This is a genomic window from Paenibacillus sp. JNUCC32, from assembly GCF_014863545.1.
Taxonomy (GTDB): Bacteria; Bacillota; Bacilli; order Paenibacillales; family Paenibacillaceae; genus Paenibacillus_AQ; species Paenibacillus_AQ lautus_A.
Genome location: NZ_CP062260.1, coordinates 6,325,001 through 6,382,097, shown reverse-complemented (window position 1 = coordinate 6,382,097; position 57,097 = coordinate 6,325,001). Strand labels below are relative to the sequence as shown.

The 57,097-nt window shown below is 50.1% G+C and carries 64 protein-coding genes, 2 rRNA genes and 1 other annotated feature (2 of these 67 cut by a window edge); of the genes, 3 read left to right on the top strand and 63 right to left on the bottom strand.

The features are described from left to right. From rplR to JNUCC32_RS27945, 44 genes are all read right to left on the bottom strand, one after another. Window positions 1-315 carry the 5' portion of a 50S ribosomal protein L18 gene (gene rplR / locus JNUCC32_RS28160; RefSeq protein ID WP_009589217.1) on the bottom strand. Its footprint begins 54 nt before the window's first position, so only the first 315 of its 369 coding nucleotides appear in the window; it begins with the start codon at window positions 313-315; its stop codon lies off the left edge, out of view. Window positions 316-427: 112 nt separating this feature from the next. Then, complete coding sequence (rplF, locus tag JNUCC32_RS28155) at window positions 428-970, bottom strand: 50S ribosomal protein L6 (protein ID WP_071221018.1); 543 nt, start codon at window positions 968-970, stop codon at window positions 428-430. A gap of 29 nt (window positions 971-999) precedes the next feature. Continuing rightward, entirely contained in the window at window positions 1,000-1,398 is a 399-nt protein-coding gene (gene rpsH, locus JNUCC32_RS28150) for a 30S ribosomal protein S8 (protein ID WP_006212908.1), read from the bottom strand. Window positions 1,399-1,431: 33 nt separating this feature from the next. Further along, the gene (locus tag JNUCC32_RS28145) at window positions 1,432-1,617 is read right to left on the bottom strand and encodes a type Z 30S ribosomal protein S14 (RefSeq protein WP_013312154.1); all 186 of its coding nucleotides are present in this window, start codon (window positions 1,615-1,617) and stop codon (window positions 1,432-1,434) included. A gap of 46 nt (window positions 1,618-1,663) precedes the next feature. Next, window positions 1,664-2,206 carry a 50S ribosomal protein L5 gene (rplE, locus tag JNUCC32_RS28140; RefSeq protein ID WP_007132558.1) on the bottom strand — a complete coding sequence of 181 codons (543 nt, stop codon included), beginning with the start codon at window positions 2,204-2,206 and terminating at the stop codon, window positions 1,664-1,666. Window positions 2,207-2,234: 28 nt separating this feature from the next. After that, entirely contained in the window at window positions 2,235-2,591 is a 357-nt protein-coding gene (gene rplX, locus JNUCC32_RS28135; protein ID WP_006212910.1) for a 50S ribosomal protein L24, read from the bottom strand. Window positions 2,592-2,668: 77 nt separating this feature from the next. Further along, a complete protein-coding gene (rplN, locus tag JNUCC32_RS28130) occupies window positions 2,669-3,037 on the bottom strand; it encodes a 50S ribosomal protein L14 (RefSeq protein WP_006212911.1) in 369 nt (122 codons plus the stop codon). A gap of 36 nt (window positions 3,038-3,073) precedes the next feature. Next, window positions 3,074-3,340, bottom strand: a complete 267-nt coding sequence (gene rpsQ, locus JNUCC32_RS28125; protein ID WP_009589223.1) for a 30S ribosomal protein S17 — start codon at window positions 3,338-3,340, stop codon at window positions 3,074-3,076. Between the two features lie 44 nt (window positions 3,341-3,384). Further along, window positions 3,385-3,582, bottom strand: coding sequence for a 50S ribosomal protein L29 (gene rpmC / locus JNUCC32_RS28120; protein ID WP_007132561.1), 198 nt, complete (start codon window positions 3,580-3,582; stop codon window positions 3,385-3,387). Further along, a complete protein-coding gene (gene rplP / locus JNUCC32_RS28115) occupies window positions 3,572-4,006 on the bottom strand; it encodes a 50S ribosomal protein L16 (RefSeq protein WP_009589221.1) in 435 nt (144 codons plus the stop codon). Before rplP ends, rpmC begins: the two co-directional genes overlap by 11 nt. Window positions 4,007-4,008: 2 nt before the next feature. After that, on the bottom strand, window positions 4,009-4,674 hold the full coding sequence (gene rpsC, locus JNUCC32_RS28110) for a 30S ribosomal protein S3 (RefSeq protein ID WP_006212915.1): 666 nt from the start codon (window positions 4,672-4,674) through the stop codon (window positions 4,009-4,011). Between the two features lie 13 nt (window positions 4,675-4,687). Continuing rightward, entirely contained in the window at window positions 4,688-5,020 is a 333-nt protein-coding gene (gene rplV / locus JNUCC32_RS28105; RefSeq protein WP_015737624.1) for a 50S ribosomal protein L22, read from the bottom strand. A gap of 36 nt (window positions 5,021-5,056) precedes the next feature. After that, window positions 5,057-5,332, bottom strand: coding sequence for a 30S ribosomal protein S19 (gene rpsS / locus JNUCC32_RS28100; RefSeq protein ID WP_006212917.1), 276 nt, complete (start codon window positions 5,330-5,332; stop codon window positions 5,057-5,059). 73 nt (window positions 5,333-5,405) lie between these two features. Next, entirely contained in the window at window positions 5,406-6,236 is an 831-nt protein-coding gene (rplB, locus tag JNUCC32_RS28095; RefSeq protein ID WP_009589218.1) for a 50S ribosomal protein L2, read from the bottom strand. Window positions 6,237-6,265: 29 nt separating this feature from the next. Beyond that, window positions 6,266-6,559 carry a 50S ribosomal protein L23 gene (rplW, locus tag JNUCC32_RS28090; RefSeq protein ID WP_006212919.1) on the bottom strand — a complete coding sequence of 98 codons (294 nt, stop codon included), beginning with the start codon at window positions 6,557-6,559 and terminating at the stop codon, window positions 6,266-6,268. Continuing rightward, the gene (gene rplD, locus JNUCC32_RS28085) at window positions 6,559-7,182 is read right to left on the bottom strand and encodes a 50S ribosomal protein L4 (protein WP_009589231.1); all 624 of its coding nucleotides are present in this window, start codon (window positions 7,180-7,182) and stop codon (window positions 6,559-6,561) included. Before rplD ends, rplW begins: the two co-directional genes overlap by 1 nt. A 26-nt stretch (window positions 7,183-7,208) precedes the next feature. After that, complete coding sequence (rplC, locus tag JNUCC32_RS28080) at window positions 7,209-7,832, bottom strand: 50S ribosomal protein L3 (protein WP_009589211.1); 624 nt, start codon at window positions 7,830-7,832, stop codon at window positions 7,209-7,211. A gap of 41 nt (window positions 7,833-7,873) precedes the next feature. Beyond that, entirely contained in the window at window positions 7,874-8,182 is a 309-nt protein-coding gene (rpsJ, locus tag JNUCC32_RS28075) for a 30S ribosomal protein S10 (protein WP_009589214.1), read from the bottom strand. A gap of 192 nt (window positions 8,183-8,374) precedes the next feature. After that, window positions 8,375-9,694, bottom strand: coding sequence for a globin-coupled sensor protein (locus tag JNUCC32_RS28070; protein WP_192570480.1), 1,320 nt, complete (start codon window positions 9,692-9,694; stop codon window positions 8,375-8,377). Window positions 9,695-10,008: 314 nt separating this feature from the next. After that, on the bottom strand, window positions 10,009-11,199 hold the full coding sequence (gene tuf / locus JNUCC32_RS28065; protein WP_009591967.1) for an elongation factor Tu: 1,191 nt from the start codon (window positions 11,197-11,199) through the stop codon (window positions 10,009-10,011). A 97-nt stretch (window positions 11,200-11,296) separates the two neighbouring features. Next, window positions 11,297-13,378 carry an elongation factor G gene (gene fusA, locus JNUCC32_RS28060; protein WP_009591969.1) on the bottom strand — a complete coding sequence of 694 codons (2,082 nt, stop codon included), beginning with the start codon at window positions 13,376-13,378 and terminating at the stop codon, window positions 11,297-11,299. 48 nt (window positions 13,379-13,426) lie between these two features. Then, on the bottom strand, window positions 13,427-13,897 hold the full coding sequence (gene rpsG / locus JNUCC32_RS28055) for a 30S ribosomal protein S7 (protein ID WP_006212929.1): 471 nt from the start codon (window positions 13,895-13,897) through the stop codon (window positions 13,427-13,429). Window positions 13,898-13,950: 53 nt separating this feature from the next. Continuing rightward, the gene (gene rpsL, locus JNUCC32_RS28050) at window positions 13,951-14,370 is read right to left on the bottom strand and encodes a 30S ribosomal protein S12 (RefSeq protein ID WP_006212930.1); all 420 of its coding nucleotides are present in this window, start codon (window positions 14,368-14,370) and stop codon (window positions 13,951-13,953) included. A 139-nt stretch (window positions 14,371-14,509) separates the two neighbouring features. After that, entirely contained in the window at window positions 14,510-14,761 is a 252-nt protein-coding gene (locus tag JNUCC32_RS28045; RefSeq protein WP_009591977.1) for a ribosomal L7Ae/L30e/S12e/Gadd45 family protein, read from the bottom strand. A 168-nt stretch (window positions 14,762-14,929) separates the two neighbouring features. Continuing rightward, the gene (gene rpoC, locus JNUCC32_RS28040) at window positions 14,930-18,544 is read right to left on the bottom strand and encodes a DNA-directed RNA polymerase subunit beta' (RefSeq protein ID WP_096777174.1); all 3,615 of its coding nucleotides are present in this window, start codon (window positions 18,542-18,544) and stop codon (window positions 14,930-14,932) included. Between the two features lie 93 nt (window positions 18,545-18,637). Further along, entirely contained in the window at window positions 18,638-22,183 is a 3,546-nt protein-coding gene (gene rpoB, locus JNUCC32_RS28035) for a DNA-directed RNA polymerase subunit beta (protein ID WP_036662748.1), read from the bottom strand. A 348-nt stretch (window positions 22,184-22,531) separates the two neighbouring features. Further along, entirely contained in the window at window positions 22,532-23,137 is a 606-nt protein-coding gene (locus tag JNUCC32_RS28030) for a class I SAM-dependent methyltransferase (RefSeq protein WP_192572746.1), read from the bottom strand. Between the two features lie 184 nt (window positions 23,138-23,321). Further along, on the bottom strand, window positions 23,322-23,684 hold the full coding sequence (gene rplL, locus JNUCC32_RS28025) for a 50S ribosomal protein L7/L12 (protein WP_009591984.1): 363 nt from the start codon (window positions 23,682-23,684) through the stop codon (window positions 23,322-23,324). Between the two features lie 68 nt (window positions 23,685-23,752). Next, a complete protein-coding gene (gene rplJ / locus JNUCC32_RS28020) occupies window positions 23,753-24,256 on the bottom strand; it encodes a 50S ribosomal protein L10 (RefSeq protein ID WP_009591975.1) in 504 nt (167 codons plus the stop codon). Window positions 24,257-24,314: 58 nt separating this feature from the next. After that, window positions 24,315-24,473: a sequence feature (ribosomal protein L10 leader region), on the bottom strand. Between the two features lie 69 nt (window positions 24,474-24,542). Beyond that, entirely contained in the window at window positions 24,543-25,235 is a 693-nt protein-coding gene (gene rplA, locus JNUCC32_RS28015) for a 50S ribosomal protein L1 (RefSeq protein WP_009591966.1), read from the bottom strand. Between the two features lie 80 nt (window positions 25,236-25,315). Continuing rightward, window positions 25,316-25,741, bottom strand: a complete 426-nt coding sequence (gene rplK / locus JNUCC32_RS28010; RefSeq protein WP_006212938.1) for a 50S ribosomal protein L11 — start codon at window positions 25,739-25,741, stop codon at window positions 25,316-25,318. Between the two features lie 72 nt (window positions 25,742-25,813). Then, window positions 25,814-26,347, bottom strand: coding sequence for a transcription termination/antitermination protein NusG (nusG, locus tag JNUCC32_RS28005; RefSeq protein WP_006212939.1), 534 nt, complete (start codon window positions 26,345-26,347; stop codon window positions 25,814-25,816). 21 nt (window positions 26,348-26,368) lie between these two features. Continuing rightward, window positions 26,369-26,560 carry a preprotein translocase subunit SecE gene (secE, locus tag JNUCC32_RS28000; protein ID WP_006212940.1) on the bottom strand — a complete coding sequence of 64 codons (192 nt, stop codon included), beginning with the start codon at window positions 26,558-26,560 and terminating at the stop codon, window positions 26,369-26,371. Window positions 26,561-26,584: 24 nt separating this feature from the next. Next, on the bottom strand, window positions 26,585-26,734 hold the full coding sequence (gene rpmG / locus JNUCC32_RS27995; protein WP_006212941.1) for a 50S ribosomal protein L33: 150 nt from the start codon (window positions 26,732-26,734) through the stop codon (window positions 26,585-26,587). A gap of 561 nt (window positions 26,735-27,295) precedes the next feature. After that, window positions 27,296-27,940: an RNA polymerase sporulation sigma factor SigH gene (gene sigH, locus JNUCC32_RS27990; protein WP_006212942.1), complete on the bottom strand. Its 645-nt coding sequence runs from the start codon at window positions 27,938-27,940 to the stop codon at window positions 27,296-27,298. A 205-nt stretch (window positions 27,941-28,145) separates the two neighbouring features. Then, window positions 28,146-28,664, bottom strand: a complete 519-nt coding sequence (locus JNUCC32_RS27985) for an NYN domain-containing protein (RefSeq protein ID WP_036662755.1) — start codon at window positions 28,662-28,664, stop codon at window positions 28,146-28,148. 5 nt (window positions 28,665-28,669) lie between these two features. Further along, window positions 28,670-29,422, bottom strand: coding sequence for a 23S rRNA (guanosine(2251)-2'-O)-methyltransferase RlmB (gene rlmB / locus JNUCC32_RS27980; RefSeq protein ID WP_192570479.1), 753 nt, complete (start codon window positions 29,420-29,422; stop codon window positions 28,670-28,672). 92 nt (window positions 29,423-29,514) lie between these two features. Further along, a complete protein-coding gene (locus JNUCC32_RS27975) occupies window positions 29,515-29,958 on the bottom strand; it encodes a Mini-ribonuclease 3 (protein ID WP_192570478.1) in 444 nt (147 codons plus the stop codon). Further along, on the bottom strand, window positions 29,955-31,361 hold the full coding sequence (gene cysS / locus JNUCC32_RS27970) for a cysteine--tRNA ligase (protein WP_192570477.1): 1,407 nt from the start codon (window positions 31,359-31,361) through the stop codon (window positions 29,955-29,957). Before cysS ends, JNUCC32_RS27975 begins: the two co-directional genes overlap by 4 nt. A gap of 155 nt (window positions 31,362-31,516) precedes the next feature. Next, window positions 31,517-32,206, bottom strand: a complete 690-nt coding sequence (cysE, locus tag JNUCC32_RS27965; protein ID WP_036662760.1) for a serine O-acetyltransferase — start codon at window positions 32,204-32,206, stop codon at window positions 31,517-31,519. A 688-nt stretch (window positions 32,207-32,894) separates the two neighbouring features. Further along, window positions 32,895-34,358, bottom strand: coding sequence for a glutamate--tRNA ligase (gltX, locus tag JNUCC32_RS27960; protein ID WP_192570476.1), 1,464 nt, complete (start codon window positions 34,356-34,358; stop codon window positions 32,895-32,897). 68 nt (window positions 34,359-34,426) lie between these two features. Next, the gene (ispF, locus tag JNUCC32_RS27955) at window positions 34,427-34,915 is read right to left on the bottom strand and encodes a 2-C-methyl-D-erythritol 2,4-cyclodiphosphate synthase (RefSeq protein ID WP_009591976.1); all 489 of its coding nucleotides are present in this window, start codon (window positions 34,913-34,915) and stop codon (window positions 34,427-34,429) included. After that, window positions 34,912-35,607 carry a 2-C-methyl-D-erythritol 4-phosphate cytidylyltransferase gene (gene ispD, locus JNUCC32_RS27950; RefSeq protein ID WP_090914123.1) on the bottom strand — a complete coding sequence of 232 codons (696 nt, stop codon included), beginning with the start codon at window positions 35,605-35,607 and terminating at the stop codon, window positions 34,912-34,914. Before ispD ends, ispF begins: the two co-directional genes overlap by 4 nt. Before the next feature lie 76 nt (window positions 35,608-35,683). Continuing rightward, window positions 35,684-36,772, bottom strand: a complete 1,089-nt coding sequence (locus JNUCC32_RS27945) for a PIN/TRAM domain-containing protein (protein ID WP_015737636.1) — start codon at window positions 36,770-36,772, stop codon at window positions 35,684-35,686. 280 nt (window positions 36,773-37,052) lie between these two features. Between JNUCC32_RS27945 and JNUCC32_RS27940 the strand changes: the two genes are divergently transcribed. Beyond that, window positions 37,053-37,448, top strand: coding sequence for a nucleoside triphosphate pyrophosphohydrolase family protein (locus JNUCC32_RS27940; protein ID WP_009594665.1), 396 nt, complete (start codon window positions 37,053-37,055; stop codon window positions 37,446-37,448). A gap of 127 nt (window positions 37,449-37,575) precedes the next feature. Here JNUCC32_RS27940 and pssA read toward each other — a convergent pair whose 3' ends face one another. The 17 genes from pssA to JNUCC32_RS27855 all read right to left on the bottom strand — a co-directional run bounded on the left by pssA (window position 37,576) and on the right by JNUCC32_RS27855 (window position 55,002). Next, window positions 37,576-38,310, bottom strand: coding sequence for a CDP-diacylglycerol--serine O-phosphatidyltransferase (gene pssA, locus JNUCC32_RS27935; protein ID WP_228468840.1), 735 nt, complete (start codon window positions 38,308-38,310; stop codon window positions 37,576-37,578). 49 nt (window positions 38,311-38,359) lie between these two features. Beyond that, complete coding sequence (gene disA, locus JNUCC32_RS27930; protein WP_009594677.1) at window positions 38,360-39,436, bottom strand: DNA integrity scanning diadenylate cyclase DisA; 1,077 nt, start codon at window positions 39,434-39,436, stop codon at window positions 38,360-38,362. Window positions 39,437-39,449: 13 nt separating this feature from the next. Beyond that, window positions 39,450-40,817: a DNA repair protein RadA gene (radA, locus tag JNUCC32_RS27925; RefSeq protein ID WP_009594669.1), complete on the bottom strand. Its 1,368-nt coding sequence runs from the start codon at window positions 40,815-40,817 to the stop codon at window positions 39,450-39,452. Between the two features lie 466 nt (window positions 40,818-41,283). Then, window positions 41,284-43,740 (bottom strand): ATP-dependent protease ATP-binding subunit ClpC, encoded by a 2,457-nt coding sequence (clpC, locus tag JNUCC32_RS27920; protein ID WP_096777181.1) that lies wholly within the window; start codon window positions 43,738-43,740, stop codon window positions 41,284-41,286. Between the two features lie 119 nt (window positions 43,741-43,859). Beyond that, the gene (locus JNUCC32_RS27915; RefSeq protein ID WP_192570475.1) at window positions 43,860-44,924 is read right to left on the bottom strand and encodes a protein-arginine kinase McsB; all 1,065 of its coding nucleotides are present in this window, start codon (window positions 44,922-44,924) and stop codon (window positions 43,860-43,862) included. 38 nt (window positions 44,925-44,962) lie between these two features. Beyond that, window positions 44,963-45,487: a protein-arginine kinase activator protein McsA gene (locus JNUCC32_RS27910; RefSeq protein WP_009594667.1), complete on the bottom strand. Its 525-nt coding sequence runs from the start codon at window positions 45,485-45,487 to the stop codon at window positions 44,963-44,965. Window positions 45,488-45,511: 24 nt separating this feature from the next. Further along, window positions 45,512-45,973 carry a CtsR family transcriptional regulator gene (locus JNUCC32_RS27905; RefSeq protein WP_009594675.1) on the bottom strand — a complete coding sequence of 154 codons (462 nt, stop codon included), beginning with the start codon at window positions 45,971-45,973 and terminating at the stop codon, window positions 45,512-45,514. Between the two features lie 347 nt (window positions 45,974-46,320). Further along, window positions 46,321-47,037, bottom strand: a complete 717-nt coding sequence (locus JNUCC32_RS27900; protein ID WP_015737639.1) for a GntR family transcriptional regulator — start codon at window positions 47,035-47,037, stop codon at window positions 46,321-46,323. Between the two features lie 8 nt (window positions 47,038-47,045). Further along, window positions 47,046-48,062, bottom strand: coding sequence for a sugar kinase (locus JNUCC32_RS27895; protein WP_192570474.1), 1,017 nt, complete (start codon window positions 48,060-48,062; stop codon window positions 47,046-47,048). Then, window positions 48,055-48,810 carry a 2-dehydro-3-deoxy-phosphogluconate aldolase gene (gene dagF / locus JNUCC32_RS27890; protein ID WP_096777183.1) on the bottom strand — a complete coding sequence of 252 codons (756 nt, stop codon included), beginning with the start codon at window positions 48,808-48,810 and terminating at the stop codon, window positions 48,055-48,057. Before dagF ends, JNUCC32_RS27895 begins: the two co-directional genes overlap by 8 nt. Before the next feature lies 1 nt (window position 48,811). Beyond that, window positions 48,812-49,915 carry a DgaE family pyridoxal phosphate-dependent ammonia lyase gene (locus tag JNUCC32_RS27885; RefSeq protein WP_192570473.1) on the bottom strand — a complete coding sequence of 368 codons (1,104 nt, stop codon included), beginning with the start codon at window positions 49,913-49,915 and terminating at the stop codon, window positions 48,812-48,814. Continuing rightward, complete coding sequence (locus JNUCC32_RS27880; protein ID WP_192572745.1) at window positions 49,893-50,996, bottom strand: amidohydrolase/deacetylase family metallohydrolase; 1,104 nt, start codon at window positions 50,994-50,996, stop codon at window positions 49,893-49,895. The genes JNUCC32_RS27885 and JNUCC32_RS27880 overlap by 23 nt, the downstream gene beginning before the upstream one ends. A gap of 336 nt (window positions 50,997-51,332) precedes the next feature. Beyond that, window positions 51,333-52,079, bottom strand: coding sequence for a hypothetical protein (locus JNUCC32_RS27875; RefSeq protein WP_192570472.1), 747 nt, complete (start codon window positions 52,077-52,079; stop codon window positions 51,333-51,335). Further along, window positions 52,076-52,780: an ABC transporter ATP-binding protein gene (locus tag JNUCC32_RS27870; protein WP_096777187.1), complete on the bottom strand. Its 705-nt coding sequence runs from the start codon at window positions 52,778-52,780 to the stop codon at window positions 52,076-52,078. Before JNUCC32_RS27870 ends, JNUCC32_RS27875 begins: the two co-directional genes overlap by 4 nt. Before the next feature lie 22 nt (window positions 52,781-52,802). After that, window positions 52,803-53,168 carry a GntR family transcriptional regulator gene (locus JNUCC32_RS27865; protein WP_009594678.1) on the bottom strand — a complete coding sequence of 122 codons (366 nt, stop codon included), beginning with the start codon at window positions 53,166-53,168 and terminating at the stop codon, window positions 52,803-52,805. Between the two features lie 45 nt (window positions 53,169-53,213). Next, window positions 53,214-53,972, bottom strand: coding sequence for an ABC transporter permease (locus tag JNUCC32_RS27860; protein WP_192570471.1), 759 nt, complete (start codon window positions 53,970-53,972; stop codon window positions 53,214-53,216). Beyond that, on the bottom strand, window positions 53,965-55,002 hold the full coding sequence (locus JNUCC32_RS27855; RefSeq protein ID WP_192570470.1) for an ABC transporter ATP-binding protein: 1,038 nt from the start codon (window positions 55,000-55,002) through the stop codon (window positions 53,965-53,967). The genes JNUCC32_RS27860 and JNUCC32_RS27855 overlap by 8 nt, the downstream gene beginning before the upstream one ends. A gap of 177 nt (window positions 55,003-55,179) precedes the next feature. Between JNUCC32_RS27855 and JNUCC32_RS27850 the strand changes: the two genes are divergently transcribed. Next, window positions 55,180-55,488 (top strand): metalloregulator ArsR/SmtB family transcription factor, encoded by a 309-nt coding sequence (locus JNUCC32_RS27850; protein WP_145041103.1) that lies wholly within the window; start codon window positions 55,180-55,182, stop codon window positions 55,486-55,488. Window positions 55,489-55,490: 2 nt separating this feature from the next. Then, window positions 55,491-56,201 carry an SRPBCC family protein gene (locus JNUCC32_RS27845; protein WP_192570469.1) on the top strand — a complete coding sequence of 237 codons (711 nt, stop codon included), beginning with the start codon at window positions 55,491-55,493 and terminating at the stop codon, window positions 56,199-56,201. 403 nt (window positions 56,202-56,604) lie between these two features. On the opposite strand, the gene rrf is transcribed toward JNUCC32_RS27845, so the two are convergent. Continuing rightward, window positions 56,605-56,721 (bottom strand): 5S ribosomal RNA (gene rrf / locus JNUCC32_RS27840). A 149-nt stretch (window positions 56,722-56,870) separates the two neighbouring features. Further along, a 23S ribosomal RNA gene (locus JNUCC32_RS27835) occupies window positions 56,871-57,097 on the bottom strand; it runs 2,820 nt beyond the window's last position.

Sequence of the window (57,097 nt, the reverse complement as noted above, 5' to 3'; positions counted from 1 at the left end):
ATGGTACAAATATCCACCACGATCGAATACGATCGATTTATAACCTTTGTCTGCTGCACGTTTTGCAACGAGTTCGCCGACTTTACGAGCGGATTCAACGCTTCCGCCGTTCTTGATGTCGTTAACCAGTTCTTTGTCCAGCGTAGAAGCTGATGCCAAAGTCACGCCAGCCACGTCGTCGATCAATTGAGCATAGATGTGTTTCGAAGAACGGAACACGTTCAGACGTGGACGTTCTGCAGTGCCTTGGATTTTCTTACGGACACGCAGGTGTCTTTTCAGACGAGCTTTGTTCTTGTCTTGTTTCGTGATCATGCTTCCATTTCCTCCCTTCAGTTTTGCCTTAAGAGCTTCACTTTTAGACGCATCGGGTAAGTATGGGAGAAGAGGCAAGTTATCAACCAGGTAGATCCCCAGTCAGCTAACCTTACTTCTTCTTACCAGCTTTACCTTCCTTACGGATAATGCGTTCACCTTCGTATTTAATCCCTTTACCTTTGTAAGGCTCAGGCTCACGTACGGAACGAATCTTAGCAGCGTATGCACCTACGCGCTCTTTATCGATACCGCGAACCGTGATTTTCGTGTTAGCCGGTACGTCGAATTCAATACCTGGCTCCGGTGTAATTTCAACTGGGTGGGAGTAACCCACGTTCAGAACGATTTTATCTCCGGATTTGCTTGCACGGTATCCGACACCAACCAACTCAAGGTTTTTCGAGAATCCTTCAGTTACACCGTTGACCATATTCGAGACAACGCTGCGGGTCGTGCCGTGAAGAGAGCGATGTGTTTTGTTGTCGGAAGGACGAACAACATTGATCTCGTTGTTTTCTACTGTAATTTGCATGTCTTTATGCAATTCACGAGTCAAGGTACCTTTAGGTCCTTTTACAGTGATTACAGTGTTATCCAGTGTGACTTCCACACCGTTAGGAATAGCAATTGGTTTACGACCAATACGGGACATTCATTACACCTCCTATCTTGTGACGTTGATTACCATACGTAGCAGAGAACTTCTCCGCCAGCTTTGGATTGACGAGCTTCTTTGTCGGTCATAACTCCCTTAGACGTGGAGATGATCGCAATACCCAAACCACCAAGTACGCGAGGTACTTCGTTGCTCTTCGTGTAAACGCGAAGACCTGGTTTGCTGATTCTTTTCAGACCTGTGATTACGCGCTCGTTGTTGGAACCATATTTCAGGAATACACGAATGATCCCTTGTTTATTGTCTTCCACAAACTCTGCATCACGGATGAAGCCTTCACGCTTCAAGATGTCAGCGATTTGTTTTTTAATCGTCGAAGCAGGCATTTCTACTGTTTCGTGGCGAACCGTGTTCGCGTTACGAATACGAGTTAGCATATCTGCAATTGGATCGGACATAGTCATGTAGGATAAACCTCCTTCCCGTTTATAAACTTCTTACCAGCTTGCTTTTTTCACGCCAGGAATCTGGCCTTTATAAGCTAATTCACGGAAACAAATTCTGCAAATTTTAAACTTCTGCAGTACCGAATGTGGGCGACCACAACGTTCACAACGGGTATATGCCCGTACTTTGAATTTCGGTGTACGTTGTTGTTTAACTTTCATCGAAGTTTTTGCCACTTAGCCTGACACCTCCTAAATAGTTTCGGAGAAAAGGACAACCGTCTTATTTCGCGAAAGGCATGCCCAGTTGAGCAAGCAGTTCACGGGATTCTTCGTCGGTTTTAGCAGTCGTTACGATAACGATGTCCATACCGCGAACCTTATCCACTTTGTCATACTCAATTTCAGGGAAAATGAGCTGCTCTTTCAGACCGAGCGTATAGTTACCGCGTCCGTCAAATGCTTTGGTGGACACGCCTTGGAAGTCACGTACACGTGGAAGTGTAACGTTGAACAGCTTGTCGAGGAAGTAGTACATACGCTCACCGCGCAGCGTTACCTTCACACCGATTGGCATGTTCTCACGCAGTTTGAATCCCGCGATGGATTTCTTTGCACGGGTGATAACCGGTTTTTGACCAGCAATCAGCTGCATGTCGTTCACAGCGGAATCAAGCACTTTCGAGTTGGCTACAGCGTCACCCACACCCATGTTGATGACAACCTTCTCGATTTTTGGTACTTGCATTACTGTCTTATAGCTAAACTTCTGCATCAGAGCAGGAGTTACTTCGTTCAAAAAACGCTCTTTCATTCTTGCTGCCATGATTCAAGGACCTCCTTTCTAAACCGTCTTATTTATCGATAACTTCTCCGGATCTTTTAGCTACGCGAACTTTTTTACCGTTGTCCAGTACTTTGTAACCGATACGAGTTACTTTTCCGCTCTTCGGATCAACGTGCATAACGTTCGATACATGGATCGGAGCTTCCTTCTCGATGATACCGCCTTGTGGGTTCATTTGGTTTGGCTTCTGGTGCTTCTTGATCATGTTCACACCTTCAACCAAAACACGATTTTCACGAGGGTACGCTGCGATGACACGGCCTTTTTTGCCTTTGTCTTTACCGCTGATGACGATAACTGTATCATCTTTTTTCACGTGCAGTTTGTTGCTATGGGATTCCAGAACTTTTTTCACTTTAGGCATTCGTTACACCTCCTATGACTAGCCAGTTCAACTATTTATCGGGTTCCCGAAAAGTTACGTCACTTTTTGGGGTGTTATTAGATTACTTCCGGAGCCAAGGAAACGATTTTCATGTAGTCTCTTTCGCGAAGTTCGCGAGCAACTGGTCCGAAAATACGAGTTCCGCGTGGGCTTCTGTCGTCTTTAACAACAACAGCTGCATTCTCGTCAAATGAGATGTAAGATCCGTCTTTACGACGTACAGAACGCTTCGTACGAACGACTACCGCTCTTACTACATCACCCTTTTTGACAACGCCGCCTGGTGTTGCTTGTTTGACGGAACATACGATCAAATCACCGATTTGAGCTGTACGACGACCAGTACCACCCAATACGCGGATACACATCAGTTCCTTCGCACCGGAGTTGTCAGCAACAGCTAAACGTGTAAATGGTTGAATCATTTAAATTTCCTCCTTCCATCAAAAACTGATCATATCTTAGATGATAACCGCTTTTTCAACCACTTCTACCAGTCTCCAGCGCTTGTCTTTGGAGAGAGGGCGAGTTTCCATGATTTTAACGGTATCTCCGATTTGAGCTTGATTGTTCTCATCATGCGCTTTAAATTTTTTCGTGTATTTAATGCGTTTGTGATACAAGTCATGCTTCTTATAAGTTTCAACAGCTACAACAATGGTTTTATCCATTTTATCGCTGACAACTTTACCGATTTGCACTTTACGAGCATTGCGTTCTTCGCTCATTTGTTAGCCTCCTTCCTGAATACAGAACATGACGTTCCATTTCATTAACTAATCCCAAGTTCTCTTTCACGGATAACGGTTTTAGCACGAGCTATTTCTTTGCGAACGTCACGGATCCGAGTCGGGTTATCAAGCTGGCCAGTGGCCAATTGAAAACGGAGGTTAAAGAGTTCCTCTTTAAATCCGGCGATTTTTTGCTCGATTTCTGCAGTGGTTAAGTTGCGCAGTTCATTAGCTTTCATTTGCTTCACCACCCACTTCTTCTCGTTTCACAAACTTCGTTTTTACAGGCAGCTTGTGAGCGGCGAGACGCATCGCTTCGCGGGCGATTTCCTCGGACACGCCTCCAAGTTCAAACATGATCTTGCCTGGTTTTACAACGGCAACCCATTTCTCAACGTTACCTTTACCGCTACCCATCCGCACTTCGAGAGGCTTTTGAGTAATCGGCTTATCTGGGAAAATCTTGATCCATACTTTACCGCCACGACGGATGTAACGAGTCATCGCGATACGAGCAGCTTCGATCTGACGGTTCGTGATCCAGCCTGGTTCTGTAGCTTGCAGACCGAATTCGCCGAAGTTCAGTTCAGTACCGCCTTTCGCTTGGCCTCTCATATGGCCGCGCTGTTGTTTGCGGTGTTTTACACGTTTTGGTACCAACATGATTAGTTGCCTCCTTCCTGAGCAGCTTGTTTCTTAGCCGTAGGAAGAACCTCTCCACGATAGATCCATACTTTCACGCCGATACGGCCGTAAGTCGTATGCGCTTCTGCTGTACCATAGTCGATGTCTGCACGAAGCGTATGAAGTGGAACAGTTCCTTCACTGTAGCCTTCCGTACGAGCAATCTCGGCTCCGCCAAGACGTCCGCTGACCGATGTTTTAATCCCTTTCGCTCCAGAGCGCATAGTTCTTTGAATCGCTTGTTTCAGTGCACGACGGAAAGATACACGACGTTCCAGCTGTTGTGCAATGCTTTCAGCAACAAGAATTGCGTCCAGTTCAGGGTTCTTGATTTCAGAAATGTTGATGTGAACTTTTTTACCGCCGGCGATTTTAGTCACTTGTCCGCGCAGTACTTCTACTTCGGAACCACCTTTACCGATAACCATACCTGGCTTCGCAGTGTGGATCGTCACGTTCACACGATTAGCCGCTCTCTCGATTTCGATACGGGATACAGCGGAGTCTTTCAATTTATTTTTCAGGTATTCACGGATTTTCACGTCTTCCAGCAAAAGATCACCGAAATCTTTGCCTGCATACCATTTGGATTCCCAATCACGGATAATACCGATACGGAGTCCTACTGGATTTACCTTTTGGCCCACACGTTTTCCCTCCTTATTTTTCAGCTACCACCAAAGTAATGTGGCTGGTGCGTTTATTGATCCGGCTTGCACGTCCCATCGCACGAGGGCGGAAACGTTTCATAGTCGGTCCCTGGTTGACATAAGCTTGCGTCACAACCAATTTAGTTACATCCAAAGAGTAGTTATGCTCAGCGTTTGCGATAGCCGAGTTCAAAAGCTTCTCAACAACCGGAGATGCAGCTTTCGGAGTGTGACGAAGAATTGCGATCGCTTCGCCGACTTGCTTACCGCGGATCAAGTCAACAACGAGTTGAGCTTTACGAGGAGCAATACGAATCGATCTAGCATGTGCTTTTGCTTCCATATGTTTAACCTCCTCTCAAACAAAGAGCTTCGTTAATTATCTTCTTGTTTTCTTATCGTCTTCATGACCTTTGTAAGTACGGGTTGGAGCGAACTCACCCAACTTGTGTCCTACCATGTCCTCAGTTACATATACAGGTACATGTTTACGGCCATCGTATACACCGAACGTGTGACCGATAAATTGCGGGAAAATAGTGGAGCGGCGGGACCAGGTTTTGATCACAGCCTTTTTGCTTGCGGCGTTCATATCCTCCACTTTTTTGAGCAGATATCCGTCAATAAAAGGTCCTTTTTTCAAACTACGGCTCATATTGAAATCCTCCCTTCATCAAATTGTCTCGTTACCTTCGGGCCTGACACGAAGTTATGCACTTAAGCGCGCATTACTTCGTGCGGCGGCGAACGATATATTTGTCAGAAGCTTTGCCTTTTTTACGAGTCTTAGCACCAAGGGTTGGTTTACCCCATGGAGACATAGGAGACTTACGTCCGATTGGAGCGCGGCCTTCACCACCACCGTGAGGGTGATCGTTAGGGTTCATGACGACACCGCGTACTTCAGGACGCTGTCCGAGCCAGCGGCTGCGGCCTGCTTTACCGATTTTGATCAACTCATGGTCTTGGTTACCCACAGAACCGATGGTTGCACGGCAAACTTTCAGGATGCGGCGAACTTCACCGGAAGAAAGACGAACCGTTACGTACTTGTCTTCTTTACCGAGAAGCTGAGCTTCTGTACCAGCAGCACGAACCAATTGTCCGCCTTTGCCTGGTTTCAATTCGATGTTGTGGATAACTGTACCTACTGGAATGTTTTCCAGAGGAAGCGCGTTACCGATCTTGATGTCAGCACCTACTCCAGATACTACTTGGTCTCCAACTTTCAGACCTTTAGGAGCGATGATATAACGCTTTTCACCATCTACATAGTGAATCAGAGCGATGTTGGAAGTACGGTTCGGGTCGTATTCGATTGTAGCAACGCGACCTGGAATGCCGTCTTTATTCCGTTTGAAGTCGATGATACGGTATTTACGTTTGTGTCCGCCGCCATGGTGACGAACCGTAATTTTACCTTGGTTGTTGCGGCCAGCTGTTTTGCTCAGTGGAGCCAGCAACGATTTCTCCGGCTGATTCGTGGTGATTTCTTCGAAAGTCGACACGGACATGTTGCGTCGAGCCGGGGATGTCGGTTTATACTTTTTAATAGGCACTGAATTTTCCCTCCTTACTTAAGAAATTCTTATTCAACCGATTCAAAGAACTCGAGCGGTTTGCTGTCTGGTGCCAAAGTCACGATTGCCTTTTTCCATTCGGTTGTGTAACCGGAATAACGGCCGTAACGCTTTGGCTTAGCAGGAACACGCATCGTATTCACGTTCGATACTTTAACTTTAAAAATAGATTCGACAGCTTGCTTGATCTCGGTCTTGTTAGCACGGATATCCACTTCAAAAGCATATTTCAGCTCTGCCATGTAGTCAGCCGTACGTTCCGTGATCACCGGGCGCTTGATTATATCGCGTGGGTCTTTCATTACGCGAGCACCTCCTCTACCTTCTGAACTGCTTCCTTCGTAATGATCAGTTGATCGTACGACAGTACGTCAAGAACATTAATGCCGTCAGCCGCTACGAATTTCACACCAGGAATATTACGTGCGGAAAGGGCTACATTATCATCATAGCTTGGAGCAACGATCAGAGCTTTACGGCCAACTTTCAGGTTGCTAAGGATGTTAGCAAACTCTTTCGTTTTCGGCGTGTTCAGCGTCAGTTGATCCAATACGATAATTGCGTTGTCAATCACTTTGGAAGACAAAGCGGATTTGATAGCCAAACGACGAACTTTCTTAGGAAGTTTAAACGTGTAGCTGCGCGGAGTCGGTCCAAATACCACGCCGCCGCCTTTCCATTGTGGAGAACGGATCGAACCTTGACGAGCACGGCCGGTACCTTTTTGTTTCCAAGGCTTACGTCCGCCACCGCGTACTTCAGAACGTCCTTTTACTTTGTGGGTACCGCGACGAAGGGAAGCGCGCTGCAGCAATACCGCGCTGTGCAGTACGTGAGCGTTCGGCTCGATGCCGAATACAGCTTCATTCAATTCTACTTCGCCAACCTGGCTACCGCTGACATTATAAAGTGCTACTTTAGGCATTGTTTGTTCCTCCTTTCTTTAGGCGATTATTTCTTCACCGTTTCTTTGATTTGAACGAAACCTTTTTTAGGTCCTGGAATGGAGCCTTTAACAAGGATTACGTTACGCTCTGCGTCGACTTTAACAACTTCGAGCTTTTGGATCGTAACTGTCTCATTGCCCATGTGACCTGGCAGACGCTTTCCTTTAGGAACACGGTTTGCCTGGATCGAACCCATGGAACCCGGTCTACGGTGATAACGGGAACCGTGAGACATTGGTCCGCGGCTTTGGCCCCAACGCTTGATTACGCCTTGGAATCCTTTACCTTTGGAAATACCCGTTACGTCAACAAATTCGCCTTCTGCGAAGACATCAGCCTTCAGCTCTTGTCCGACCTCGACACTCGCGAGGTCAACACCGCGAATTTCGCGAACGTAGCGCTTAGGCGCAGTGTTTGCTTTTTTCGCATGGCCTGCTTCTGGTTTGTTAGATCTGTTCTCTTTCTTATCGGAGAAACCAACTTGGATCGCTTCGTATCCGTCGTTTTCCAGATCTTTCTTTTGTAGAACAACACAAGGACCTGCTTCGATAACCGTTACAGGAATTACAACACCCTCAGGGGTAAATACTTGAGTCATTCCGAGCTTTCTACCTAAGATACCTTTCATGTTGACACCTCTTTTCTCTTCTCTAATTCGTTATGCAATGCTTACAGTTTGATTTCGATATCTACACCGGACGGCAGGTCCAAGCGCATCAAGGCATCCACAGTTTGTGGAGTCGGGTTCACGATGTCGATCAAGCGTTTATGTGTACGCATTTCGAACTGTTCCCGAGAATCCTTATACTTGTGCACCGCACGGAGAATGGTAATTACTTGTTTCTCAGTTGGAAGCGGGATCGGACCGGATACACCAGCACCCGAACGTTTTGCTGTCTCAACAATTTTCTCAGCGGATTGATCAAGAACTCTGTGGTCGTATGCTTTCAAGCGAATACGAATTTTTTGCTTTGCCATTTTATTCCCTCCTTCTATCGCCCAATTTGGTATCGGACATACTCCGTGAAAATTTTCCAACCACCCACCTCATGGCAAAGGGGCCGGGTGTGTCGGTAACCTCTCACATCATCGCAACGTCGCAGAACAACATTCACTATTATATATAAAAGATAGGCGCATTGCAAGCACTAATTCATATTTGATATGTATTTACATTCGCTCCGTGCTTTCCTTGAAATTTTCGGCTGAAACCGCAGCTTCGGACGTGGCTTCCCGGATGCTTCCAATCGTCATGGAGAGCAGTTTCATTTCTTTCTCCGCGCTCATCATTCGTTCTGCACTGGACTGTACGGACATCAGAATGCTGGAGAACAGCTTGCTGGATTCCTCGGACTGCCTCTTCCCTTGTATCGTTAGCCCTTGAACCTGGTTAATAGATTCTACCACTTCTGCCGTGATGGATCTCGACTTGGATACGATATCTGCAATTCGGTTCACGGTCGTCCTCGTGTCCTCCGACAGTCGGCTTACCTCTTGGGCTACAACGGCAAAACCCTTTCCATGCTCTCCGGCGCGTGCTGCTTCTATGGTGGCATTTAAGGAAAGCAGCTTGATCTGGGAGGCTATTTCCTGAACATTCACCGCTATAACGGAAATCTGCTTGGAGGATTCCTGAAGTTCTTGCACCGCATGCTGCATCCCGGCCGCGCTTTGGTCAATCGCATTCATTTGATCCTCCAACTCTGCTATTTTTGCTTCACCGGCCCTTGCATCCGATATCGAGCCCTGCGTTGTGGTCGAAGTGCGTTCAAATGTATCAGCCATCTCGCTACTGCTGGTCATCAGGCGTTCTACAGCCTCATTAATATCCAGCGTCAGCCCGGATAATTCGCTAACAAAAGCAGCAATGTTCTGTTTCAGCTCTTTTCTTACCCTATCATACTGGAACTGCTTCTCACTTAAGTTTTCTCTCTCGTAAGCTTCCAGCACTAGCTGCTGCTCCAGGCTAAGCAACTTGGTAATCGTCGACACTAGCCGTATTTGTTGTTCTTCTCCTACAACCTCTCTATAGATCATCTTGAAGAATTCGTTCTGTAAGTTCTGGAAAGCGGACAAGTACCATTTAGGCTCAAGCCCCACGCGCTTATGCACCTCGGCAATGCGCAGCCTTTTTGCCACATAAGCTTCATTGATTTCCCCATTCCATATTTCGAGAAGATGATCCTTTAATGTCTGCTTTAATCTTTCAATCGTACTGTGTTCCACGATAATCTCCCTTAACTTATCCACACCCACGACAGATTGATAAAATGCTTCTGTTATCTCCTCGAGCCTCTCCTCCATTTGCGGACGGAGCTGCCTCAAAAGCTGAAGATCCCCCTCGGTAAGGCCAATCATCCGCATTTGATCATTCAACTCGCCTAATGGTTCTTGATACACATAACGGGCATCTTCTGAATTGCGCAGTTCTACTTCAGGCTGAACTTCATCTTCCAAACTCCTCTTCATCCATGCAAACGGACATTTCATACAGGCTGTGATCTCCATTCTATATAATAGATAGTTTCTAATTCCTTAACTGACTTCAATCAAAGATTGTAATCATACTGGAACCAAATAAATAGAATGAATCCTTCAATATATGGCATATTCTGTACAGTAAGCTTGACTAATTTTCTACAAATCCTACACTTAAGCCTTTAGTTTAGCCGCAAAGATTACAGGGGTATCACTACAAATAGAAAAAGAGCCCGATCCAAGGGATCAGACTCTTTTATCAGGACATCACACTGTTGCTCGTTACAATACACTGTTGCTATATGCAAGGCTGTTCGAAGCCTTAATTATTTAATGATGGAAGCAACGGAACCAGCACCTACGGTACGGCCGCCTTCACGAATGGAGAACTTAGTTCCTTCTTCGATGGCGATTGGGCTGATCAGGTTAACCGTTACAGTGATGTTATCACCAGGCATAACCATTTCAGAACCTTCTGGCAAGTTGATCACACCAGTTACGTCCGTAGTACGGAAGTAGAACTGTGGACGGTAGCCAGTGAAGAAAGGCTTATGACGTCCGCCTTCTTCTTTGCTCAGTACGTATACTTGAGCTGTGAACTCAGTGTGTGGTTTAACGGAAGCAGGCTTAGCAAGTACTTGACCGCGCTCGATTTGAGTACGCTCAACACCACGAAGCAATGCACCGATGTTGTCACCAGCTTGTGCGGAATCCAGCAATTTACGGAACATTTCAACGCCCGTAACAACGGATTTCTTAGTTTCTTCAGCGATACCAACGATTTCGATCTCGTCACCAACTTTGATCGTACCACGCTCTACACGACCTGTAGCAACGGTACCACGACCAGTGATGGAGAATACGTCCTCGACAGGCATCAAGAAAGGCTTGTCAGTGTCGCGCTCAGGCAATGGGATGTACTCGTCGATTGTTTTGAACATTTCAACGATTTTTTGTGCCCATTCGCCTTCTGGGTTTTGCAGAGCTTCACGAGCGGAACCACGAGTGATCGGAGTGTCGTCGCCTGGGAAGTCGTACTCGCTCAGAAGGTCGCGAACTTCCATCTCAACCAATTCCAAGAGCTCTTCGTCTTCAACCATGTCGCATTTGTTCAAGAATACAACGATGTAAGGAACGCCTACTTGGCGGGACAGCAGGATGTGCTCGCGAGTTTGCGGCATTGGGCCGTCAGCTGCGGATACAACCAGGATTGCTCCGTCCATTTGAGCAGCACCAGTGATCATGTTTTTAACATAGTCAGCGTGACCTGGGCAGTCAACGTGTGCGTAGTGACGAGCATCAGTTTCATACTCTACGTGGGAAGTAGAGATTGTGATACCGCGTTCGCGCTCTTCTGGAGCTTTGTCGATTTGATCGAAGGACATTGCTGCGCCACCGTAAGTTTTGGACAATACAGATGTAATTGCAGCAGTCAAAGTTGTTTTACCATGGTCAACGTGACCGATAGTACCGATGTTAACATGGGGTTTCGTACGTTCGTATTTAGCCTTTGCCATTTGAACAATTCCTCCTTAAGGGGATTATATATGTTGGGCCGGAAGCGGAGTTAACGGGATGTTTGGTCCCGCCTCCTATCCAGCAGGTAAAACGTTATTATTCTCCGCCTTTGATCTTGGACACAATTTCATCGGAGATATTCTTAGGAACTTCTTCGTAGTGGGAGAGTTCCATGGAGAACACGCCGCGTCCTTGTGTACCGGAGCGAAGGGTAGTGGAGTAACCGAACATTTCGGAAAGAGGCACTTTCGCACGGATAATTTGAGTACCACCACGGGAGTCCATACCTTCGATACGTCCACGGCGGGAGTTCAGCATACCCATTACGTCGCCCATGTATTCCTCAGGCACGGTAACTTCAACTTTCATGATTGGCTCGAGCAGGACAGGCTTACACTTGTCTTTAGCTGCTTTCAGAGCCATGGAACCAGCGATTTTAAACGCCATTTCATTGGAGTCAACATCATGGTACGAACCGTCGACGATGGTTGCTTTAACGTCAACAAGCGGGAAGCCGGCAAGTACACCGTTCTTCATTTGCTCTTCGATACCTTGTTGTGCAGGACCAATGTATTCTCTTGGTACAGAACCACCGACAACCTTGCTGTCGAATTGGTTACCGCTACCAGGTTCCAGAGGTTCGAACTCAACCCATACGTGACCGTATTGACCACGACCACCGGACTGACGAACGAATTTACCTTCAACGCGAGCTGGCGCACGGAATGTTTCGCGGTAAGCTACCTGTGGTTTACCCACGTTGGTTTCTACCTTGAACTCACGACGCATACGGTCGATGATGATGTCCAAGTGAAGCTCACCCATACCTGCCAAGATCGTTTGGCCAGTTTCTTCATCGGTATGCGCACGAAGAGTTGGATCCTCTTCCGTCAACTTACCGAGAGCCACGCCCATTTTATCTTGGTCAGCTTTTGTTTTAGGCTCAACTGCGATTTCGATAACCGGATCAGGGAAGTTCATGGACTCCAGGATAACCGGGTTTTTCTCATCACATAGTGTATCACCTGTGCCCGTATCTTTCAAACCTACGGCAGCTGCGATATCTCCGGCGAATACTTCGGAAATTTCTTGACGGCTGTTCGCATGCATTTGAAGGATACGACCAATGCGCTCACGCTTGCCTTTTGTTGCATTCAGTACGTAAGAACCGGATTGCAGTACGCCGGAGTATACGCGGAAGAATGTCAGCTTACCAACGTAAGGGTCGGTTGCGATTTTGAATGCCAAAGCCGAGAACGGCTCGTCATCGGAAGAATGCCGAATAGCTTCGGTTCCGTCTTCAAGGGTACCCTTGATGTCTGGAACGTCAGTTGGAGCCGGCAAATAATCGATTACGGCATCAAGCATCAACTGAACGCCTTTGTTACGGTAAGAAGATCCGCAGATAACCGGGAAGATCTTAACTTCGACAACACCTTTACGCAGAGCAGCTTTCAACTCAGCGATAGTGATTTCTTCACCTTCAAGATATTTCATTGTCAAGTCTTCGTCAAGTTCTGCTACCTTCTCAACCAACTCGTTGCGAAGCTCTTCCACTTGATCCTTGAATTCTGCTGGAATTTCGGTTTCTTCGATATTTTGCCCGAGGTCATCCTTATACATATAAGCTTTTTCCTCGATAATATCGATGATGCCAATGAAATCGTTCTCTGCACCGATCGGAAGCTGAATTGCTACCGCGTTCGCTTGCAGACGCTCTCTCATATCTTTAACTACGTTCAAGTAGTCGGCACCGATAATATCCATTTTGTTTACGTATGCGATCCGCGGAACTCCGTAACGGTCTGCTTGTCTCCAAACAGTCTCCGACTGAGGTTCAACGCCCTCTTTCGCACTGAATACACCTACTGCCCCATCCAATACACGAAGGGAACGTTCAACTTCTACTGTGAAGTCAACGTGCCCCGGGGTGTCGATAATATTAACGCGATGACCCTTCCAAGAAGCGGTAGTCGCAGCGGACGTAATCGTGATACCGCGCTCCTGCTCCTGTTCCATCCAGTCCATTGTAGCTGCACCCTCGTGAACTTCCCCGATTTTGTGCGTACGGCCTGTATAGAACAAAATCCGCTCTGTAGTGGTCGTTTTACCAGCGTCAATATGCGCCATGATCCCGATATTACGTGTATTTTTCAAGGAGAACTCTCTTGTCGCCATGCGAATAGTCTCCCTTCAAAATTTGAAGTATAAATTAGTTGCTGAATCCTACCAACGGTAGTGAGCAAACGCTTTGTTCGCTTCAGCCATTTTGTGCGTGTCTTCGCGTTTCTTAACGGAAGCGCCTGTGTTGTTGGAAGCGTCGATGATCTCAGCCGCCAAACGCTCTTCCATCGTCTTCTCACCGCGGTTGCGGGAGTAGTTTACGAGCCAACGTAATCCAAGGGATGTACGTCTCTCTGGTTTAACTTCGATCGGAACCTGGTAGTTAGCACCGCCGACACGACGAGCTTTAACTTCCAATACTGGCATGATGTTCTTGATAGCTGCTTCAAACACTTCCATCGGATCATTACCAGTACGTTCCTTGATGATGTTGAACGAATTGTAAAGGATGCTTTGAGCAACACCTCTTTTACCATCCAACATGATGCGGTTGATCAGACGAGTTACCAGTTTGCTGTTGTACACCGGATCTGGCAGCACGTCTCTTTTAGTTACTGGACCTTTGCGTGGCATGGATATCCCCCTTTCTTCAGTCATGAGTCATGTTAAGAAAACATGAGCATCAATTAGCTTTTTGCTTTCGGACGCTTCGTGCCGTATTTGGAACGAGCTTGCATCCGGTTGTTTACACCAGCGGTATCAAGTGCGCCGCGAACGATATGGTAACGTACACCCGGAAGGTCTTTTACCCGTCCACCGCGAACCAATACAACACTGTGCTCTTGCAAGTTATGTCCGATACCCGGAATGTAAGCCGTCACCTCAATGCGGTTCGTCAAGCGAACACGAGCATATTTACGAAGTGCGGAGTTCGGTTTTTTCGGCGTCATCGTGCCTACACGAGTGCATACACCGCGTTTTTGCGGAGCGCTCAAGTCGGTCTCCTCACGTTTCAAAGCGTTAAAACCTTTTTGAAGAGCTGGAGATTTCGATTTGTAAACTTTAGCTTGACGGCCCTTGCGAACCAGTTGGTTAATTGTTGGCATGCTAGCCACCCCCTTCCCGTATTTATCATTCGATTACGAACCCGTTTAAGTCCACAGACCCAGGCGGTTCATAAAAGAACAAATGAAAAGTTTTTGCCGAGAGAAGTAACGCCTTCTCCAACAAAAACGATTTCTCAAATCATGATTTCAAGACAGCTACCATAGCTGCACCGACTTCAATACCGCATGCTTCCCCAAGTTCTGTCATCGTGGGTACATAGTTGATATGCACGCCATTCTTATCACACTCGGATACGACTTTTGAAATCAAACGCTGGTCGCAATCTTCAGCCACGTAAACCTCAGCGGCCAGACCAGATTCAACGGCCTTCATCGTTTGTTTGGTGCCAATCTTGATGTGTGCATCCTGTAATCCTTTATCATTAGACACAAGTCATTCCTCCAAAAGAACAGGGAACAAAGAAACTATTCACGCACCTTTGCTATATTAGCATCTGCCTTAAACGATGTCAAGCTATTAAATCAGGAAAAAAGAAACATTGGAACAGGGAGATTCATCGTCTTACGACGCGTCATCTCCCCGTCACCTGACTGTCTCTTAATCTATAGAAGCTGTTTCGAGTTCCTGACTTTCGTCATTCACATCGTCCTGTCCCGCGAACTTCACACTGCGATATCGGTTCATACCGGTTCCCGCAGGGATCAGCTTACCAATGATAACATTCTCTTTCAGACCAAGCAGCTGATCGACTTTACCTTTAATGGCAGCGTCGGTCAACACGCGAGTCGTCTCCTGGAAGGAGGCCGCCGACAAGAACGAATCAGTTTCGAGAGATGCCTTCGTAATACCGAGGAGAACCGGTTTGGCAACCGCTGGTTCTTTCCCGGAAAGAATAGCGTCTTTATTAGCTGTCTCGTATTCATGCATATCCACGAAGGAGCCTGGCAGCAGGTTGGTATCTCCCGCATCCACGATACGGAATTTACGCAGCATCTGTCTGATCATAACTTCAACGTGTTTATCGTTAATTTCTACGCCTTGGTTACGGTATACGCGCTGAACTTCCTGAAGGATGTAGTTCTGCACGCCACGGATACCCTTGATGCGAAGCATCTCCTTCGGATCAATGGAACCATCGGTCAGCTCATCCCCAGCTTCGATGTGCTTGCCTTCGCTTACGCGCAGACGGGAACCATAGGTAACCGCGTAAACTTTGGTTTCAGCTTCACCTTGAATTTCGATTTCACGACGGTCCTTCGTTTCACGGATCTCTTTAACCACACCGTCGATCTCACTAATGGTTGCTTGACCTTTAGGATTACGGGCTTCAAAGAGCTCCTGGATACGCGGAAGACCTTGCGTAATATCATCACCGGCAACGCCGCCTGTGTGGAATGTACGCATCGTGAGCTGTGTCCCCGGTTCGCCGATAGATTGCGCCGCGATAATACCAACCGCTTCACCAATCTCAACATGCTTACCAGTAGCCAGGTTACGACCGTAACATTTTTTGCAGACGCCATAACGTGCACGGCAGCTCAAGATGGAACGAATTTGAAGCTTCTCGACGCCAGCTGCCACGATTTCTTCAGCTTTGTCGGAGTCAATCAATTCGTTGCGGTTTACGATGATCTCTTTGGTTTCCGGATGACGAACGGTTTCAAATGCATAACGTCCCTCGATACGGTCATAGAGATCCTCGATCACTTCCTTGCCGTCCTGAATACGGCTAACCATAAAGCCTTTATCCGTGCTGCACTCGTCTTCGCGAACGATGACATCCTGGGCCACGTCGACAAGTCGACGAGTCAAGTAACCGGAGTCAGCGGTACGAAGCGCTGTATCGGCAAGACCTTTACGCGCACCGTGCGTGGACAGGAAGTACTCGAGTACCGTCAGTCCTTCACGGAAGTTCGATTTGATCGGGAGTTCGATGATACGGCCCGACGGGTTCGCCATCAGACCCCGCATGCCACCGAGCTGGGTGATCTGCGATTTGTTACCCCGCGCCTTGGAATCCACCATGAGCATGATGGAGTTAAAGCGATCCATCGACTTCATGAGTACATCCGTAATATCGTCTTTGGTCTTGGACCAGATGTCGATAACGCGGTCATAACGTTCTTCGTTCGTGATCAAGCCGCGGCGATATTGGTTCGTTACCACTTTAACCTTCTCGTCGGACTCTTTCAGGATTTCATTCTTCTCGTCAGGTACGATAACGTCGGATACCGCAACGGTTACGCCTGCACGGGTAGAGTATGTGAAACCGATCTGCTTGATTTTATCCAAAATCACAGAGGTTTCCGTTGTATGGTACGTTTCGAAACAGCGTGCAATGATGGAGCCCAGGTATTCCTTGCCAACGGCTCCGCTGACCGGCAGTTCCTGGATCACTTTTTGAATATCTGCACCCTTCTCGTATACGAAATACTTCTCAGGCGTGCCTTGCAGCAGGTTCGTACGAGTCGCTTCATTGATGTACGGGAAGCTGGCAGGGAAAATCTCGTTAAAGATAATCCGGCCGATCGTCGTAATCAAAATCGCATCCTGCTGTTTGTCGGTGAAGCTGGTTTTGCCAAGGGCTTTAACCGGAATCGCTACGCGTGCATGCAGACCGGCTGCTTCACGCTGATAAGCGGAAACCGCTTCGTTCACACTGCCCAGAATCATGCCGGTACCTTTCTCTTCCTTGTTATCCATTGTCAGATAGAAGGAACCCAGTACCATATCCTGAGACGGCGTAACAACCGGCTTACCGTCTTTCGGGTTCAAAATGTTGCCCGATGCCAGCATCAACAGACGCGCTTCAGCTTGGGCCTCAGCGGACAAAGGAACGTGAACCGCCATTTGGTCACCGTCAAAGTCAGCGTTATACGCCGTACATACGAGCGGGTGAAGACGGATCGCATGGCCCTCAACCAGAATCGGCTCAAATGCTTGAATACCGAGTCTGTGAAGCGTCGGTGCACGGTTCAGAAGAACCGGATGCTCTTTAATGACTTCCTCGAGCACATCCCATACTTCTGGACTTACACGTTCTACTTTGCGTTTCGCACTCTTGATATTATGTGCCAGGCCTTTGTTGACCAGTTCTTTCATCACGAACGGCTTGAAGAGCTCGAGCGCCATTTTCTTAGGCAGACCGCATTGGTACATTTTCAGGTAAGGACCTACGACGATAACGGAACGACCAGAGTAGTCAACCCGTTTACCGAGCAAGTTCTGACGGAAACGTCCTTGTTTACCCTTCAGCATGTGGCTGAGGGATTTAAGCGGACGGTTACCCGGACCTGTTACCGGACGGCCGCGGCGGCCGTTGTCGATCAGTGCATCGACAGCTTCCTGCAGCATGCGCTTCTCGTTTTGAACAATGATATCCGGCGCGCCGAGATCCAGCAGTCTTTTCAGACGATTGTTCCGGTTAATAACACGGCGGTACAGATCGTTCAAGTCGGAAGTCGCAAAGCGTCCGCCATCAAGTTGAACCATCGGACGAAGCTCCGGCGGAATGACCGGCAGCACATCCATGATCATCCATTCCGGATTGTTGCCGGAGTTGCGGAACGCCTCAATCACTTCCAGGCGTTTGATTGCCCGGTTGCGGCGCTGACCTTGTGCAGTGCGCAGTTCTTCCTTAAGGAATTCAAGCTCCTTCTCGATATCAATGTCTTGAAGAAGTTTCTTGACCGCTTCAGCACCCATGCCCGCTTGGAAGCCGTAGCCGTACTTCTCACGGTAGCTGCGGTATTCCTTCTCGGACAGCAGTTGCTTCTTCTCCAGCGGCGTATCTCCTGGATCGGTTACAACATAAGATGCGAAGTAAATGATCTCCTCAAGAGATCTTGGGGACATATCCAGAGCCAGACCCATACGGCTTGGAATGCCTTTGAAATACCAAATGTGCGATACAGGAGCTGCGAGCTCGATATGGCCCATCCGTTCGCGGCGGACCTTGGCGCGCGTGACTTCAACGCCGCAGCGATCGCAGACTACTCCTTTATAACGGACACGCTTATACTTACCGCAATGACATTCCCAGTCCTTCTGAGGACCGAAAATACGCTCGCAGAAGAGGCCTTCTTTCTCCGGCTTCAATGTACGGTAGTTAATCGTTTCCGGCTTCTTCACCTCTCCGCGAGACCAAGAACGGATTTTTTCCGGTGAAGCAAGACCGATTTTCATGTACTCAAAATTGTTAACGTCCAACAAGGAGCAACCCTCCTCAACCTAGTCCTATTTATGTGCTGTACGACCATAACACCACCGCCGACTAATCAGCCGACGGGGGTGAATGATTGACCGTTATTCCACTCCGACTTCAGCGCCTTCCAAGTTAAGGCTCAGTTTATCACCTTGAGCATCGTCTTCGTCATCGAGTTCTTTCATCTCGATTTCCTCTTCGTTCTCGCTCAGGATTTTAACGTCCATACCGAGAGACTGAAGCTCTTTAATCAATACCTTGAACGATTCAGGAACACCCGGTTCCGGAACGTTCTCGCCTTTGACGATCGATTCGTAGGTTTTCACCCGGCCGACCACGTCATCGGACTTGACGGTAAGAATTTCTTGCAGCGTATAGGCAGCACCGTAAGCTTCAAGCGCCCATACTTCCATCTCACCGAAGCGCTGTCCGCCGAACTGGGCTTTACCACCCAGCGGCTGCTGCGTAACGAGGGAGTATGGTCCCGTGGAACGGGCGTGAATTTTATCGTCAACCATGTGCGCGAGCTTGATCATGTGCATGACGCCGACGGTAACTTCACGTTCAAAACGTTCGCCCGTCCGTCCGTCGTACAACACGGTTTTACCATTGCGCTGCATGCCTGCTTCTTCCATCGTATCAAACACGTCATACTCGCTTGCACCGTCGAATACCGGTGAAGCCACGTGAATGCCGAGCTGGAGCGCAGCCATACCCAAGTGAACCTCAAGCACCTGACCGATGTTCATCCGTGATGGAACCCCCAGAGGGTTCAACACAACTTGAACCGGCGTGCCATCCGGCAGGAACGGCATGTCTTCTTCAGGCAAAATACGGGCAACGACACCTTTGTTACCGTGACGTCCGGCCATTTTGTCGCCTTCGGAGATTTTACGTTTCTGTGCGATGTAGACGCGAACCAATTGGTTGACGCCCGGCGGCAATTCGTCGCCGTTCTCACGCGTAAACACCTTCACGTCCACGATGATTCCGTCACTACCGTGAGGAACGCGCAGCGAGGTATCGCGCACTTCGCGAGCCTTCTCACCGAAGATCGCATGCAAGAGACGCTCCTCTGCCGTCAGTTCGGTTACGCCCTTAGGCGTTACCTTACCAACGAGAATGTCGCCAGCGCTGATTTCGGCACCGATGCGGATGATTCCGCGCTCGTCAAGGTTCTTGAGCGCTTCTTCCCCTACGTTAGGAATATCGCGCGTGATTTCCTCCGGACCGAGCTTCGTGTCACGAGCCTCGGATTCGTACTCCTCGATATGGATCGAAGTGTACACATCCTCTTTGACCAGCTTCTCGGAGAGAAGAATCGCATCCTCGTAGTTGTAGCCTTCCCAAGTCATGAACGCAACGACGACGTTGCGGCCCAGTGCCAATTCGCCCATCTCGGTGGATGGTCCGTCTGCCAGGATGTCACCTTTTTTGATCACATCGCCGCGCTTGACGATTGGACGCTGATTGATGCATGTTCCTTGGTTCGAACGCATAAATTTGTGTAATTTATATTTAACAATATCGCCTTTGACTTCTTGTCCGTCGATATTTTCCACGCGGCGGAGCCAGATTTCGTTGGCGGATGAACGTTCAATAATCCCGTCGTATTTGGATACAATACATACACCGGAGTCTTTCGCAGACTTATGCTCCATCCCGGTTCCGACGAGCGGAGCCTTAGGAATAAGAAGCGGAACAGCCTGCCGCTGCATGTTCGATCCCATCAGCGCGCGGTTGGAGTCATCGTTCTCGAGGAACGGGATGAGCGCCGTCGCTACCGACACGACCTGCTTAGGCGATACGTCCATGTAGTCTACACGGTCGCTCGGCATCGGAAGGATGTTGTCGGATTGCTTGTTATAACGGACGATTACCATTTCGTCAGCGAAGGTACCGTCTTCGTTGAGCTCGGCGTTTGCCTGGGCAACGATGTAGTTATCCTCTTCGTCTGCAGTCAGGTAATCGATTTGGTCCGTCACTTTACCGGTCTTCGGATCCACCCAACGGTACGGAGCTTCGATGAAGCCATACTCGTTGATGCGCGCAAACGTCGACAAGGAGTTGATCAGACCGATGTTCGGCCCCTCCGGCGTCTCGATCGGACACATACGGCCATAGTGACTGTGGTGAACGTCCCGCACTTCAAAGCCCGCCCGCTCACGCGTCAAACCGCCCGGTCCGAGTGCAGACAGACGACGTTTGTGCGTCAGTTCCGCTAGCGGGTTAGTCTGATCCATGAACTGGGACAACTGGGAGCTGCCGAAGAACTCTTTGATCGATGCGATAACCGGACGGATGTTGATGAGCGCCTGCGGCGTAATCACGTTCGCATCCTGGATCGACATTCTCTCGCGAACAACGCGTTCCATCCGGGACAAACCGATACGGAACTGATTTTGGAGCAATTCGCCCACAGAACGCAGACGACGGTTACCCAGGTGATCGATATCATCCGTATTGCCGATTCCATGCAGCAGGTTGATGAAGTAGCTGATGGAGGAAATGATATCCGCCTGCGTAATATGCTTCACGGATTTATCGATGTTTGCGTTCGCGATGACCTTCACGACTTTTCCGTCCTCGATCGGAGAGAATACGTCGATCGTTTGCAGCGGGATATCCTCGCTGTCCATCACGCCTCCGGCAACATGATAATTCTTGAAGCCTACGCTCTTCTCAAGGTAAGGCATAATCTCGTCCAAAAGACGACGGTCTACGGTTTGACCGGCTTCCGCAACGATCTCACCCGTATCGATGTCTATCAAACTTTCTGCCAAACGTTGATTGAAGAGACGGTTCTTAATATGAAGCTTCTTGTTGATCTTATAACGACCAACGTTAGCCAGATCATAACGCTTCGGATCGAAGAAACGGGCAACGAGAAGGCTCTTCGCATTCTCCAGTGTTGGCGGCTCGCCCGGGCGAAGGCGTTCATAGATTTCAATGAGCGCTTTTTCCGTGGAGTCCGTGTTGTCTTTATCCAGCGTATTTTGAATATATTCATCATTGCCCAGAAGATCCAAAATCTCGGCATCCGTGCCAAAACCAAGCGCACGTAAAAGCACCGTTACAGGGATTTTACGGGTGCGGTCGATCCGGACATAAATAATGTCCTTCGCGTCCATCTCCAGTTCCAGCCAAGCGCCGCGGTTAGGGATAACTGTTGCAGTGTACGTCGTCTTACCGTTTTTATCCACTTTCGTGCTGAAATAGACGCTGGGAGAGCGAACCAACTGGCTGACAATAACCCGTTCGGCACCATTGATAATGAATGTTCCGGTTTCCGTCATTAACGGGAAGTCTCCCATGAACACTTCCTGCTCCTTGACCTCTCCGGTCTCCTTGTTAATGAGCCGGACTTTCACGCGGAGCGGCGCCGCATAAGTAACGTCGCGTTCTTTCGCGTCATCGACGGTGTATTTCGGTTCTCCAAGGCTGTAGTCAATGAACTCTAGCACCAAATTGCCCGTGAAATCCTGGATCGGCGAGATGTCCTGGAACATTTCGCGGAGTCCTTCCTCCAAAAACCATTCATAAGATTTTTGTTGGATTTCAATCAGGTTCGGAACTTCGAGTACCTCGTTAATACGAGCATAACTTCGCCGAGTGCGTCGACCATATTGAACAAGATGTCCTGCCAACTTAAACTCACCCCTCATGTCTACTCACTTTAAAAATTTCATTGCGAACCTCTGTTTGTAACACTATAATGGAACATACAGAGGACACTCCCATAAATAGAGAAAAGCCCTTATCGAATACCTTTTCGAAAAAAGAGCAGCTTATCCATGGTTATGATAATCATCTCATATCCTGTAGATTTGCCCAAAATGTACATATTATACGTCAATATGACCGACTTTATGCGTATTTCCGCATAATAAGTCTTGACATTTCAGCCAACTAAAGACAAAGAGACCATCCTAATACTGACATTTTATAATAATACCATACCAGCATACCCAAGTCAACAGCCTAGTCGAACTATTTTAAGAAGATTTCGTCGCTTTGAATATTCGGTACCCTTTATCCTTCGTTACTTCCTCAACCCGTTCAAATAAACTCTCCAGCTTCGCTTTGGCCGAAGGCGCACCCTGCTTCTTCTGAATCACAACCCACAACTGTCCATTCTCGCGCAGATGTTTCCACGATTCCTCGAATATGGCATGCACCGTTTCTTTTCCCGCACGAATCGGCGGATTGGTCAGAACCACATCAAATTGCTGATCCTTCACCGCCTCAAACAAGTCGCTTTCTAAGATCGTAACGTTGATTATACCGTTGCGCTTCGCATTCTCTTTGGCCAATTCGACAGCCCGGCTATTGATGTCGATCATCGTCACATGGCCTTGCGTGGCCATTCTTGCCGCCGTTAGACCGATCGGGCCGTACCCGCACCCTACATCCAGCACTTGGGCATCCTGCCCGAAATCCATGGCGTCTATCAACACCTTGCTGCCATAATCCACGCCGCCCTTGGAGAATACGCCAGCGTCGCTGACCAAACTAAATGACTGCCCCCGAAGTTCCGTCTTTAGCTCCTTACGATCATGAGCAATCTCCGGCTGGTTTGAGTAATAATGTTGATTCGGCATCATTTCCTCCGTCTTGAATCAAATTCTGCCCGTCTAAGGCATATCGGCCTTAAGCGCTCCATTATTCCAGTATAACCTTTCCTGCGGAGAATCAGTACGCGTTGAACTCCCCGCCACAATAACAAACCCCTTGAACAAATATTCAAGGGGTTTGCTTCTTGCTGACATTCATCTAGAGAAGTAATTACTTCACTTCTACGGATGCGCCTGCTTCTTCCAATTTAGCTTTAACAGCTTCAGCTTCTTCTTTAGCTACTTTTTCTTTCAATGGTTTTGGAGCGTTGTCAACCAGTTCTTTTGCTTCTTTCAAGCCAAGACCTGTGATTTCGCGAACCACTTTGATTACGTTGATTTTGGACGCGCCTGCGCTAGTCAGGATTACGTCGAATTCGGATTGCTCTGCTTCAGCAGCTGCACCAGCGCCACCTACAACAGCTACTGGAGCTGCAGCAGTTACACCAAATTCTTCTTCGATTGCTTTTACGAGATCGTTCAGTTCCAGAACAGACATACCTTTAATTGCTTCCAAGATTTGCTCTTTGCTCATTTAAGTTGAACCTCCATTTATTATTAAGATTTGATAGTTGTTGTTACACAGCTTCAGCAAGACAAGGCTTATGCGCCTTGTTCTTCCTTCTCAGCAACGGCTTTAACTGCAAGCGCGAAGTTGCGCACTGGAGCTTGAAGCACGCTGAGGAGCATGGAAAGGAGACCTTCGCGGGACGGAAGTTCTGCCAGAGCTTTGATTTCGCTCTCTCCGATTACACGGCCTTCAACTACGCCGCCTTTCAATTTCAACGCGTCGTTTTTCTTAGCAAAATCGTTGAGGATTTTTGCTGGAGCGACAGCGTCATTGGTACCAAAAGCAACAGCTGTAGGACCAGTCAGGACTTCGTCCAGATCAGTCAGCTCTGCTGCCGCAGTTGCACGGCGAAGCAGCGTGTTTTTCAGTACTTGGAACTCGACGCCAGCTTCACGAAGCTGCTTACGAAGTTCAGTTACTTGCGCAACGTTCAGTCCGCGATAGTCGGCAACTACTGTAGATACGCTCTCGCGCAGCTTAGCAGCAACGACATCAACCGCTTCTTGTTTCGCTTGAATCACTTTTGCGTTTGCCAATGATTACACCTCCTGGTTGTATTAGTAGCGTAAGAGCACCAAGCTCTCCGCTCTTCCTACGGGCACTAAAAAAGCCTCCGTAGAATCACGAAGGCCTGATGAATCATCATTTGGCCGGTACAACCGGACAAATTGTTGACGTTCTATCATAACACCTCGGTAGGAAATTAAGCCTGCTTAGGGCACCTACTGTCTACGGTAAGCATATTCAACTTTAAGGGTCAGTCTCGAAGACTCACAACTGTTACATAATATCAAACCTCATCGACTAAAGTCAATGGTAATATTATCTGTAAACGGTTGTGTTCACGCGAGCGCTTGGTCCCATCGTCGAGGAAACAGCGATGCCTTTCAGGTATACACCTTTAGCGGCAGCTGGCTTCGCACGATTCAATGCATCGATGAGAGCTTTGAGGTTCTCATTCAATTGAGCTGCATCGAAAGACACTTTACCGATTGGCGCGTGAATTTGACCTGCTTTGTCCAGACGGTACTCGATTTTACCGGCTTTGATTTCTTGAACAGCCTTGGCAACATCGAATGTAACCGTACCAGCTTTAGGGTTAGGCATCAGGCCTTTACCACCGAGCAGACGGCCAAGTTTACCGACTTCACTCATCATATCAGGTGTAGCTACGCAGACATCGAACTCGAACCAGCCTTGTTGGATTTTGTTGATCATGTCCTGATCGCCAACAAAATCAGCGCCAGCCGCTTCAGCCTCTTTCGCTTTTTCACCTTTTGCAAATACCAGAACGCGTTGTGTTTTACCTGTGCCGTGAGGCAAGACAACAACACCACGAACAGCCTGGTCTTGTTTACGCGGGTCTACGCCCAAACGTACAGCCGCTTCAACAGTTTCGTCGAATTTGGCAGTTGCAGCCTTCTTCACAAGCTCTACAGCTTCCAAAGGCTCATAAGTTGCTTCGCTGTCAATCAGCTTGGCAGCTTCAACGTATTTCTTACCGTGTTTAGCCATGTTTGTTTTCCTCCTTTGTGGTGTTAGCGGAAATTCCTCCCACATAATCCGGACCTCGTCCGGTTTCAACCGAAAGACGATTAGTCTTCGATTGTGATACCCATACTACGGGCAGTACCTTCTACCATCTTCATTGCAGCTTCAACAGATGCAGCGTTCAGGTCAGGCATTTTTTGCTCAGCGATTTGACGAACAGCGTCACGCTTAACGGTAGCCACTTTCTTCTTGTTAGGCTCGCCGGATCCTTTTTCGATCTTAGCAGCCACGCGAAGCAGAACAGCAGCCGGTGGAGTTTTCGTGATGAACGTAAAGGAACGATCTTCAAACACCGAAATTTCAACCGGAATGATCAGACCAGCTTGATCAGCAGTACGTGCGTTGAATTCTTTACAGAATGCCATGATGTTGACACCCGCTTGACCCAATGCAGGACCTACTGGAGGAGCCGGGTTCGCTTTACCTGCAGGAATTTGCAGTTTCACAATCTTGATAACTTTTTTAGCCATGGTTGACACCTCCTTGCATCAATAGTGGTAGACGGACGCATATTTACGCCCTCCCACAAGAAACCTGAAGAATCAGATCTTCTCCACTTGAGTATAATCCAACTCCAGCGGGGTTTCCCGTCCAAACATGTTGACGTGAACTTTCAACTTGCTCTTTTCAGCCAAAATCTCTTCCACGGAGCCCACAAAATTCGCAAAAGGACCAACCTTGATACGAACGGATTCCTTGATGTCGAATTCGATCTTCGGTTTCGGCTCTTCCATGCCCATATGCTTCAGAATCTGTTCCACTTCTTCCGGAAGCAAAGGCGTCGGTTTAGAACCGGACCCTGTCGAACCAACAAAACCGGTCACTCCTGGCGTATTGCGGACAACATACCAAGAATCATCGGTCTGAATCATTTCGACCAAGACATATCCCGGGTAAACTTTACGCATGACGGTTTTTTTCTTGCCGTCTTTGTTTACGATTTCTTCTTCCATCGGAACAAGAACGCGGAATATTTTGTCCTCCATGCCCATGGACTCGACACGTTTTTCCAAATTGGCTTTGACTTTATTCTCATACCCAGAATAGGTATGAACTACGTACCATCTTTTTTCCATATCAAGCCACCTGGGACCCTTCTAAATTATCGCTTCGATCACAGCGGAAATACCGATGTCTACAACCCAAAAATAAATCGTGACAAACACAATGGTGCCGAGAACAATGAGAGTATAGTTCGTCAGTTCTTTACGATTGGGCCAGCGAACTTTTTTAAGTTCCGCCCAGCTTTCAGAGAAAAAGGAAAACAGAGACTTGAAACCACGTTTCACGCCGACTACACCTCCAAAAGAAAACTATCTGGTTTCGCGATGAGGAGTTTGCTCGTTACAGAACTTGCAAAATTTCTTCATCTCCATGCGGTCGGGGTGATTTCGCTTGTTTTTGGTGGTTGTGTAGTTTCTTTGTTTGCAGCTTGTACAAGCCAAAGTGATAATTACCCGCATGATGTGCACCTCCCGAAGACGTCCTTCTTTGTCAGAAGAATCGATATTGATCCTAGTAGAAACAACCTTATTCTCATCGAAAACCGGTTATTTCTGCGAGATGAATAAAACCGTTGTTCCAAAAGCTGTAACAACGATCCATTCATAAAACACGCGAATTTAGGCCTACCTAAAACACTTTATCACAAGGGTAGCGCCATTTCAAGCCTTTTTCTCTCTGATTGCGGGCTGCAATAAATGCCATTGCCAGCTAAACCAGGGAATAAGTCCCCGGCTTATCGTACACCTTCCGCTGTAAAAAACTGTGGCGTTTCACAGTCTTTGTCCATCTTGCATAGCATTTAGCCTATATCCAGTATGTTCAATCTTCCAACAGATGAAACACCAAATATTACACATAATGCGAAAATGGACATCTCTGAATTGCGTCAAATCACGTCTGCCGTCAAAAGATCATGGCGGTAAAGCATGCAAAGATCCTTCAACGGCCATCCCGAAATACGATGCTGCAATTAAAAAAAGGCTCTGATTGAGCCTTCTGCTTCTTGTCCGACATTTGCTTTAATTATCCCTGACCTCCAGATAACGCTCAAGCTTTCGCTTTACCCGCTGGAGGGCATTGTCAATCGATTTCACGTGACGCCTCAAATCTACCGCGATTTCTTGATAGGAACGACCGTCCAAATAAAGCATCAAGACTTTCCGTTCCAGATCGCTTAAGATCTCTGACATCTTGTCTTCCAGGCCGACAAACTCCTCTTGATTGATGATCAGTTCCTCCGGATCGCTTACCGCTGTACCACAAATGACATCCAGCAGCGTACGGTCCGAGTCCTCGTCATAAATCGGCTTGTCCAAAGAGACATACGAATTGAGCGGAATATGCTTCTGTCTCGTAGCGGTCTTGATCGCCGTAATGATCTGCCTGGTAATGCAGAGCTCGGCAAAGGCCTTGAACGAGGACAGCTTATCCCCTTTAAAATCACGAATTGCCTTGTACAGCCCGATCATGCCTTCCTGGACGATATCCTCCCGGTCGGCGCCAATCAGAAAATAGGAACGGGCTTTAGCACGTACAAAATTCCGGTACTTATTGATCAAATACTCCAGCGCCCCGCTGTCACCCTCGCGGACCGCCTCGACAATGTCTTCATCGCTTATCACATCATACCCTGACAACATGACTTCCTTGAGGTCCACACTCAATAGAATCCCTCCGGCCCGGAACGCACGGTAGCCCGTCACTCGCTTGAAATATATGACAAGTATATATGATGTCTACTAGACCGTCAACCACGTTCTACCTAAAATAGACCGATAATAACATTTAATGTAAACTATTTCGTAGATTCATATATTGTTTCATTTTCCAAATGAGCCGACCTTTCGTCCCCCATGGTGTAAAACTGTGTTACTCCCTTCGCCAGCGCTCGAACGCCTGTCTCACATCCGGCGGCAGCTTCCCGTCAAGCGTATTTCTGCTCTTGGTATGCTCTTTCGTAATCTTCTGCTTCACTTCGCGCTCGCTCTGCTCGACCTCGCTCAGCAATTCCCGGGCGGACAGCCGGAGTGCTCCTCTAGCAAAAATGACGTGCTGCTCGATTAAATCGCTGGTCGCCACATAAATTTTACGCCGTCGATGGCTAAACTCGCCGACAAGCCGCTCAATGCACTCATCGGCGGTTTCCTTCTCTTTCGTAAAAAACACCTGCACCTTGCCTTGCGTGTAGGATTTCCCCAAGCCCGGGACCCGGTACGCGTCAAAAATCACCACGACTCTGAGGCCTGAATACGCTTGGTAATCCGCTAATTTTTCAAGCAGCAAGTCCCGCGCTTCGTGCATGCTGCTGTTGGCAAGCTTCGCAAGATGCGGCCAGCCGCCGATCATGTTATAACCGTCGACCAGCAGCACATCCCGCCAATCGGCCATCATCGCTAACCTTGCAGGCGGCGACGGCGAAGCACTTCGTACATGACGACGCCTGCGGCAACCGAGGCGTTAAGCGAATTGATTTTTCCGGCCATCGGCAGTTTCACAAGCACATCGCATTTCTCGCGGATCAGACGCCCCATCCCTTTATTCTCATTGCCGATAACGATGGCGACCGGCCCGTCGAAAACCTCGGTATCATACAATTCCTGAACGGCATCGACCACGGTTCCGACAACCCACACGCCCATTTCCTTCAGCTGATCGATGGTTTGGCCCAGATTGGTCACTCTGGCTACAGGCACATACTCCACCGCGCCGGCCGATGTTTTGGATACCGTTGCCGTTATCTGCGCGGATCTACGCTTAGGCAATATGACGCCGTGAGCGCCCGTGCAGTCGGCCGTTCGGAGAATCGATCCCAGATTGTGCGGATCCTCGATCTCGTCCAGAAGCAGCAGGAAAGGCGGCTCGCCTTTTTCCTCCGCGGCCTTCAGCAAATCGTCCACTTCCACATAAGCGTAGGGTGCCGTCTGGGCAACCACGCCTTGATGCTGGACTCCCGGAACCATCTGATCCAGCTTCCGTTTGTCCACATGCTGAACGACGATGCCCAGCTTCTTCGCTTCCGCGATGATCGGCAGGGTCAGATGCTTTTGCGCGTTTTCGGCAATCCATATTTTATTGATCGTGCGTCCGGATTTGAGCGCTTCCGTGACGGAATGCTTACCGGCTACTACTTCCTCTTCTTGCATCATGTAGCTCTCCTCCTGCATATCAGCCGGCGTCCCCCTCGCATGGGAAAAACCGGCTGTATCGTTTCATGTTGATGCCTATATTGCCACACGGTTTATTTAACGGACCCCTCGATAAACTCGATGCTCTTTCCGATGAGTTCACGGAGACGGTCCTGCTCTCCCGCATAATATAAATACCCAACCAGCGTCTCGAATGCCGTTGCATGCCGATATTCCAGCACGTCGGCATTCTTCGGTATGCTGCCTGATTTGGCATTGCGCCCCTGACGCACCACATCGCGCTCTTCCTCCGTCAGCTCCGGATCCAGAAAAGCCAATATCCGGCTCTGCGCCTTCGCCGACACGAAACTCGTGGCCGAACGGTGCAAGTGATGGGGACGGAGATTGGCCCGTGATATCAGAAACTGCCTCACCGCCACCTCATAAATGGCGTCCCCGATATAAGCGAGCACGATGGGCGGGATTAAACGGGCCGGCTTCGACGGCGGAAAATCAAACCAGCCTACTGCAGGATCCCGATGCTTATCCCCGCTCATTTACGCCGCCAGCGCATGCCCTGCGCCGTATCCTCCAGCACGATGCCTTCGTCCGCCAGCTTGTCGCGGATTTCGTCCGCTCGGTCCCAGTTTTTATTCTTGCGGGCTTCGACACGTTCGGCAATCAGCGCTTCGATTTCCTCATCCAGCAATTCATCCGTACCTGTGTTCACGATGCGGAGCACGCCGTTCATTTCGTTGAAAGCCCGCAGCACTTCATGCAGATCCGCGGCAGGAATCGATGCTTCCTTCAGAAGCTGATTCGCCTCGCTGGCCCATTGGAACATCGCGGTGATGGCGTCCGGCGTGTTGAAATCGTCCTGCATTTTCTCGTGAAATTCGACAAGCACGGCCGATATTCTGTCCGCTACGTCCTGGCTGACTTGATCGTCCTTGGAGCCGATCGCCGTGCCCAATCGATGTTCGACGTTTGCCGCCGCATTCGCGAGGCGTTCCACGCTGTTCTGTGCCTGTTCCATCACCTCGTCGCTGTAATTCAGCGGGTTGCGGTAGTGGGTGGACAACATGAAATAGCGCACGGCTTCTTTCGTATATTGTTCGCGAAGTTCCTTAACCAATACGCCGTTGCCCAGCGATTTCGACATTTTCTCGTTGTTGATGCGGATATATCCATTATGCATCCAATAGTTCGCGAGCGGTTTGCCCGTCAATGCCTCGGACTGCGCCACTTCGCATTCATGGTGCGGGAACTGCAGATCCTGGCCGCCGCCGTGGATATCCAAGGTATCCCCGAGATAGCGGCGAGCCATGGCGGAGCACTCGATATGCCAGCCCGGGCGGCCGTCGCCCCATGGACTGCTCCAGTAGATCTCTCCCGGCTTCGCTGCTTTCCACAGCACGAAATCCTCCGGATTTTCCTTCCGCTTATCCACTTCGATCCGGATCCCGAACTGCAGCTCATCGAGGTTCTGCTGGGACAGCTTGCCGTAGTCGTCGAACTTGCGGGTCCGGTAGAATACGTCTCCGCCGTTCTCATAAGCAAAGTCGCGGTCAATGAGCTCCTGGATGAATTCGATGATGCTCTCCATATTGTCCGTTACCCGCGGATTCAATGTCGCTCTGGGTATGCCGAGACCGTCCAAATCCTCGTAATAGGCGCTGATGAACTTCTCCGCAACCTCCGGAACGGTCGTCCCGGTTTGCTCCGCTTTCCGAATCATTTTGTCATCCACGTCCGTGAAGTTCACCACGTAATTCACGTCGTTGCCCTGATTCTCGAAGTACGCCCGAACCACGTCGAAAAAAATCATCGGGCGGGCATTGCCGATATGGATATAGTCGTACACGGTAGGACCGCATACGTAGATCTTTACCTTTCCGGGTTCCTGGGCAACAAACGTTTCTTTCATGCGGGTTAGCGTATTATAGATTTGCAGTGCCATATTGTATCATCTCAATCCTTTCGTTCCATCGCTTATTGTCTTTTACTTCAAAAGCCTGCGTAACGCATTGATCCATGTTGAAGATGATGTATCGAAATCGCTATATGAAGTCAGGCTATCCATCGTCCAAGGCATCCAAGGTTATGGGAGTTCTTCTATTCTTCCTTGGCCGAAGACACGACAGCCTCGGAAACCATCGCTTGATGCCGGCTTCCCTTGCTCTCATCCAGCTCCGCCCGGAGCTGATCGATCTCCTTCTGCATCGAACGGAGCGTATCGACAATCGGATCGGGCAGGTTCGTGTGATCCAGCCGGTCGCGCACCCGCTCCCCGTTCTGTTTCACGACTTTGCCGGGATTGCCAACGACGGTGCTGTTCGGGGGTACGGGCCTTAATACGACCGCGTTGGATCCGATGTTACAGTTATCCCCAATCGTAAAAGAACCTAGCACTTTCGCTCCGGATCCGATGACCACGTTGTTGCCGATGGTCGGATGCCGCTTGCCTTTTTCCTTACCGGTTCCGCCAAGGGTCACCCCCTGGTAGATCACCACGTCGTCTCCGATCTCGCAGGTCTCTCCAATGACAACCCCCATGCCATGGTCAATGAACAGCCGACTCCCGATACGGGCGCCCGGATGAATCTCGATGCCTGTCATGAACCGGCTGATCTGAGATATGATCCGTGCCAGCGTATACCACCGCCGCTTAAATAATGCATGAGCCACCCGGTGCGCCCACAGGGCGTGAAGTCCCGAGTAGGTGAATACCACTTCAAAAAGTCCCCGGGCGGCCGGGTCATTCTCGAACACTGTCCGAATATCCGATTTCATCTGTTTAAACATGAACGCTCCCTCTTTCCCCTCTTCCAATCGCGCATGCAACTTGCTATCCATCGTTATTCCTGTAATAAAAAACGCCCCTGCAGCTTATCGCTGCAGAGGCGCTAGACCGCGGTTCCACTCTGCTTCGAACCGGCACAAGACTCCTCCCTTCGTCAGGGACGGATTCTACCGATTCTCTTCATGTCATTAACGGCAGACGACCGGCATGATCTAACGATTGCGTTCGCTTCAACCATGCAGCTCACAGGTGCATTTCCGCTGCAGGCGACGGGACAACTCTCAGCCAGCAGATTCAAGTGGTTCTTGTCTTCTGCCGATTGTCCTCTCTGGAACGTGCCTGTTTTACGCGTACTTCTCCTGATCGTAGCTTTTTAAACGTTTATAGTTGTTGATCCAGACTTTATAAATGACCGCGTGGCTCACTAGAGACGCTGCCCTGACGGATTGTGCTTCCGATCGCTGTTGCCCTCCGATTTCTTTAACGATATTAATTAGGTTGAAATCGGAAGGCAAAGGCGAACGCTTCGCTTCTCCAGCACAATTCCGTCCTCTCCGCTACTTCCCTGTATGAGTAAATGCACCATTTAATAAAACCCTAGATCAAAGAATATTTCACTTCTAGTTTGGTGTAATTATAACTGATGATATACGGGCTGACAAGGAACGTTTATTGCGGATGCCGCCCGAGTTATGCGCCCTTGATCTGGGAACGCAAACGGTCAAGCACGCGGTCCCTGCCAAGCAGCCAGATCGTCTGGTTCAAGTCGCGGCCATGGGTTTGTCCCGTCAGGGCTACGCGGATCGGCATGAAGAGCTGTTTGCCCTTAAACCCGGTCTCCTTCTGGACTTCCTTGATCATGGCGGCGATCTTCTGCGCGTTAAACTCATCGGACTGTTCGATCTTCGCCAGGAATGCGGACAGTACGGCAGGCACCTGCTCGCCGCCCATCACTTCGATCCCCTCGGCATCCAGCTCCAGGTGCGTGCGGAAGAACACTTCCGACAGATCCACGATATCCGAAGCCGCCGTCATCTGCTCCTGATAGAGCGCCACGAGCGCGCGTGCCCATTCCTCCTGCTCGGCCGTAAGCTTGGACGGCAAACGGCTGGCTTTCTGCAAATGCGGAATGGCCAAATCGGCGATCCGGTCCGGATCCGCGTTCTTAATGTACGTGTTGTTCATATGAGCCAGCTTGTTCGTGTCGAATACCGCCGGGCTCTTGGACAAGCGATGCTCATCGAAGATCGAGATCAGCTGCTCTTGGGAGAACACTTCCTCTTCCCCTTCCGGAGACCAGCCCAGCAGCGAGATGAAGTTGAACAGCGCTTCAGGCAAATAACCAAGCTGGTCATACTGCTCGATGAACTGGATGATCGATTCGTTGCGCTTGCTCAGCTTCTTGTGATCCTCGCCCACGATCAGGGTCATATGCCCGAACTGAGGGGGCTCCCACCCGAAGGCTTCATAGATCATCAGCTGACGCGGCGTATTGGAGATATGATCCTCCCCGCGCAGCACATGGCTGATCTTCATGAGATGATCATCCAAAGCTACCGCGAAATTGTAGGTAGGAATGCCGTCTTTTTTGACGATGACGAAGTCGCCCGTCTCTTTGCTGTTAAACGAAATCGTGCCCTTCACCATATCGTCGAACGTGTAGACGCGGTCTTCCGGCACGCGGAAGCGGATGCTCGCCACGCGGCCTTCAGCCTCAAGCGCCTGGCGCTGCTCTTCGGTCAGATCGCGATGCTTCCCGGAATAGCGCGGCGTTTCGCCCCGAGCCATCTGCTCTTCCCGCTCCTGCTCCAGCTCTTCCTCCGTGCAGTAGCAGCGGTAAGCAAGCCCGCGATCCAGAAGGTCCTGCCAATATTGTTTATAAATATCAAGACGCTCGGTCTGGCGATAAGGTCCGTACTCGCCCCCGACATCCACGCTCTCGTCCCAATCCATGCCCAGCCACTTCAAGTACTTCAGCTGGCTCTGCTCGCCGCCTTCCACGTTGCGTTTCACATCCGTATCCTCGATGCGGATAATGAATTTCCCGTTGTTCTTGCGGGCGAATAAATAATTGAATAATGCCGTTCTGGCATTGCCGATATGTAAATGTCCCGTTGGACTCGGTGCGTAGCGCACGCGGACTTCTCCGGTCATTGTAACCCCTCCGCTTCCCTATTCTACAAAGTTTCCCAGTTCAAAAACTCCCTTTTTGAACGCATACTTCAAGATGATAGCACACCTTTTACAAGGCAGACAACCGACTGCGCGGCGATTCCTTCGCCCCTGCCGGTAAACCCGAGCTGCTCGGTGGTGGTCGCCTTCACGTTCACCTGATCCACCTCGGCATCCAGCGCTTTGGCGATCACTTCCGCCATTTGCGGAATGTATGGCGCCATCTTCGGCTTCTGGGCAATAATCGTGGAATCGATATTACCAAGTCTATACCCGCGTTCCTTTGCCATGACCCATACCTGTTCCAAAAGCTTCAGGCTGTCGGCGTCTTTAAAGGCAGGATCGTTATCGGGAAAATGGCGTCCGATGTCGCCAAGCCCCAGCGCCCCCAGGATCGCGTCCGTCACGGCGTGCAGCAGCACGTCGGCGTCGGAGTGCCCGAGCAGACCTTTGTCATGCGGAATCGTGACCCCTCCGATGATGCACGGCCTTCCTTCTACGAGCTGATGTACGTCAAACCCTTGTCCTACTCGAATCATTCCATGTCCTCTCCCTTACGTTTCTGTAAAAAAGCCGCATATTCCAGATCCTCCGGCGTGGTGATTTTGATGTTGCTGTATTTCCCCTCCACCACGGTGACCGGATGCCCTGCCCGCTCCATCAGCATGGCGTCGTCGGTGCCGGCAAATCCCTCCTTCGCCGCAGCTTCATGCGCGGACAGCAGGTCGGAAAGACGAAAAGCCTGTGGGGTCTGGACGGCCCACAGACTTTGACGGTCCGGGGTACCTGTAATCAGCCCCTTACCGTTCACCTGCTTAATCGTATCCTTCACGGGAACCCCGAGCACCGAGGCGCCTTCGCGGATCGCCGCATCGCGGCAGGCTTCAATTTCCTCTTGCGTTACGAACGGCCTTACGCCGTCATGTATCATTACCCATTCTGAAGAGATTTGCTTGATGCCTTGATATACGGACTGTTGTCTCTCGCTTCCGCCAGGGATTACGGTCGATACCTTATCCAAACCGTATTCCTGCACCCAGGACTGACAGCGAGGAACATCCTCCATCCCCGTTACAAGCACAATTTCCTGCAGCCATGGTATCCGGCTGAATGCTTCAAGCGTATGAACGATAATGGGCTTACCGTCCAGAACCAAGTACTGCTTGCTCTCCCGGGTGCCCATCCTCGTTCCTTTTCCCGCCGCTACGATGACGGCGCCGAAGTTACTCATCACACACCAAACTCCTGTCTCACCCAAACGCCACAAAAGGACGAATACCGGATATGTATATCCCCATCATACCCCTTTACTGGGCTTTTTCCAACAGTTTTGGTTTCGCGAAGATCATCCGGCCCGCCGAGGTTTGCAGTACGCTGGTAACGAGCACCTCCATCATCGTGCCGATATACTCGCGTCCGCCCTCCACTACGATCATCGTGCCGTCATCTAGATATGCGACGCCCTGACCATGCTCTTTGCCGTCCTTGATAATCTGCACCAGAATTTCTTCCCCTGGCAGAACCACCGGCTTCACCGCGTTGGCCAGGTCGTTAATGTTCAACACCGACACGCCCTGCAGCTCGCAAACCTTGTTCAAGTTGAAATCATTCGTGACCACTTTGCCTTGAAGCACTTTGGCGAGTTTCACCAGCTTGCTGTCCACTTCGGATATCTCCTCAAAGTCGCCTTCGTAGATGAGCACCTTTACATCCAGTTCCTTCTGGATTTTGTTCAAGATATCAAGCCCGCGCCGGCCGCGATTTCGCTTCAGAAGATCCGAGGAGTCCGCAATATGCTGAAGCTCCTCCAGGACGAATTCGGGAATGACAATCGTTCCTTCAATAAATCCGGTTTTGCAAATATCTGCGATCCTGCCATCAATAATAACGCTTGTATCCAGAATTTTATGTTCCTCCACGCGCCGGCCTTCCGGCTCGGCGGTTTGGCTCCACTTCCCCGACATCCATAGGGAAGCGAGTTCATCCTTCTTCTCCAATCCAATGCGTAAACCGATGTAGCCGCCGAGCAGGGTGATGCCAACCTGCAGCAGCTGCCCTGCTTGTCCGAGCAAGGATAGCCCCGGTGAGAGCAATAAAGACAGCAGCAAACCGCTTAACAATCCCGCCGTTCCCGCGGCCAGCTCATTCATCGGGATCCGGGAGAACGAAGAGATCAGGCTGTGCAGCCATCTCGTTACCCGATCCGCCGACAGCACGCCGATCATGCCAAACAATAATCCTCCAAGTACCGCGAAGGCTCCGCTCCCCGCTGCAAATATTCCTTGTCCAAACATAGGCGAGAGCCCTGAGAAAGACCGTTCCATTGTATGATATAACGTATACCCGCCCCATGCTCCGCATAATACCGTAAATGCTAAGATAGCTTTTTTTAACATGAGCTTCCGCACACCTCCTTTTTATACCTGATAATCTTGGCTTCTATTTCCAGTATGGTCCAATTTGCAAAGTCGTAATCGTGCCGATTGAAGTTTTTCTTATAAAGTTTCCGGATGGGATGACCTGCCTGTTTTTACCTACACCCATCAGGCTTTGACGTATACTGACATCGACCTCAAAACTGGAATTGACCGCCTTTACACGCCTGAAACTGGTTGAAATCGGCTGAAGTAGTGGAATATAATGAACTCAATTCATAATATCGAGGTGGATGTATAAATGAGCGCTCCTAGTTTACAGGCTTTTCAGGACCAAGTTTCCGAATTGTTGCTCCGTCACCGCAGTCTCTTGGATGTTCTGTCTAAAAATGGTCAAAGCAATGCTTCAGTCAACCGGGCCGTCACCAAGGCCATCACAGAATGCGGATGCATCGAGCTCCACGCCACGAAGCAAACCTTCGATATCGGCGCTGATCTCGAATCAGCCCGGGAATTGGCAGGCACGCACGTCGAAGGCCATCTGTGTGAGAATTGCCGCGAAGCGGTAAGCACCGAGCTTGGCCGCAACCTATTTTATATGTCTGCCCTTGCGAATCTTCTGGACATTCAACTGGATGAGGTTGTTGTCAAGGAGTCGCAGAAATGCTCCACATTGGGTCTCTTCAACCTGTCGTAAAAGCCGCTTACATACCGAAACGGACCTTAACGGCAAGGTGCTCCATGCATACAAAAAAAGCATTTATCTCGCTGCTCCTCGCAGGGAAATAAATGCTTTTTATTTGGATATATGTCCTTGCATCCGTTTACCGGTCCGAAGACTGATAGGCTTCATCGGAATTGCGGTCATCTTTTTTGCGACGGTTTTTACGGTTAAGCCTGCGGAAATTCTGCTTCAAGCCGTAACCAGCATACAACACCAAAGGCACGAAGATCAGCATGGAGGTCTGCTCCGGAAAGAACACGGCTACCATCACGGCGCCAATGATGACCAAAGGCGTAAATTTAATCGCTGTTTTCGGAATGCCGATCTTTTTGAAATTCGGGTACTTGACTGAGCTAACCATGAGGTAAGAAAGCAATAGTACGGCAAAAATCATATAAGGTGCTGTAATCTCTTCATGGAACAACGCCAGGGTGGCGAGCACGCCTCCCGCTGCGGGGATCGGCAGGCCGATAAAATATCCCGGGATGCCCGGACGAACATTGAATCTTGCAAGCCGCAGTGCGCCGCACATCGGAAATATGGCGGTCACTGTCCAAGCCAATGCGGTATTAATATCCGTAAACGCTACGGTATACATAATAAGTGCCGGTGCTACGCCAAATGAAATCACATCGGACAAGGAGTCAAGTTCCTTGCCGAATTCGCTTTGGGCATTCAAGGCCCGAGCTACCCGACCATCCAGTCCGTCAAGGAGCATGGCAATGATAATCATAATGGCAGCCATACTCGTTCGACCTTCCGTCGCCAAGATGATACCAATCATTCCGAGAAACAGATTACCTAAAGTAAACATGTTCGGAATTGATTTCGTCATTTTTATATTCACCTCGTTCATGTACGTTCGAACATCGATTGTAGGGCTTTTAGATTTGTCTGTCAATGAATACTTGTTCCTGCAAGCGTTTCAAGCCTTCTTTGATGGTGCGTGCCCGAACCTCGCCGATCCCGTCTACTTCATCCAGCTCATGGATGGAAGCGGTCATAATGCTGGATAAGTCATGGAACTGGTCCACCAGGTTGCGGATGATCACATTCGGAAGGCGCGGGATTTTGTTCAAAATCCGGTAACCGCGCGGCAGTATTTCTTCCTCCGAAGCAGCGGCGGAAGCCGGGTATCCAAGAAGCCGTACGATATGGTGAATGTCCAGCAGCTCCTCATCCGTTGAACGCTTGAGCGCGAGAATGATCTCGCGGATCTTCTCCTCGCTGTACTCCCGGGCATAGTCTGCATACAGCAGCCAAGCCTCCTCCTCCATATTGCTCACAAGCTCATCCATCTGCATGCTGATCAGTCGGCCTTCGTTGCCGAGCTCGTTGATATAGCGCTTGATCTCCTTCTTGATGCGGAGCACCATCTCGACCCGCTGTATGACGTTCACGACTTCCGGGATGGTGACCAGCTCTTCGAATTCGGATGCCGAGAGGTTGGTCAGCGATTGGTTAAGCACCACGCGGTATCGCTCCAGCGTCTGTATGGCCTGATTCGCCTTGGTTAAGATGACGCCGATTTCCTTCAATGCATACCGCAGCGAGCCTTGGTACAGCGTAATAATGTTGCGGCGCTGCGAGATGGACACCACCAGCTTGCCCGTCTGCTTCGCCACCCGCTCCGCCGTTCTGTGCCGTATCCCTGTCTCGATGGAAGAGATCGAGGAATCCGGGATCAGCTGGGTATTCGCATATAAGATTCGTTTTAAGTCTTCACTCAAGATGATGGCGCCGTCCATCTTAGCGAGCTCGTATAAATAGTTTGGCGAAAAATCGCAGTTAATGGAGAAGCCGCCGTCGACAACTTCCATTACCTCCGGGCTGTAGCCTACAACGATCAGGGCGCCCGTCTTCGCCCGCAGCACGTTCTCCAGTCCGTCGCGAAACGGCGTTCCCGGTGCTACCAGCTTCAGCAAATCATTCATTTTGTCCAGTTGGCTCGTTTCTTTCACCTTCGTATGCCCCCTAATCTAACGCAACCGCTAATGCATCTGCAACGGTGTTGACTCCGATAATTTGTATTCCTTTCGGATGCTTCCATCCCTTCAAACTCTTCTCCGGCATGAGAACCCGCTTAAAACCCAGCTTCTCGGCTTCTCTTACCCTCTGCTCCGCTCTTGAAACGGCGCGAACCTCGCCGGTCAGCCCCACCTCGCCAAAAATAACGTCGTACGGCTTGGTCGGTATGTCGCGGAAGCTGGATGCGATGCTGACCGCAATGGCCAGATCCACCGCAGGTTCATCGAGCTTCACGCCGCCCGCTACGTTCAGGTAGGCGTCTTGGGTTTGCAGGTACATCCCCATCCGTTTCTCCAGCACGGCAATGATCAGGTTCATGCGGTGATGGTCCACCCCTGTGCCCATCCGGCGCGGTGACGGGAAGTGCGTCGTGGAGATGAGCGCCTGCAGCTCTACAAGAACCGGGCGCGTACCCTCCATGCTTGCAACTACGGTCGAACCCGCTACGCCCAAAGGCCGTTCGGATAAAAAGAGCTCCGATGGATTCCCGACTTCCCGAAGCCCATCCTCACCCATCTCAAAAATGCCAATCTCATTCGTCGAACCGAAACGATTCTTCACCGCGCGAAGCAAGCGGTAAGTATGATGACGCTCTCCTTCAAAATAAAGCACACAATCCACCATGTGCTCCAGCATCCTTGGACCTGCAATGGCGCCTTCTTTTGTCACATGTCCGACAAGGACGGTCGCGATGCCTTTCACCTTCGCCAGCCGCATAAAGCGGGCCGTGCATTCCCGAACCTGGGATACGCTGCCCGGCGCGCTGGTTACCTCAGGCAAGTACACCGTCTGAATGGAGTCGATGACAACGAAGCCAGGCTGTACGTTCTCAATGGCTTCCTCGATCGATTCCAGATTGGTTTCGCAGAGGACAAAAAGCTCCGGGGACAGCGCCCCGAGCCGGTCAGCGCGCAGTTTGGTCTGGCGCACGGATTCCTCACCGGAAATGTACAGAACGCGAATGCCGTTCTGGGCCAGTCGGTTGGAGGCTTGAAGCAGGAGCGTGGATTTCCCGATGCCGGGATCGCCGCCGACTAGCACGAGCGAGCCCGGGACCAGCCCGCCCCCGAGCACCCGGTTCAATTCCGCAATGCCCGTCTGGATTCTGGGTTCTTTACCGCTTTCTATATTTATGATGGAAAGGGGTTTTTCTTTACTATGAAAAAGAGGGGAATTCATCCCCTGGGTCTTGATTACCGTCTCGGTCTCCTCTACCATGGAATTCCATGATTGGCAGCCCGGACATTTTCCGAACCATTTGGGCGCTTCATAGCCGCATTCGGTACAGAAAAATTTCGTCTTAGTTTTTGCCATGTGAGTCTCCTTTATGTCGCGCATCATTTGTCGGATTCCGTAAAACCCTGCAAAATCAGGCATTACTCAAAGTTTACCATTTCTTATAATTCAACGTAAAGGTTAATTGGAAACTTTACGCGGGATGAAATGGATTTGTTTCAAATTTGAAGGAGCAGGGGGTGAACATGCGTTAATTGCTGCTGAAAAACCGCGTTCGCTTCGCTGCCGGATCGTTCTTGCGATCGCTGTTAAAACCAGGGAACTGGAATCGAAATCAATTTAAAGGCGACCGCTGTCGCTTCTTCAGAACGATTCCTTCCTCTCCGCTGGGTTGATACATGAGGGATCTGTTTTCGTAATATGCCATTCATCCATATAACCTCTAAGCATCCATGTATCTGCCCATACAAAGCCTTCATCTTCCGTTAACATTTAAATCAAAAACCCCGCCGGATTTGACTCCAGCGGGGTGATGTTATTTATCTTATTCCGTTTCGGCCGATGCGGCCGTTACACCTTCACTCTTGTTCACAACCAGTTCGCCGTTCGCTTCATCGATGACAAGCGAGTCGCCCTTGGCCACATTGCCTTTCAGCAGCTCCTCGGAAAGGCGATCCTCGATGTGCTTCTGGATAGCCCGGCGCAGCGGACGGGCACCGAAGGCCGGATCGTATCCTTCCTTCGCTATGAAGGCCTTCGCCTTGTCCGTGAGTTCGAAATGCACCTCGAATTCTTTCAGGCGTTTACGCAGCTCGTCGGACATCAGCGTCACGATTTCGGCAATGTGTTTCTCTTCCAGAGAGTGGAACACGATGATCTCGTCGATCCGGTTCAAGAACTCCGGACGGAAGCTCTTCTTGAGCTCATCCATCACTTTGCCTTTCATGTTGTTATAATCGCGGCCTGCATCCGTCACGGCGGTAAATCCAAGCGTGGAGTTCTTCTTGATCGCTTCCGCCCCGACGTTGGAAGTCAGGATGATCAGGGTATTCCGGAAATCCACCACGCGGCCCTTCGAATCGGTCAGGCGTCCGTCTTCCAGCACTTGAAGCAGGATATTGAATACTTCAGGGTGCGCCTTCTCGATTTCATCGAGGAGGACAACGGAATACGGCTTGCGGCGCACTTTCTCGGTCAGCTGACCGCCTTCCTCGTAGCCGACATATCCCGGAGGCGCTCCGACGAGACGCGACGTGGAATGCTTCTCCATGTACTCGGACATGTCGATTCGCACGACCGCATTCTCATCTCCGAACATGGCCTCGGCAAGAGCTCGTGCCAGCTCGGTTTTACCTACCCCGGTAGGACCCAGGAAGATGAAGGAGCCCATTGGGCGCTTCGGATCCTTCAGTCCTGCGCGTGCCCGGCGAACCGCACGGCTTACGGCTTTGACGGCTTCCTCTTGGCCGATTACGCGGCTGTGAAGGATTTCTTCCAGATTCAGAAGACGCTCGGTCTCTTCTTCCTTCAGTTTATTGACGGGAATACCGGTCCAGTTGGCGACAACGTCGGCGATGTCCTCCGGCGTTACCTCGGAATCGGTACGTCCTTGTTTTTCTTTCCATTGGTTCTTCGTGACTTCGAGCTCCTCGCGAAGCTTCTGCTCCGTATCGCGCAGCGCTGCCGCTTTCTCGAATTCCTGGCTTTGGACGGCTGCGTCTTTCTCCTTGCGGATGTCCTCCAGATGCGCTTCCTGATCTTTCAGATTTGGCGGTATGGTATACGTATGAAGACGAACTTTCGAACCGGCCTCGTCAATCAGGTCAATCGCTTTATCCGGCAGGAAACGGTCCGTAATGTAGCGGTCGGACAATTTCACGGCCTGTTCAATCGCTTCGTCGGTAATTTTCACGCGGTGATGCGCTTCGTAACGGTCACGCAGACCGTACAGGATCTGAATGGCTTCCTCCGGCGACGGTTGATCCACCGTGATCGGCTGGAAGCGGCGCTCAAGTGCAGCGTCTTTTTCAATGTATTTGCGGTATTCGTCCAGCGTGGTAGCCCCGATGCACTGAAGCTCTCCTCGCGCCAATGAAGGCTTAAGGATGTTGGAAGCGTCGATGGCTCCTTCTGCTCCGCCTGCGCCGATCAAGGTATGCAGCTCATCGATGAACAGAATGATGTTGCCGGCTTGACGAATCTCATCCATGATTTTTTTCAGGCGGTCCTCAAACTCCCCGCGGTATTTCGTACCTGCTACGACTGAGCCCATATCCAGCGTCATCACGCGTTTGTCGCGCAGCGTCTCCGGAATTTCATTGTTAATGATGCGCTGTGCCAAGCCTTCCGCGATCGCCGTCTTACCGACTCCCGGTTCACCGATCAGTACCGGGTTGTTCTTGGTCCGGCGGCTAAGCACCTGAATCACGCGCTCGATTTCTTTGCTGCGGCCAATGACCGGATCCAGATTGCCTTCCTTGGCAATGGCGGTCAGATCCCGAGCGAGACTGTCCAATGTAGGCGTGCTCACGTTCTGCGGCGTGCCATGATGGCTAGACACCGCTTCGCTGCTGCCCAGCAGCTGCAGCACCTGTTGACGGGCTTTGTTCAGGCTGATGCCCAGGTTGTTCAGCACGCGTGCCGCAACCCCTTCGCCCTCGCGAATCAACCCCAGCAGAATATGCTCGGTTCCCACATACGTATGGCCAAGCTTACGGGCTTCGTCCATGGAGAGCTCAATCACTTTTTTCGCTCTAGGCGTGTAAGCAATGTTGGTTGGCTGCTCCTGTCCGCGTCCGATTAATGTCTCCACTTCGTCCTGGATTTTCTCAAGACCAAGTCCAAGTCCGATCAGCGCTTTGGCTGCAATGCCGTCTCCCTCACGAATAAGTCCAAGCAGGATATGTTCTGTGCCGATATTGTTGTGACCCAGGCGTACCGCTTCTTCCTGAGCCAATGCAAGCACCTTTTGTGCGCGTTCCGTAAATCTGCCAAACATCATAGTATTGCACCTCCACGTTTCAATTAATATATTGAACCTCGCGGATTTCGGTGTATCGCCGGCTAAGACGTTTATACCGTCATCCAACTGTAAACCGAGAAATAATAACTAACGACTTCTTAACGGTTGCCCAATGTCTCCCGAATGAGCTTAGCCCTGTACATATCGCGTTCGGAAGGATTCATGCCCTCTCCATAGGTCTTCTGGAGAAATCCGGGCTGCGTCTTCACGTTCAGCTCGTTCATGACCGGAATTTCAGGGCCTTCCAGCAGGCCGAGATCCACGCCTAACCGAACATCGGACAAGCGCTGAGCCGCTTCCTTGGAATCCATGACCGCTGCATAGGACAGGATGCCGTATGAACGCATGACCCGGTCCGTAATACGGAGCTTGGATTCACTAAGGAGCCGCGCCCTGGCATTCTTCTCGTGCTCGATGATCTGCAGGGCCACGCTGTGAAGATTCTCGATGATCTCCGACTCGGTTTGCCCGAGCGTAATCTGATTCGAGATTTGAAACAGGTTGCCTAAAGCTTCGCTGCCCTCGCCGTATATTCCTCTAACGGTCAAGCCTACCTGCGATACGGCCGAGAGAATCCGATTGATCTGCTGCGTCATGACGAGCGCGGGCAGATGCATCATGACCGAAGCGCGAAGGCCGGTGCCGACATTGGTCGGACAGCTCGTTAGGTAACCCCGTTTGTCATCAAAAGCATAATCGATCTCGGATTCGAAGATATCATCCAGCGCCGTCGCGCGGCTCCATGCCTCCCGAACCTGAAATCCGGGATACAGACACTGTATGCGCAAGTGATCCTCTTCATTGATCATAATGCTGACGGATTCATCTTCGGTAAGGATGACGGCACCATTTCGGGATTCATTTGCCAGATTGGGACTGATCAGATGCTTCTCGACGAGAACCTTCTTATCCAGCTCATCAATCTCACTTAATTTAATTACATGCAAATGCCCGAAATCCTGCAAATCCTCCTTATCCTTTAACACATAGGTCAGGCGCTCTAGCACTTCTCCCGACTGCTGATCCGTTGCGAGCAGCGGGAAAGGAAGATGCTGCAGGTTGCGCGCCACCCTCACGCGGGTGCTGATGACAATGTCGGAATCCTGACCGTTTCCGCGCATCCACTCGCTCAGCGCCGAATCGGTAAACCGGAGATTAGACATCACGCATTCCTCCTACTAAAGTGCAAAATGTAACGATCTTATCCCTGAGCAATGTTACGCTCCAGCTCGCGGATTTGGTCCCGGATCTCGGCAGCCGCTTCAAATTCCTCCTGCAGGATCCTCATTTGAAGCTCCTTTTTAAGCTCATCGATCCGGCGTTTGATCTGAATCCGGCCGCCGGTACGCTTCGGCACTTTGCCCACATGAGAAGTTCCCCCATGGACTCGCTTGAACAACGGATCCAATCGATCCGAGAAATATTTATAACACGAGCTGCAGCCGAACCGGCCAAGCTTGCTGAACTGGGAATACGTCATGCCGCATTCCTCGCATTGCAGCGTCTGGGCCGTTTTCGCACCGGGGGTCTGGCCCTTGCCTGAAGGATCCAGATCCAGCAGGCCTGACAGCAAACTGTGTATAGAAAAACCATTCGACGTACCGGGGATCAATTCCCCTTTTTCGCGGGCACAAGTTTCACAAAAATGAAACTCCGTTTTCTCCCCGTTCACAATTTTGGTGAAATGAAGTGTCGCCGGCCGTTTACCGCATTCTTGGCATAACATACTCCGATGCCTCCTTACACAGACTCACTTACCTAATAAAGAAATCAGCATCGCCTTCATAATCCTTGCGCGCAGCTCATCCCGATAGGGAAGCTTCACATTCAGGCATTCCCTTGAAACGGCGGCCCGCATCAGGCTGGCCTCCCGCTTCGTCAAAAACCGGGATTCCTCCAGCTGGTAGATCAAGCCTTCCGCTACCGTCTGGTCAATCATGCTGCCGATGGTATGATGAAGGTGCTGCTGGAGTGCAGTATGCTGGGGAAGCTCGATACGCTGAATGCGTATGTATCCGCCCCCGCCGCGCTTGCTCTCGACAAGAAAGCCCTTCTCCAGCGTGAACCGAGTGCTGATCACGTAATTGATCTGGGAAGGAACGCAAGAAAATTGCTCCGCCAAATCGTTCCTTTGAATTTCGACGGTTCCTTCCGGACTTTCCTGCAAAATGCTCTTCAGGTATTGTTCGATAATATCAGAGATATTACGCATGGTCTGTTCATCCTCCACTGTTTGAAACGTTAAGACGGATAGTGATCTTACACGTCCGCACAGAGCCTTGCTTATACGTTGATTAACCATAATCAAAATCAGCGAACCCTCTCGTTGACTTTGACTTTCTTTGACTTTGATCTCATTATAGCACATTTTTTCATTTTGCCAAGAGGGTACTTCTCAAATGATTCGCGCTATGCCTGTATTCTTATTGTACCCACTTCTTCGATCGCTTATAGCCCTTTTCCGAAGAACAATTCAACCGAAGGAATAAAAAAAGAAGCAGCCAACGTTCCGGATTAAAACCGGTCTCTTGGCCACTTCTTCCTGTCGTTTTCTGTATCTTAAGCATCATAACTGATCAAATAATGCTGTAACTCCGTATTGTAATACCCGATGCTGTATTCAATGATGCTGCCCGTCTGGTCGTAGGAGGATCTCAACCGCTTCAGTAACGGGGTCCCGGCACTTACGCCCAGCAGTGAGGCAATCTCCTCATTAGCCACGGTCGCCAGGAAACGGTCCCGGAAATTCTCCAGCGTGATTTGACTCTCCTCGATACGTTCATACAAGGACGGCAGTTCGCTTGAATCGAACTCCTCCCCCATGTCCACTAGGGACGATACGTAATGGGTGTAGTAGATAAACGGGCTCCCGTCCAGCAAATACAGCCGCTCGATCAGCAGGCACCGCTCACCGAATTTCAGGAACAATTCGCTATCCGGTTCATTGTGCACCCATTCCGTCTTCAGATGGCGCTTCCGGATCTGGTGGCCCTCTTCAACCAAAATCTCGGTAAACAGCTTCCCCTTGGACAGCTTGGAAAAGGACGTGTTCCGGGTCACGATCGTTCCCACACCGCTCCGCTTCTCTACATACCCTTCCTGGTACAATTCCTGGATCGCATTGCGAACCGTCATTTTGCTGACGTTAAATTCCTGTTCCAGCTGCGGCTCGGAAGGAATATGGGAACCAAGTGGATATACCCCATGCAGAATCCGATCTTTAATGATCTTCTTGATTTGCAAGTATAATGGACCGTTCTTCCGCGTGATCGACATGCTTCCTCCTACCTCTCCACGTCAGACATATGATGACTCATCGCCTGAAGCACTTCGCGTTCGTTTGCCGTCGGCGTATCTCCCGTTACGGTATGGGCAAGCATCGCCGCCGCTGCGGCAAAATCAACCGTCCGGCCCGGCTCATATCCCTCCGAGATCCCATGAATCACACCGCTGGCATAGGCATCGCCCGCCCCGATGCGGTCATGGACGGAGAACGTCAACGTTTGGGAAAAATGAAACGCTCCATCCGTGTAAAGATAGCCTTGCAGGGAATGGGTATTGTCCCCGTTGATCTTGCGGTGGGTACCCGACGCAACCGTAATATTATACTTCGCCGCCACCTTCGGAATCAACTCCTGCAGCTGTTCGTGCCGATCCTCCCGAGTTGTTTCCATGCCAAGGATATGGATGGCATCCTTCTCGTTCATGAAGACGATATCCGCCAAAGACAGCATTTCCTCGTAGTGCGGCTTGGCAAAATCGTAGCGGTCCGCGCCCCATAAGGAAGGACGGTAGTTGCAGTCGAACACAACCGTTCCGCCGCTTTGCTTGACCTTGCGAGCCAAGACCTTCATCTGGCCCCGCACGGTGTCGTTCATGGAAAGGGTGATGCCGCAAAAATGGATCACGTCGATCTTTTCGGCAATCGCATCGAAATCGTACATGGCATCCTCCGCCGTATTAAAGCTGCTGCCCAGGCGATCCGTATAGGTCACACGACCGGGTCTAACGCCAAACCCATTCTCCAGGAAGTACATGCCGACATATTTGCCCCCGCGGCTAATGAGCGAAGTGCCGATCCCAAGCTTGCGCAGATATGAGATCGCCGCTTCGCCAAGCGGGTTGTCGGGAAGCGTGCTGACGAGGTACCCGGCATGTCCGAACCTTGCCACGGCCGACGCGATGTTGACGCCCGTCCCGGAAAAGGAATAGTTCAGGTGGCTCTCTTGTGCCAAGGAAGCATACCCTGGTACTTGAAGTCGCATCATCACTTCGCCAAATGCAGCGATCGTCTTAGGCATACTGATCAACCAGCGCTTTTAACTTAAGGTGCAGCTCTTGCACGTCGCTAATGATCGTATCCCCGCTGGCCGAGTCGATGATCGAGGAGTATACGTGAGGGATGACCTGCTGTACTCCTGCCTCGAACGCGATGCGGACGATGGCTTCAAAATTCTCTTTATCGATTCCGCCCGTCGGCTCTAACGCGAATCCTTCCTCCGCGCATGCCTTCGCTACCGCACGATACTCCTCTTCCAGCTTCAAGCCCTGCATCGGGAAATACTTCAGTGCGTTGCCGCCCATATCGCGTACAAGCGCGATTGCCGATTTTACGGGGACGACGGCTTTGTCCGATCCGGCAGCGCTCACCGGTCCGGTAGATATGTTCACGTAGCCCACTTGTCCCGAAGGGGACACGAGGCTGTTGATCCAGCTTTCTTCGCCGCCCAGGTTGGCACGGGTTGCACCGACCGCCGGAAACACCTGATTGATATGCGTGCCCGGGTAGCTCTTCACGATCTCCGCGACCACCGCCGCTTGACGGTTATCGCCGGCGCCCAAGCCGATGGATACCGCATCCTCGATGACGGCCCCGTACTCCTTCATCGCGATGACGGCTTCCTGCGCATTCGGGTAATTTTTCGACAATACGCCGACCAGCACATGCCCTTCCGAAGCTTCGAATATTTCCTTCGCATTCTGAATGCTGCCTGCAAGAACGTTTAATGCCGCGCGGTTTCTGTAAAGACGTTTCTCCATGTTTGCCATCTTAGTTTCCCCCTGCAATCTGCTGTATTCTCGTTATAATGACTTGCAAATCATCGCCGGAAAGCGAGCGAGGATCGATATCAAAATACCCCTGGCGTACGCCGTAATCCCGGGTATACACCGCAATGTCGCCTTCGCGCAGCTGATCGTTCATGGATTTGGCGCTTACCCCTGCCGCCTCCTCATTGACCTTCACGCGTCCCCGGAAGATCGCTCTTCCCGCTTCGTCCTGCACGATCGTAACCTCAATGCCCGGCAATTTCGATAAGGACTTCATTTCCTCCAGTGCCGCCTTCTCCAACTCGCTCTTATCTTCCTTCACCATATACTCATCCAGCGCCTGAAGCAATCCAAACGTCGTTTCCTTGCCGACCTTCATGCTCCGCCCAATGCCATGCAGCTGCGCCTTCACCCACTCCACGTATTGGCGCTTGCCGCCTACTATACCGGAGGTCGGACCTTCGATTGCCTTAGAACCGCTGTAAATAGCCAGATCTCCGTACTTCACATACTTCTGGATATCCTCCTCGGCAGCGGCATCCACGATCAGCGGTATTCCATGTGCCTGGGCCACTTCTGCCGCTTCTTCCACCGAAATCATGTTTTTCTGCACGCAGTGATGGGACTTCACGTATAAAATGGCAGCGGTCCGTTCATTTATCGCCTCTGCGATATGCTCCTTACGCCCTTCGTTGGCGTACCCTACCTCTACGACCTTGCCGCCTCCGAGATAAACCATCGTTTCGACGGGAGCTCCATACTGCACATTATGCCCCTTAAACAGGATGATCTCGTTCTTCGCAATCGGCTCCTGATGCAGTCGGTCACTGCGCCTGCGATTGCCCTCGGTGACGATTCCAGCCACGGATAGAGCGATGCCGCTGGAAGCCGAATTGACGACAACCGCCGCTTCGGAGCCGAGAATGCGCGCCATGTAATCGCCTGCTTTATCTACCAGATCCGCGATTTCCACGTAACTCTGTCCACCGATCCGCATGGCTTCCATGACGGTATCCGTCGGTGCCGACACGCCAAGAATGCTCATGCGCCCGCTGGCGTTCACCACGCGTTTCAACCCGTATTTAGCATGTAATGAATGATCCATTGACTACCACTCCTTTGGCTTCGATATATCGGTCAGCGATTCGGGTCTCCCCTTCGGAATCGGTCAAACTCATCGGTCCCTGCCGCACCGCGAACAGGGTAAGGTGGGCAGCGTCGCCGACTTGAATTCGGCCCAGCTCCGGACGGCCCAGCCATGCGGCTGCATGGTCCGTTACCGCAGCGACCACTTCCTGCAAGCCGTATCCTAGATACAGAAACTTACTCATGACATTGGCCAGGCTGTACACCGGACCATGGATGCGATTGCCGCGATAAATATCGGTGCTGATCGTATCCGGCTTAATCCCTTGGGCTTTTGCATACTCCGCCACCAGGAACGAGAAGCTCGCCGTACCATGGCCGACATCCAGATGAACGCCGCGGGCAATCGCTTCGGTCAGGGCAGGAATCGGCTTTCCGCCCGAATCGAATAAATTGTTGGCTTTCCCGTTCAAATAATGAGTGATTATGTCGTCCTTCTGAAGCAGCTCCAGCACTTCCTCAATCGGAGGAGGCCCTGATCCGATATGAACCATCAGCGGCAGGGCCGTTTTCCCGGACAGTTTCCTTGCGAGTCGAAGCGGCTCTACGCCATTGTCCTTCACTACGCTTTTGCTGATTCTTGCCTTGAGCCCGATGATCAGGTCAGGATACGTCAATACCGCTTTTGCTGCCTTCTCGGGATCGATCCATTCCAAACTGGAAAGCTCGTCGATCCGCTGAAGTCCAATATGGGAAATATTCAAAAAAGCAAACACGTTTGTCTTGGCCCTGGCAACCTCGGCTGCCAATTCTCCAATCGTATCCGCGCCGCAGCTTCCTGCATCGATAATGGTGGCGACGCCTTGCTGAACGCCGATCTCGTCGATGGCATCGCCGTAGGGCTCCAGCTTGGCGACCGCATGGACGTGCATATCGATCCAACCGCTGGACACATATAATCCCGTACCGTCAAAACCGTTGTCACCCGATGCCGTATTCGCATTCGTTATTTCGGTAATGAACCCGTTCTCCATGACAATGTCAAAAGGCTTCTCTTCATCCACCGTCTGTACGTTGCGCAAAACAAAACGCTGTTCCAAAATCTTCATCGTTCCACCCCTTCAGCCTTGCCGGACCAGCCTTAAATCCTCTTCAGTACCTGCCGATTTGCATTGCTATATCTTAATACCATGGTTATAGCATAGCACAGAACATCCTGAACGTGAATATAACGTTATAATGTTTAAATCATATTTCGAATTTTATCCGCTATCTCTTGCCTATAAATTGGAGTCCATGGATTGATAGCGGCATACTGCTAAGGTTCTAGTTCTGTGTTCCTAGCGGATTTCCTTCTCGCTTCATACCAAAGAAACTGCCTTGGATAGGCAGTTTCTTTGGTCCGTTTATAGTATTAAATCCTCATATTCTTTAAGTTAAACCTCAACCTTCCGATCAACGAGATACACCGTGGCATATAGGATCAAGGCCGCCACAATGACCTCAAAAGCAAATGCGCCCCATGCTAACGTATACTGCGCGGCAGATACGGTGAAATCAGCCTCATTCTCGAAGGAAATGGTCGCCATCGGGCCAACCCATGCTGCCTCTTCTCCGAAGAACAGCTGGCTGATCCAGGACAGGACATTATGCAATACAAAGAACACCAGAATGCCGATCCATACGCTGCCTTTCTTCGTGATGCTGTTGGCCACGGCAATGGCAAAAAATATCGTAATCATCAGGAAGATGAATTTCCATGCCGTCAACAGGGCGAGACCTACATAATACATAACAGGATAATCGGAAAAACGGATCATTTCCCATGGGATGCCGGCAACGTTCCAGTAGTACCACAAATGCAGTGCCATCAGTAGACACAGCGCCAGTAAACTCGCACACGCCAGAATAAGGGAGGAAACCACGCTCCAGACGGAACGGACGGGGAGCAGACGCCGGTGATATGCCTTGATGTTATAGCCGAAGTTCTTGCCAGTGACCACAAGGAGCAAAACACTCACAGAGCCATAAGCCAGCATGCTTAAACCGAAACTCAATCCTAGCTCCCAATCTCTTATCGAACCTGTCACCGTAATCGCGATCTGCACGATAAGAAGAATCGCAAAAGCGCCGAGCAGCGTGGTCGAGTTTCTCTTCCAGTCGTATTTCAGCAGTCTCATCATTCCGCATACACCTCTTTAAACATCTCATCTATGCTTTTTCCGTGTTTTAGGCGGATGTTCTCCACTTCATCATGCATGGCAACCTCGCCGTTGCGAATGAAGATCACTTCATCAAATATCCGTTCGATGTCCCGGACAAGATGAGTCGAAACTATGATGCTGCTGTCCTCGTTGTAGAATTCAACGATGGCATCCAAAATTTTTCCACGGGCTACAGGATCCACCCCGCCGATGGGTTCATCCAGCATATACAGCTTCGCTTCGCGGGACAATGCGAGCGTTAACTGCAGGCGCTCATTCATCCCTTTGGACAGGGAGCTGATGCGATCATTGGTCTTTAAATTCATGAAGTCCAGCATTCTGTTTGCCTTCTCTACATTAAAATCCTCATAAAAATCCTTGAAGTACGCCACCGCATCCGAGACCTTCATCCAGGATTCTGTCATCGGCCGGTCCGGCATGAAGGACACGCTGGCTTTGGTCTCCAGCCCCACGGGTTTGCCGTTCACGTAAACGGCACCTGCCGTAGGCTGGATCAAACCGGCCGCAATCTTCATCAGCGTGCTCTTGCCGCTGCCGTTGGTACCCAGCAAGCCGATGATTTTGCCTCCGCTGATATCCAGATTGACATCATGCAGCGCTCTGCGTTTACCGGCATACGTTTTGGTCACGCTTCGTACCTGTAACAGATTTTCCACCATGGTCTCACCTCCGCTTTTTGGATCATGGCTGCTTCACAGCATCTTCCACGATCGTAATGATATCCTGATCTTTAAAGCCGAGCTCCTGCATGCCGCGTATAAACCGTTCCAGCAGATCGCCGGCCATTTCTTTTTTGATTTCCATGATTTTCGATTCCTCGCTTGTTACGTATCGGCCCAATCCCCGCCGCGTCTCCACAATACCCTCACGCTCCAATTCCTGAAAAGTTCGCTGCACCGTGTTTGGATTTATTTGAAGCTCACTCGCTAATTCTCGAACCGATGGGATTTTATCACCGGGCAAAAGTTTGCCGATGATGATTTCTTTCTTCAGATACGTCATGATCTGTAAATAGATCGGCAGATTATTGTCAAATTCGATACTCACTGTCGGGTTGCTCCTTTCCGCCGCTCTACCTCGAACTCAGGCTCCTTATGCGACATCCCGTTTTTTAAACGTAACAAAGCCTGCCGCAAGAAACAAGAGGAGATATACAGCGAGCACAATAATTGAGAACGTTAAGCTCATGCCTGGTACCGGGGAGCTTGCGCCACCGCTGTACAGGGAAAGATCCACATTCAGGAACAGCAGGTATTTAGACCAGGAGTAACGCGCAAGCAGCTGTACCACCATGCTTTCCATAATGACCATGAACATGCCGATACCGATTGCAGGACCGGTGGATCTCGTTAGAATGCCTACCATAAAGGTTAGCGTTACATAAACGATCGTATACACCAGGTTGTTCACTGCTCCAATGAGTACATCGCCAAGCGTAACGGAGCCGACATCCATGCCGAACGTAATTTGGCCGGTCAGCACGGCTACAGCAAACATGAAAGCCACCAGTGTTAAGATGTAAATCAATACGGCCACATATTTCGATGCCAAAATTTTGGTGCGGCTCTGTGCACGTATAAGCAGCAATTTGATGGTTCCCATGCTGTGTTCCTTCGCTACGGCTCCTGCCGTAACAACAATGGCAAGCAGGGTCAACACTTGCCCCATTCCCTTGGTGGTTACAGCGATCTGGGCAAATTCATAGCCGGTGCTGCCGCCATCGGAAAATTTATAGAGCAAGAACGCCGTGAAGATCACCATTCCGGCCAAAAGCGCATATGGCAAGAAGAAGCTGCGTTTCTTAAACATTTTGAGCCATTCGTTCCAGACGAGATTTCCAAAGCTACGCAATGCGGTTGCCTCCTGTCCATTTCAAGAATTCTTCTTCAAGCGACGACTTCATCTCTTCCACCCGGTAAATCCGTACGCGTGCATCGCACAGTGACTGGATCAGCGTGGGTATATCCTCTTCGTGAAGTTGAAGGGTGATCATCCCCTCCTCCTCTGAGGAGTTGATTAGAATGATGTCTTTGAGATGTTGAGCCGTTTGTTCCGCCATGGCTGTGTCATTTACGCGGAGACTTACCGTCGTTAACTCTTCATTCACGACCATCCCCCCGATTGAGCGCTCAGTGACGAACTTGCCTTCCTGGATGACAACCACGCGGCTGCACATCAGCTCCATCTCCGACAGCAGATGGCTGGATACGAGAATGGCAATTCCCTCATCTCTGGCGATTTGCTTCAGATAATCCCGCATCTCGCGAATACCGGCAGGATCCAGGCCGTTCGTCGGCTCATCGAGAATAAGGATGGACGGATTGTGGAGCAGAGCCTGCGCGATTCCTAATCGTTGGCGCATACCAAGGGAATAAGCACGAACCTTCTTGTGTATGGCGTCCTGCAGCCCAACAAGCTTAACAACCTCCATGATTCTTGTGATCGTCACTCCCTCGGACATTCGCTGATACTGTCTCAAGTTGTCATAACCGCTCATGTACGGATAAAATTCCGGATTTTCGATGATGCCCCCGATATGACGAACGGCTTGAACGAAGTCCTTCTTGATGCTGTGTCCCTTTACCAGTACATCGCCTTGGCTCATATCGATCAACCCAACAATCATTCGAATGGTTGTTGTTTTGCCCGCGCCGTTCGGTCCAAGCAAACCAACGATTTCACCTCGATGAATGTCAAAGGATAGCTTGTCGACGATGTTCTTCTTTCCAATCGTCTTGGTGACCTGTTCAACGGTCAGAACGACTGGACCTTGCTTGGCATTCTTCCTCTCCGTAGAAACTGAAGCATGTAATTCGTTCTTTAAATCCGTTGCAGCATTCTCTATATTTGTTGCCATTTCATTTGAATCGTTTCCGCTCATCTATTTGTTCCACTCCTTTTTGTATCGGTGTTATAGTTAAATAGTACACTAGTGTCTTGGTTGTGTAAAGCCCTTTTTCGTTTAAAATTCGTATTGACTTTCAGAGGTTGGAAAATTATACTTAACTCATTCATATAACCAAAAGGTTATATTTTGGAGAGATGGGGGATTCCAACCATGAGTGATATGTACCGCGCCATTTCCGATCCCATCCGAAGGAAAATCCTAAATATGGTCGCTCATCAAGAGCTCCCTCAGCTGGAGATCGTGAAGGCATTCCATATCTCACAGCCCGCCGTAAAAAAGCATCTTGCTATCTTGCTGGAAGAGGAGCTATTACTAGAGCGAAGGGAAGGCAAGTATTGCTACTACCGATTGAACACCCCGACTTTTCAGCGGGGGTATGCGGAGCTTCAACAAGAGCTTGGCTCTATTCTGGAGAATAAGTTAAGCAGACTTAAACAATATCTTGAGGAGGACTCATAAGAATGGACTCTATTTTTAACCATGCTAAGCGGGAGATTGTCATCCGTACAACACCCGATCGTGTATGGCAAGCCTTGACCGATCCGCAAGAACGCAATCGATGGGAGACTCGCCATTGTGAGATCGATCTGAAGGTCGGCGGTCAAGTCTCTCTTGATTACGGCTGGGGCGTATCCTATAGCGGCACGATTGAGGAGCTTACGCCTTACCGCAAACTCACGCTCAAGGGAGAAGACCAGGAGCTTACCATTTGGACCATTGAACCACATACAGAAGGCACCTTGGTCCGCATCGAGTATACAGGATTATGGTCCAATGAGCGGGAGTATATGATGATGGATAACATGGCCTTCGGTACATACCGATTCATGCGGAATATGGAGAGCGTGCTGGAGACTGGCCAAGATATCCGATCCACTTTCTGGTCCAGCTGGATCGGCATGAATCATTATACATACCGTCGTGACGGCATAGAGGGCGTCAAAGTCGTTGAGGTGTTTGCCCACACGCCAGCAGACGGTGTCTTAGAGGAAGGCGATATCATTACGAGTGCGGCTGGCCAGGTCATTCGCAGTTATGATGAGCTGGAAGATCATGTCACATCGATGAAGCCTGGCGAGCAGGTTGTCATCGGTTTTATCCGACATGGCAAACCTAGCAGCGTTACACTTACGGTGCTTCCTTATGGACAGAGGAACGTGGTTGAAGCATAGAACATGAAGTTCAATCAGTAAGATGTATGCATGGGCGGCAGCTATCCAAGAACGGATCGCCACCGTCCGCAGAGAGAACACAGAGTGTGCATGATGTATATGAAGATACAAGATGTTTGCTGGCAAGCGAGGGCAATTTCATCATGATACTTTTCTTAGTTCCAAATGAAATCAAAATGACGATCCCTGCAGGATCGCCTTTTTGATTTTTTAATCTGTTGTTTAAAGAAAAAAGCAACTCCCTGTCAAGTACAGCTTCATTGTCGGTACTCGTCTTAGTAACCATCTCAGTCCGCTTTCTTGGAGTTTTACCCATCGCGTATCAAGGGGCAACATCCCCAAATTATCTGCATATAGGAAAAGACCGCTATCGATTACTCGATAACGGTCTTTATGGTTGTTCGCTTGGCGACGTCCTACTCTCCCGGGACCCTTCGGTCCAAGTACCATCGGCGCTGGAAGGCTTAACGGTCGTGTTCGGTATGGGAACGCGTGGAACCCTTCCGCCATCGCCACCAAACGGTTCAGATGCTTGATCACCTGAAAACTAGATACGAAACGATATTTGCAGCACATTAGAATCCGTAGCATTCACCCGATGTGGTATCGGGGTCCCCGAAAAGTATTCGGCGTTGCTTCAAAGCTTCGCTTCACTTTTTGGGGTGTTTTTTGGATAAGCCCTCGACCGATTAGTATTGGTCAGCTCCATGCATTGCTGCACTTCCACCTCCAACCTATCTACCTCGTCGTCTTCAAGGGGTCTTACATACTGGGAAATCTCATCTTGAGGGGGGCTTCACGCTTAGATGCTTTCAGCGCTTATCCCGTCCGTACGTAGCTACCCAGCCATGCTCCTGGCGGAACAACTGGTGCACCAGCGGTACGTCCATCCCGGT

Coding starts and splice junctions, on each gene's coding strand:
- JNUCC32_RS27855 (WP_192570470.1), bottom strand. CDS start 55,002: ATGAGCGGAAACGATTCAAATGAAATGGCAACAAATATAGAGAATGCT.
- JNUCC32_RS27985 (WP_036662755.1), bottom strand. CDS start 28,664: ATGGCCGATTGGCGGGATGTGCTGCTGGTCGACGGTTATAACATGATC.
- rplW (WP_006212919.1), bottom strand. CDS start 6,559: ATGAAAGACCCACGCGATATAATCAAGCGCCCGGTGATCACGGAACGT.
- radA (WP_009594669.1), bottom strand. CDS start 40,817: ATGGCAAAAACTAAGACGAAATTTTTCTGTACCGAATGCGGCTATGAA.
- cysE (WP_036662760.1), bottom strand. CDS start 32,206: ATGTTTAAACAGATGAAATCGGATATTCGGACAGTGTTCGAGAATGAC.
- clpC (WP_096777181.1), bottom strand. CDS start 43,740: ATGATGTTTGGCAGATTTACGGAACGCGCACAAAAGGTGCTTGCATTG.
- rplK (WP_006212938.1), bottom strand. CDS start 25,741: ATGGCTAAAAAAGTTATCAAGATTGTGAAACTGCAAATTCCTGCAGGT.
- rplP (WP_009589221.1), bottom strand. CDS start 4,006: ATGTTGGTACCAAAACGTGTAAAACACCGCAAACAACAGCGCGGCCAT.
- rpmC (WP_007132561.1), bottom strand. CDS start 3,582: ATGAAAGCTAATGAACTGCGCAACTTAACCACTGCAGAAATCGAGCAA.
- rplL (WP_009591984.1), bottom strand. CDS start 23,684: ATGAGCAAAGAGCAAATCTTGGAAGCAATTAAAGGTATGTCTGTTCTG.
- tuf (WP_009591967.1), bottom strand. CDS start 11,199: ATGGCAAAGGCTAAATACGAACGTACGAAACCCCATGTTAACATCGGT.
- ispF (WP_009591976.1), bottom strand. CDS start 34,915: ATGATTCGAGTAGGACAAGGGTTTGACGTACATCAGCTCGTAGAAGGA.
- JNUCC32_RS27975 (WP_192570478.1), bottom strand. CDS start 29,958: ATGAGCGGGGATAAGCATCGGGATCCTGCAGTAGGCTGGTTTGATTTT.
- cysS (WP_192570477.1), bottom strand. CDS start 31,361: ATGGCACTGCAAATCTATAATACGCTAACCCGCATGAAAGAAACGTTT.
- rplE (WP_007132558.1), bottom strand. CDS start 2,206: ATGGCAGCAAGAATGAAAGAGCGTTTTTTGAACGAAGTAACTCCTGCT.
- JNUCC32_RS27905 (WP_009594675.1), bottom strand. CDS start 45,973: ATGCGTAATATCTCTGATATTATCGAACAATACCTGAAGAGCATTTTG.
- JNUCC32_RS27850 (WP_145041103.1), top strand. CDS start 55,180: ATGAGTGATATGTACCGCGCCATTTCCGATCCCATCCGAAGGAAAATC.
- JNUCC32_RS27885 (WP_192570473.1), bottom strand. CDS start 49,915: ATGGATCATTCATTACATGCTAAATACGGGTTGAAACGCGTGGTGAAC.
- JNUCC32_RS27875 (WP_192570472.1), bottom strand. CDS start 52,079: ATGATGAGACTGCTGAAATACGACTGGAAGAGAAACTCGACCACGCTG.
- JNUCC32_RS27940 (WP_009594665.1), top strand. CDS start 37,053: ATGAGCGCTCCTAGTTTACAGGCTTTTCAGGACCAAGTTTCCGAATTG.
- rpmG (WP_006212941.1), bottom strand. CDS start 26,734: ATGCGGGTAATTATCACTTTGGCTTGTACAAGCTGCAAACAAAGAAAC.
- JNUCC32_RS27945 (WP_015737636.1), bottom strand. CDS start 36,772: ATGTTAAAAAAAGCTATCTTAGCATTTACGGTATTATGCGGAGCATGG.
- JNUCC32_RS27895 (WP_192570474.1), bottom strand. CDS start 48,062: ATGCCTAAGACGATCGCTGCATTTGGCGAAGTGATGATGCGACTTCAA.
- rlmB (WP_192570479.1), bottom strand. CDS start 29,422: ATGATGCAAGAAGAGGAAGTAGTAGCCGGTAAGCATTCCGTCACGGAA.
- dagF (WP_096777183.1), bottom strand. CDS start 48,810: ATGGCAAACATGGAGAAACGTCTTTACAGAAACCGCGCGGCATTAAAC.
- rplD (WP_009589231.1), bottom strand. CDS start 7,182: ATGCCTAAAGTAGCACTTTATAATGTCAGCGGTAGCCAGGTTGGCGAA.
- JNUCC32_RS27845 (WP_192570469.1), top strand. CDS start 55,491: ATGGACTCTATTTTTAACCATGCTAAGCGGGAGATTGTCATCCGTACA.
- JNUCC32_RS28070 (WP_192570480.1), bottom strand. CDS start 9,694: ATGAAATGTCCGTTTGCATGGATGAAGAGGAGTTTGGAAGATGAAGTT.
- rplX (WP_006212910.1), bottom strand. CDS start 2,591: ATGCCTAAAGTGAAAAAAGTTCTGGAATCCCATAGCAACAAACTGCAC.
- JNUCC32_RS27910 (WP_009594667.1), bottom strand. CDS start 45,487: ATGTTATGCCAAGAATGCGGTAAACGGCCGGCGACACTTCATTTCACC.
- rplA (WP_009591966.1), bottom strand. CDS start 25,235: ATGGCTAAACACGGTAAGAAATACGTTGAAGCTGCCAAGCTGATTGAC.
- JNUCC32_RS27870 (WP_096777187.1), bottom strand. CDS start 52,780: ATGGTGGAAAATCTGTTACAGGTACGAAGCGTGACCAAAACGTATGCC.
- rpsL (WP_006212930.1), bottom strand. CDS start 14,370: ATGCCAACAATTAACCAACTGGTTCGCAAGGGCCGTCAAGCTAAAGTT.
- rplV (WP_015737624.1), bottom strand. CDS start 5,020: ATGGAAGCAAAAGCACATGCTAGATCGATTCGTATTGCTCCTCGTAAA.
- rpsQ (WP_009589223.1), bottom strand. CDS start 3,340: ATGAGCGAAGAACGCAATGCTCGTAAAGTGCAAATCGGTAAAGTTGTC.
- fusA (WP_009591969.1), bottom strand. CDS start 13,378: ATGGCGACAAGAGAGTTCTCCTTGAAAAATACACGTAATATCGGGATC.
- gltX (WP_192570476.1), bottom strand. CDS start 34,358: ATGACCGGAGAAGTCCGCGTGCGCTACGCACCGAGTCCAACGGGACAT.
- rplN (WP_006212911.1), bottom strand. CDS start 3,037: ATGATTCAACCATTTACACGTTTAGCTGTTGCTGACAACTCCGGTGCG.
- pssA (WP_228468840.1), bottom strand. CDS start 38,310: ATGACGAAATCAATTCCGAACATGTTTACTTTAGGTAATCTGTTTCTC.
- JNUCC32_RS28030 (WP_192572746.1), bottom strand. CDS start 23,137: ATGCCGAATCAACATTATTACTCAAACCAGCCGGAGATTGCTCATGAT.
- rpsG (WP_006212929.1), bottom strand. CDS start 13,897: ATGCCACGCAAAGGTCCAGTAACTAAAAGAGACGTGCTGCCAGATCCG.
- JNUCC32_RS27915 (WP_192570475.1), bottom strand. CDS start 44,924: ATGTCTAATCTCCGGTTTACCGATTCGGCGCTGAGCGAGTGGATGCGC.
- nusG (WP_006212939.1), bottom strand. CDS start 26,347: ATGGAAAAAAGATGGTACGTAGTTCATACCTATTCTGGGTATGAGAAT.
- rpsH (WP_006212908.1), bottom strand. CDS start 1,398: ATGACTATGTCCGATCCAATTGCAGATATGCTAACTCGTATTCGTAAC.
- rpsJ (WP_009589214.1), bottom strand. CDS start 8,182: ATGGCAAAGCAAAAAATTCGTATTCGCTTGAAAGCATACGACCACAGA.
- rplF (WP_071221018.1), bottom strand. CDS start 970: ATGTCCCGTATTGGTCGTAAACCAATTGCTATTCCTAACGGTGTGGAA.
- ispD (WP_090914123.1), bottom strand. CDS start 35,607: ATGAGTAACTTCGGCGCCGTCATCGTAGCGGCGGGAAAAGGAACGAGG.
- rplC (WP_009589211.1), bottom strand. CDS start 7,832: ATGAAAGGTATCTTAGGTAGAAAGCTCGGAATGACTCAAGTATTTACC.
- JNUCC32_RS27900 (WP_015737639.1), bottom strand. CDS start 47,037: ATGTCGATCACGCGGAAGAACGGTCCATTATACTTGCAAATCAAGAAG.
- rpsS (WP_006212917.1), bottom strand. CDS start 5,332: ATGAGCCGTAGTTTGAAAAAAGGACCTTTTATTGACGGATATCTGCTC.